The sequence below is a fragment of the Sphingobacterium sp. BIGb0165 genome (assembly GCF_024810095.1).
GTDB lineage: Bacteria > Bacteroidota > Bacteroidia > Sphingobacteriales > Sphingobacteriaceae > Sphingobacterium > Sphingobacterium detergens.
On record NZ_JANUEB010000005.1, the window covers coordinates 288,358 to 346,028 of the forward strand.

Here is a 57,671-nt window from a genome sequence, read left to right on the forward strand (position 1 = left end):
CGCGGATTGTAAATGAATGATACCTAGGATAAATAGACTTGATATATTTGGAATTAGGAGATCAACACAGTACCGATCACGGTATCGATGTTTTTCATTAGGTTAGAAGAAAGCCGTTAGGAATTCCCCATTCCAGCGGCTTTTACTTTTTACAAATTTGTATAATCATAATCCTTTCCACCGCTGAACTGGCTGTTCATGACACTACTGCTATCCTACAATAAAAATCACTTTATCTTATTTCTTTGTTATTCTGATTTTTATATAGGTTGGATAGGTATTTTTATATATCTTTGATAAAGAACCAAAAGCCTTTAGCCTTTCCGCTGTTAACATGGAGATATTTTGACTTTTGGGGAACGAGTAATTTTTGAATTATGAAATATCTTTTTGTACTGTTGCTCGGTTTATTCCTATTGTCCAGTTGTGACAAGGAAGAAGGTGATCCAGACTCCATGGAGATCGACGGTGCTGCATTAGCCAAAAAGTTTCAATTTATAGGTCGCTCTGTTGGTTTTTCAGTAAATCAGATTTATGTAGATCAAACTATAGACAAAAATTTTTACCTGGGAACAGTATGGGGATTGAAAGATACTATACCCACGGTGAAGCTAGCTTCCCTTCGTAGTCATTATAAGCCTTTTAAAATTACAATTGTGCCTACCACTTCCGCTATTTCAAATGCGAAGATCGTTCCAACCTTCGACGGAATTCGTTCCTATGCCCGTAAAAATAAAAGCACTGAGGTGACAATGTCAGGTTTTTCCATAACAGATTTCTTTGATTATGAATCAATACGTTACCATCTCAATAATAGCCCTGACGTAGATAGTGTTTTAAAGCTTGTCGAACACCATGATTCAACAACAATCAAAAGAGCATATAGCTGTTTGATGCGTAGTGAAAATATTGCATTTTCATTGATGGCACAATTCAATGAGTTTTCTTCAGCTTTTGGCCGTAAAGATGTTGCTCAGCTAAAACAAGCTGGTTTTAATCCCTATTATACAAATATTGTAAATTACGGTACACATTTGATTATGATGGGAGAAAGCGATTATCCTCGGATTGATTTCAAAAATGTACTTGATAAATTATTGGAAGGTCAGCCATTGACTGAAAAGGAGGAAACGATCTTGAACGCTTCGGATCTGTTAATCTATCTACGTGGTGGTAAGAGAGAAAGCTTTATCAGGCGCGAAAGCGGTTTGCAAGAAATAACTAAGCTGATAACAGAATTTAAAAAAGAGTTTGAAAAACAAAGTAATTCATTTGATTTCCCCATCAGCTATTCGCTCAGAAGTTTAGACAACTTTACACCTTTGAAATTTTGGTATTCCTATGATTTTCTTGCCCGTGAGGAAAAAGGTAATTAAGGTTTTTTAATTTGACAGAGAATACCTCTTTATCTTGCTAGTTTGGCATTAACGAGATAAAGTTAATGCCAAGCTAGCGAGATATATAAAAGTGGATAAACTGATAATATTACGCTTAAGTTTAGGGAATTAGAGCTACCTTACCATTTTCGTCCACGGTAAATTTAAATGTGTAATAATTTTGGCTTACCATACGACCTTGTTGTGATTTACCTTCACCCTTTTTGGTCGCATTTACTGCAAATAGTTGTTTTACTTTTCCATTATCATCAACAGAGAAGGTATATTCATGTAACGAATAATTCTCATATTCTTGCGGAATAAGTGTTGTGGCTTCGCCTACCTTATAAGGTATAGGGGTTACATCAAAGCTTTTAACGGCGACTGTTTTGGTTTTCTTTAGAAAAGGCATTTTTTTCTCTGAAGCAAAGGATTCTTTGGATTTCTGCATGCCATCGGCAGGACTATAGATATCTTCCATTTGTTTATCTCCATCCCAATAAACAACCTTTACTTCTCCAAGTTCTCCATAAAGTTCTTCTTTTGACTTGATTTGTAATTCTTCTACCTGTTTTTCCGGATCGAAGTTTTTTTCAATGATTTGTTTGACAGCTTTACCGCCATCTTCGTTCTGTGGGTATACCGTACTATTGCCGCATGATGTAATCAACAGCGTACTGGCTACCAAGGCTAAAAAAGTAATTTTGATTCTTTTCATTTTTATTTATATAGTTAATTATTACGCTATCTATCGAATTTCATGCCATTTTTATTGCGGCGATGGCTTGCAATAGCTCAGCAAAAATTAGTAGCTTTATTTTTTTGAATTACTATGAAACTACGCTCTTTATTTTTTGCCCTATCGGTATCACTTTTTAACTTATGTCTAGCGCAGCCAGCAGATACGCACACCAATGCTAAACAGGATGACAAACCTCTTGAAATAGCCCTTTCCAAAGCAGGGAAAAATAGGGCTTCATTGGAAAAAGTGCTCAAAGACGTGCCCAAAAATATGAAGGAAGGTGCAGTCTTCTTAATTTCCTATATGCCACAACGGGATCTGGAATCCTTAAGAAGCGATTTCTTATTGCGCAATATTGAATTAGCCTATCGGGCAAAAGAGAAGTTCTCTTGGACGAAACAACTACCAGATTCCATTTTTTTAAATGAGGTATTGCCTTATGCCGTGCTCAATGAAAATCGGGACGAATGGCGTGAAGAACTCTTTAATAGGTTTTCAAAGTATGTGGAGTCTTGTAAGACACTTCGTGAGGCCATCGCCGCTGTCAATAAAAATATTCGGGACGAAGTTATGGTTGATTATAACACAAAAAGAAAACGGCCTGATCAATCTCCCTCGGAATCAATTGATCAAGGGATGGCTTCCTGTAGTGGGCTGTCAATCTTGTTGACTGATGCATTTCGTGCAGTGGGTATCCCATCCAGGGTAGCGGGAACCTTAAACTGGTTTGACAATCGTGGAAATCACAACTGGTGTGAAGTTTGGATAGATGGGAAATGGTATTTTACAGAATATTACCCCGATAAAGAGTTGAATCGTTCTTGGTTCTTAGCGGATGCGGGCAAAGCAGATGCAAGTAACCGGGAGCATGCCATTTATGCTTCTTCTTTCAAAGCGGCAGAAACATACTTTCCTTTAGCTTGGGATACAAACTTGAAATATGTGAATGGGGTGAACGTAACGCCTACTTATAAAGCTTTATATAACGAGCAGCAGCAACAAATTAACATAGACAATAAGCATACGGCAATTTATGTTATTGCTTACGAAAGTAAGGACAAGACCACACCCGAAGATCGGAAAAAGTGTAATGTCGATATCTTTCAAGGAAAGGATCAAGTAGGCGGAGGTTCTACCAAAGATGCAAGACAAGATGCAAACGACCGGTTGCAGTTTGCAGTAGAAAAAAACAAAATATATACACTTAAGTATAATAGTAAACAAGGAGCAGTGGAAAAACAGGTGAAAATAGAGAATGATCCTATGACAGTAACCATTTTCCTTGATTAGAGACAAAATCTTTTTAATTATAAATTGTACTCGCTCTCTTGTTAGATGACCCTTTAGAATCTGATAATAGAGCGATTTTTTTTATCTAAGATTTTTTATTAGTATTTCCTGTCGGAGAAAAACAGCTGTCTAATTGCGATTAAAGCTGAGAAAACCACGTTATGTAACTTTTTTTTTGCAATCTTAAACTGAATTTGTTTAAATTGCCAATCGAATTGTGACACAACCAATGTATTTGAAACCTTTATCCGAAGAAAATAAGAGGAATATTGCTATTCATCGAGATGAAAACTCTTTTAAGGCCTATTTTTTGGCTAATTATGGGGTGCTAAAAAGTAATGCATTTTCTTTTATAAAAGATAAACAATTGGCTGAAGATGTAGTTTCTGAAGTACTTTGGAAAATCTGGTACTTGGGACCGGATCTTATGAATATCGTGAGTCTCGAAAGCTACCTCCTCCGGGCGATCAAAAATAAATGCCTGAACCTGCTCCGGGTTCGTCAGCTCGTGCTAACAGATGGCATTGAATATCAAGATACATTAATCGATCGCAATACACCTGAAGATATATTGATATCTAATGAAAGCATCCAACGCATCCAACAGGCTGTAGAATGTTTGCCGCCAAAAACAAAAGAAGCGTTTAAATTGGTGAAGGAAGAAAAGAAGACCTATTTGGAGACTGCGGAAACGATGGGAATATCTAAAAAAACTGTAGATAGACATATTCAAATAGCCCTTGGAAAACTATGGGCCTGCATGAAAGAAAAAAAATAATTTTTTTATTGGGGATTTTGTATTGCTTAGGTGTCTCTATCACAAATACACCGAATGCGCATGTTTTCATCTGAAGAAGAATACTTTTTATTTTTAGCCAATCGATTGCTTGAAGGAACGCTCACAGCAGAGGAAAGGATCGTTTTGGATAATTTACTGCGAGCAGATGAAAATAAAAGACAATTCATTGCCTTCTTGGAAAGTGAGCAGGAGGAACGGCAAAATATCGAGGCCGAGATTATCTATGAAAAGTCAAAACCTATAGAATTGGTTGCCGATAGGGATTCTAATGTCCACCCCTTTTTAAATCACAAAAAAATAAAAATAATATCCATTGCAGCCAGTATTTTGATGGTATTTGGATTGTTGACTTTTTGGTCTATAAAAAGAGACAAAGAGGAAAATATTGATTCAGAATGGCAAACAATTGTTACAGGAAAGGGAGAACGTAAATCGATCAAGTTAAGTGATGGATCTGAGGTCTGGCTTAATAATGAAAGCACCCTGCGACTGAAAAGTGGATTTGGAAAAACTGACCGGGTATTGCAATTAATAGGGGAGGGCTACTTCTCGATTGCCAAGAATCCAAATTTGCCTTTGACGATTAAAACAGCGCATGCAGAGGTGCTGGTACTGGGTACTAAATTTAATCTCCGCGCGATTCCAGATGAAAATATAACAACGACTTCGCTAATTGAAGGTAAGGTACAACTGAAAGTCGTGGAGAATAAGCAAACAAAAACCTATGAACTCCTACCGGGAAACAAAATCTCTGTGGTTAATTCGGTGCTGGAGCCAAGCCATAATAAAAGCAAGCATGCTGTTATACAGCAGCAGGTAGCTTTTGAAAAACTTGATATAGTCGAGACTGAAGCTACGGAAACACTCTGGATGAAGAACCGTCTGGTGCTTAAAGGTGATGATTTTAATGCCGTTGCCCGAAAGATGGAACGTTGGTTTGGAAAACCTGTTGTTATCAAAACAGAGCGATTGGCGGAACAACATGTCACCGGCATATTTGAAGAAACAACGAGCGAGGAATTCTTGGATATGATCAAGCGAACCGGCATAAAACTAAATTACTATACCCTAAATGATACACTTTATGTAAAGTAAAATTAAAAAAGGGTATCCCTCATAGTGAGCAATACCCATACGTTTTAACCAATGGCATCGGACCCTAGGAAAGTAGGATGCCAATCGATTATTATTAAATACCAAAATTATGAAAAAAAAATCACATGTACTTTATCATGTGCCTATCTCGTATTACCTAAAATGGTTGTTAATGGCCAAATTTTTAATCATTTTCTTATTCGCATGTGTTGCAACTGGTCTAGCGAAAGAATCTAAAGCGCAGAAAACGGTTTCTTTACGATTTGAAGAGGTTCGGCTCAAAAATCTCTTAACTTCAATCGAAGAGCAAACCAAGATTAATTTCATCTATAACGATAATAGTATTCATGATATTAAAGTAAAGCGTGTTGATGTACGCAATAAAAAATGGACCGATCTATTGTTACCAATCTTAGCGAAGGAATCTTTGGAGATGGATATAGTAAGTGAAAATCGTATTATCATTCGTTCGATGACCAGATCGCAGGATAAAATAGCATCGGGTACAATCAAAGATAGCCATGGAAAACCATTGGCGGGGGTATCTGTGAAAGTAAAAGGAACAGACAAGATGACACAGTCCAATAGTGATGGACAATTCTCACTTGTGGTCGAGAACGAAAACAACATACTGTTGTTTTCCTATCTGGGTTATCTCACGCAGGAGCTTCCTTATCAACGACAAGGGATGTCAGTGGTGTTACAGGAAGATCTCGCCCAATTGGAAGAAGTTGTTGTCATTGGATACGGAACCCAGAAGAAAGCAACATTGACGGGTTCGGTCAGTCAGGTTTCGGGGAGCGAGTTGCAACGGTCGCCAGCACCTAACTTGTCCAATTCCCTTGCCGGGAGAATGCCGGGTGTGGTGGCCAACAATCGTTCAGGTCAGCCCGGGAGCGATAATTCTGAAATATTTATTCGCGGTAAAGGTTCCTTGGGAGACAATAGTCCATTGTATGTGATTGATGGGGTTGCCAACCGTGGTGGCATCGAGCGATTGAATCCGAGCGATATCGAAACTATTTCCGTATTAAAGGATGCTTCCGCTGCAATCTATGGTGCACAGGCCGCAAATGGTGTGATTTTGGTCACGACCAAACGTGGAAATGGTGATAAACCGACAATTTCTTACGATGGAAGTTATGGACTCTCCGAGCATACACGTACACCTAAGTTGATGGATTCTTACCAGTTTATGGTCTATGATGATGAAATCAACGCTCATTTTGGTCGAGTTGAAAAGTATAAGGATATAAAAGGAAAGTATTTGGATGGAAGTATCGATCCGCTTCTATATGCAAATACAGACTGGATGAAAGCAGTATTTAAATCAGCTCCGCAAACACAGCATTCGCTTTCGTTGCGCGGTGGTGATGAAAAAGTACGCTACTATGTCTCGGGTGGATACCTATATCAAAAACCGGGTTTCAAAAATACTGACCTGAATTTCAGAACTGTGCAGTTCCGCTCCAACCTCGATGCAAAGATCACCAAAGATCTGTCGGTATTGATTGAAGTCGCTACAAGACAGGAAAATCGAAACAATTCCAATTATGATATGGGGACCTTCTTTTGGGAAGCGTTCCATGCTTATCCGTTCTTACCAGATTACTATCCCAACGGATTACCAGGCCCGGGACTTTCCTGGGGTAATAACCTGACAATCCTCGCTGCAGGAAAAACAGGTTATCAGCATATAAAAGATAATTTTATAAATACAAAAGCTGGCTTCGACCTCAAAACTCCTTGGTTGTTGGATGGATTGAGTTTTTCAGGATATGCTGCATTTGATTCGAGATATCGGCATGAAAAGAAGCTCAACAATATGTGGGATGCCTATCGTTATAATCCAGCAACCAAAGAATATGATAATATTCGGGAAACAACAGGTGATGTTAATATAAACCTCTCCGAAAGAAATGATAACGATCGCATCGAAACCTGGAATTTTAAAATTGGCTATGATAAAAAATTTGATGCACATAGTATTAATGCCTTTCTTGCTTATGAGCAAAGTAAGAACAGAGGAGATTGGTTTTCAGCTTATCGCCGTGATTTCTTAAGTGATGCTGTAGATTATCTTTTCGCAGGAAGTGACAATCAAAAAAATAACGATGGGAAAGCAACAATCTCGGCACGCCAGAATTACTTTGGCCGGGTAAGTTATGGATTTAAAGATAAGTATCTCGCCGACTTCACATTGAGGAGAGATGGTTCGCAAAACTTCAGCAGCAATGCCCGTTGGGGTTGGTTTCCCGGTGTCTCAGCAGGTTGGCGTATCTCCCAGGAAGATTTTTTTAAAGAAAATGTTCCGTTCATCAATGAATTGAAGATTAAAGCTTCTTGGGGTAAATTGGGAAATGATCGCGTAAGTCCTTTTCAGTATATCAGTACCTATGTACTCGGGGATGGAGCAATGTTTGGTGTTGACCCTAAGAGAGGGAAAGGTTTTACGGTAGGAAGATTGGCCAACCCTAATATTACCTGGGAAAAAGTGGATACGAAAAATATAGGTTTCGAGTCTGTTTTCTTTAAAAACACGTTGACTTTTGACCTACAGTATTTCTATTCGATGCGAACTGATATTTTAACACCAAAGCAGGCCTCTGTACCCAAATATACAGGATTGACCTTGCCCGATCAGAATATCGGTGAGATTTCAAACAGAGGTATCGAGAGTAGCCTTCTATATCGTAATAAGGTTGATGATTTTAGTTATTCTATCGGCGGAAATTTCACTTTTGTACGCAATAAGATTCATTTCTTTGATGAGGCACAAAATACGCCGGAATGGCAGCGTAGAACAAACCACAGCATAGATTCCTGGTTGGTGTACAAAACCGATGGTATCTATCAAAATCAGTCCGAAATAGATGCTTCTCCGCATTTACTGAATACCAAACCCGGCGATATCAAGTATATTGATGTTGACGATGATAAAAAGATTACAAGTAATGATATGGTCCGGATTTACGAAAGTCCGATACCCGAAATTACCTATGGTATTACCATGGGGACGAAATGGAAAAATTTCGATTTAAATATCCTATGGTCGGGGCAAGACCGCGCGAAACAGATTATCAAACCGGGAAGCTATAATAGAGATGTGACATATTTTGAAAATAGATGGACCTCAGAAGCGGAAACACCGAATGCGCTATATCCCAGAGCTTTTGATCGCGATGATACGTTTAATTCCATGAACTCAACATTCTGGTTGAAAAATGCCTCCTTCTTAAGACTGAAAAATGTAGAACTGGCTTACTCACTATCACCAGCCATGCTTGAAAAGATCAAGATGAAAAATCTGCGGATCTTTATTAGCGGTTTCAATCTCTTTTCCATCGACCAGATCAAAATCCAGGATCCTGAAGGGATACAAGCTGGTGGCATGTATTATCCACAGCAGCGGATTTATAGTGTGGGTATGAATTTAAGTTTTTAATTGATAGATTACATGAAAACAACGATAAAACTATATATAGCAATTTTTTTTACAGCTTGTTTTACATCATGCGCTGATTATTTAGATGTCAAGCCTTTGGACTCTTTTACCGGAGAGGCTATATTTTCGGACGTCAGTTTAATGGAAGCTTATGTGAACAAGCGATATACGGAACTACGGGATGGGTTTGGAAATTTCGGTTTACGCTACATTTCCGATGAGGCATATCACAACTTCAACTCGGGTAATCCTTACTTATATAATCGGGGCGAGGTAACAGCAGATCAATTTGGTGACTACTCGACCTGGAACGCGTATTATGAAGGAATCAAGAACTGTAATATTTTCTTTGATAATATTGCTCAGCTTAAAGCGGACAAAGGGAAGGTAGATCGGTTGATTGGGGAGATGACTTTTCTGAGAGCATTTTTTTATGCGGATCTCGTTGCACGATTTGGCGGTGTCCCTCTGATTACAAAAACCTTCGATCTGAACAGTGATATGATGGTGCCCCGGAATTCCTATGACGAATGTATCGATTTTATTGTAAAAGAATTAGATAAAGCAGCAGACTTACTTCCCCTCAGTTATGAGGGAAAGGATTTTGGCCGCGCGACTAAGGGAGCTGCATTGGCACTGAAGTCACGGGTAACATTATATGCCGCTAGCGCTTACTGGAACCCATCTAATGATAAGTCCAAATGGCAAAGAGCTGCGGATGCAGCGAAGGCTGTGCTGGATCTCAATCAATACCAGCTCGATCCGAATTACAAACAGCTTTTTACGAGCAACAAGAGTAAAGAGATTATTTTCATGAAGCAGTTCAATACGGAATTTGGGCACTCCTTTGACTGGACTGATTCTCCGAACGGTTTTACAGGCTGGTCAAGAACCTGTGTACTCCAAGACATGGTGGATGCTTATGAGATGGAGGACGGTTCAATGCCTTCAGCACAACAGTACGTGGATGGTAAACCCTGGGAAGGGCGTGAGCCTCGATTCTATGCTTCTGTTGTCTGCGATGGCCAGCAATTTAGAGGAAGAGAGATTGAGTTCTATGTATCTTCTACCGGAAACAGAGCCAATAGTGGTAAAGACAGCGAATTCGGTATTGATGATTGGAATGCTTCGAAGACCCATTACACGATCCGCAAGTTTATGGACGAAAGTTTGCGCAATCCTTGGAACGATAAGAGCGCACAACCTTGGATTTACATGCGTCTGGGTGAGATTTACCTAAATTATGCGGAAACCCAATATCAGTTGGGGAACGAGGAGGCCGCCCGTACTTACATCAATAAGATTAGAGAGCGGGCACGTGGAGGGAAGGCTGGTATACTTCCTGCCATCACAAGCACCGGAGCAGCACTTTTGGGAAAAATACAACAGGAACGCCGCATAGAACTTGCTTTTGAAGATCATCGTTTTTTTGATGTAAGACGTTGGAAAATCGCTGAACAGACCGAAAACAAACCAGCACGGAAAATCACGATTGTACGGGATGACCAAACGAAAAAGAAAAGTTATAAAATCGAGGTGTTGCAGGAGCGGAAGTTCTTTCCGCAGCATTATCTGCTTCCGATTCCGAGGAGTGAAATTCAACGAAATGCACTGTTGAAACAGAACCCAAGTTACGACTAATCAACCTACCGCCTAGGGTCTGTCATGTACAGATCCTGGGTTCATTAAAAGCTAATCCTTATGAAAGCGATCCTATTACTCGCCCTGCAGACCCTATTTTTTGTAAGTTTATTCGCGCAAAAAAATGATATTTCCATTGATACAGATCATAAAGAGCTAAACGACATCTTTGTGTGGGCAACACAGAAAGCGCGGTCTTTTGTTGTTACAGGAAAAAGAGGGCCTGTCAATATCCATCAGAAAAACCAAGAGTCAGCTACCGTTTCTTATTTACCTAGCTATTGGGCAGGCTATCCTTTGCGCACTGCGTTCTATTCACGTGATTTTTGTCATCAAGCGATTGGAGCTCATTTATTAGGACTGGAAGCTGAAAATTTCACTATGCTCCGTGCTTTTGCCGCGAGTGCTACCCCTAGCCGAAAATGGTTCCCTTTATGGGCTATTAATTTTGATGGGACACCTTACACCTTAGATTATAAAAACGACGATAACTTTGTGCGCGAAATTCCAGCTGTTTTTGAACTGGTGGAAAAGAATGCTCAGCTCTATGACTGGACCAAAGATAAACGTTATCTGACCGACTCCGCATTAAGACAATTCAATGCTAAAGCTGTAAGTGACTTCGTGCTAGCGCATGATCTTAAAAACCCGAACGGTGTTGCAGAGAGTGATGGCTCGGGCAATATCTTCAAAGGTACCGCCACCTATAATGAACATCGTGACCAGACTTTGATTGAAGCAGGCGATGGTATCGGGAGTCAATATCAAGCTTATTTGGCTTTCGCAAAGCTGTCAGAATTAAGTGGCAACAACATCCAGGCCATGACCTATAACGAAAAGGCCAAAGCATTGTGGAACTATTTTAATAAGGAATGGGGGATAGTCGATAATAAAGAATTGTATAATCGGGGCTACGATAAGAATAAGCTCCCTGTTGCTGGTTGGGGAAAGGAGAACTCCTGGTTTCTTCCCTTGAAAGAAATTACAGACCCACGATCGGACAGACATCTGAAGTATTTGAATTATATCGATGAACAGCTCGGCTCCAAAGAAGGATTACCCGAAAATATAGAAGCAATTACCTATGTGCCGGAGCTATTTTTTAAATATGGGCAGAATGAGCGTGGCTGGAAATGGTTGAAATACATTATTTCAAAAATTAATACAGTGCATGCCATGGCAACATTGACTGGTAACAATGGCGATTACCCTGAGGTTTCTTTTGTGTTGGTCAGTAATATTGTACAGGATATGATGGGCGTTAATCCCGGAGTGAAAGGTAACGCTGTAGAAACCTATTCCCATCTTCCAAAAGAACTTGGTCGGGTGAAAGTGTCGAATGTCAAGATTGGCCGGGGAATGTATACTGTGGAGCAACGTGCTGTATCGGAAACGATCTTGTCTTACACAGGAGGAGAAGCGGTACAGTATTGGCAGGCTGGTTTTCAGGGAAGTCATCCTTATCTCTACTGTAATGGTAAGAAGACTAAAAGTAGCATTGGCGAAAAAAATGGCATTACCTACAGTTATATCGTAGTGAAGATTATGGGAGATAAGCAATACAGTGTAACGACTCAATTATAGATAAATCATGAAAACTAAATTATACTATTGGGGTGTTGTTGCAATTAGCCTACTGCAGTGGAGTTCATCGTTAGCTCAAAATTCAAAAAAATGGACGTTATTGAAAGGGAATAGGATTGAATGGAAGGTTAGAGAGGGAGAGAATCAAGAGGATCATATTGAAATGGCAGGTTTACAAACCGCTGCTGTCGTTTACTATGGTGTTCGCAATGGTCGCCTCTTATTGGACAAAAAGATCGTATTTCCCATGCTGCGAACAATTCCTAACAATACACATGCAAGTCTAACCGTACCCTTTCAAGATAATAAGTCTTTATTGATAAAAGTAGATGGGGTAGTGGTCGACGAGTATCCGTTGAGCTTTGGGCTCGATGGAAAATTATGTGTTTATTCAAAAACGAATTCTCCATTGGAAATACAGCGGACCTTATTTCCCGCAGTTGATAAGCCTGTTTTGATTGAGCAGGTTAAGTTGGTTAATAGAGGGAATAAACCCTTGCAGATTGATCTGATTAACAAGTATTCAAAATTCTATTCCGACCCTGAAAAAAGTGTATATGGGCAATATGTCGTGCAGGCTTTACTAAGAGACAGCGTCGTTCCTAAACTTGAACCACTACAGTCTTATCAATTCAATATTGTGTATGAAGGGAAGAAAATTACCGAACCAGCTTATCAGTATTCGCCCTCCTATGAATTAGGGAAAAGGGAGGATTTTGTGAAAAGTTTAGCTGGTGATCTTATTCTGGAAACACCCAATGATACGATCAATACCGCATTTGCCTTTGCGAAGATTCGTGCAACAGAAAGTATCTATGATACAAAGGGCGGATTAATGCATGGTCCTGGGGGCCTAAGCTACTATGCCGCGATATGGGCAAATGATCAGGCTGAATATGCCAATCCTTTCTTCCCATTTTTAGGCAATCGCAACGGCAATGAAAGTGCTATTAATTCCTTCCGTCATTTTGCCCGTTTTATGAACTCAGATTATAAACCGATTCCCAGTTCAATAGTTGCTGAAGGTGACAGTTATTGGAATGGAGCAAAAGATAGGGGGGATATGGCGATGATTGCCTACGGGGCATCGCGTTATGCCTTGGCATTGGGTAAGAAAGATATCGCTACCGAGCTGTGGACATTGATTCATTGGTGTTTTGAGTATCTTGAGCGACAGAAGACAGATGAGGGCGTATACCGCTCAGACAGTGACGAATTGGAAGGCAGAGCTCCGGCAGGAAAGATTAATCTGTCGACGAATAGTATTGCTTATGGTGCTTATCGAAGTGCTGCGGATCTGGCCCGTGAGTTGGGTAAGGATGATCTTTCAGAACTATACCTACAGCGTGCTGGAGAACTTCGGAGTGCGATTGTTAGGTACTTTGGAACCGACGTGCAGGGATACTCCACGTATCGTTATTATGATGGAAATAGCATCTTAAGGGCTTGGATATGTTTGCCAATGACCATGGGCATTACCGAGCGGAGTGCCGGAACAATCGATGCATTGTTGTCAAAATATCTTTGGACCAATAATGGTATCCTGACACAATCCGGAGATAAGGTATTCTGGGATAGAGCAACATTGTATGCCTTTAAGGGATTTTTTATGACGGGTGCGACGGAAAGAGCGCTTCCCTATTTTAAATATTACTCTTCGATGCGCCTTTTGGGTGATCACGTCCCTTATCCAGTTGAGGCTTGGCCTGAGGGTGGACAAAGACATTTAAGTGCCGAGAGTGCCCTTTATTGTCGTGTCATAACAGAGGGCTTATTTCATATTGTACCCACAGGGTTACGCAAGTTCAGCATAAATCCCAGTCTACCAAAGGAATGGAAGTATATGCGACTTAGGCGCATAAGAGCCTTTGACCGTGTGTTTGATATTGAAGTAGTTCGGAGAGGCAAACAAGAGTTCCTTGTTGTGAAACAACAAGATGGAACGACAATTCAAAAAACGATTTTAAAGAACCAAGCTATCAGTATCACGTTAAACTAAGCGAATAAATCGCTACAGGTCGTCCTGTAGCAATTTATTTTTAATTACATGCCCTTATAATGGGCCGAAATCTTGTATATCTTTCCATGTCCGTCTAGTTTCATGTACTCCGCGGATAGCGAGCCATCGACATTTTTGTAGAAAAGTACTATGGAATTTACACCTTTGTGCTGCTAAATTAAACAAACGGTTGCGTTTTGATCGGAGTTGTCAATGCTAATAATTCTCATTATTATCGTATTGCTAAAGTAAATGAGTACTTAAATAAGATAAAGTGAAAAAATATATATCACTGGCGGCAGCTCAAATGTTGTCCGTTCTATTATTGTCAGCGCAAACGACCAAGTCCGATGCTCCATTACGATTGTTGGGAACAAGAAGTTGGATACGACTTGATATGAAAGATGGAAAGAACGATCTTTCGGGAGCCAAGCTGTTCTGGTCAAAGACGCATAGGAAGCCTGCTGTTGCCAATGCGGTACTCGCGGAGGGTACCAAACGCTATTATATCCAGCAGGTTGATCCCGAGACAACCTATTATGTTTGGGTGGAATCTGTAGCTGGCAAGCCTTTGGCGCAAGGGAAGTCCTATACCTCTAAAAGTTGGACTTTGGATGATACCGAGCTCGAGGAAGAGAAAAGAAATCCAAGTTCAGCTGTTGTTCCTGTCGGTATGGAAGTTTTTTGGCAGGACGAGTTTAATGATCGACTTTTAAACCGGAATAAATGGACCACCAATTATTTCTCCTCATTGAATTATCTAAATGAAAAGTCAAAGCAGGAAATGTTACAGAATCAATTACCCCAGCCTGCCTATACGCTTGACGGATCTGCAATTAACCTCTATGTGAATGATACCATACCAAAGCGAATCTTTACAGAAGGTGGAAACCAAAAGATTTCGTCCATTCAGACTTATGATTGGAAAACGAATGAAAACCTGTTGGACAATAGTAAAGGTGGTTATTTTGAGGTAAAAGTACGACGCAATCGTCAAGGTAACCCGAAAGGAACAAATACTGCATTTTGGTTCGATTCACCAGGACCAGATATTCGTTACTATCTTCAAGAGGGAGCCGAGGTTGAACGAATAAAAGGAATACGTCCAAAAGGCCAATTGTTTGAAATAGATGTGTTTGAATATATCACGGCTCAATTTGTCATCCACGGACATGTCGATGCGAAAGGGGGATTTCAACGTAATCTTGCCACACATATTGCCGAAGGATATGAGCATGTAGGCCAGTGGGTTACCCATGGTGTGTTGTGGGCTCCAACAAGTATTAAACATTATATCAATGGTGATTTAATTAAAGAGTACGACAATAAAAATCAAATCTACTCACCCAACCATTTTATGAATGTGTTTTTAGGCGCATACGGTTCCGAAGGTGGGGTAAATATGGAGGTCGATTATATCCGTGCCTATAACTGGCCTTTGCGTGATGGAAATGAGCTCCCTAATCCCGATTTTGAGGGAAAAGCTGGTCTCAAGCCCTGGGAAGGAGAAGGTACGATTGAGGAGGGCATAGGTGAAAAGGGGAGTAAGGCTCTTGTACTTGCTCAAGGGAAAAAGATAGAACAATACATTTATCTGGACCCAGCGCAACAATTTAACCTTAGGTATTGGGGCAGAGGTGGCGGTATAGCCGTAGCAGTAGACGATGTAAAGGTTGTGACCGGAGAACTGTCGAATCTAAAGCAACAGACACTGGAGTTGGGTAAGAAAGGTAAAAAACAAGAAATTAATTTTGTGACTGGTCAGGAAATCAAACCAAATAAAAAAATAGTGCGAATAGCTTTTACGAACACAGGTAAAGAGACCATATATTTAGATAATATCACAGTAAAGAAGAAATAAAATAACTGAAACTTATCCTACCATAATAATGGAAATATGGCTCCATGTAGTTGAATAAAAATCAATACATGGAGCCTGTTTTTGTTAAAAGGTTATTGTGCTCTTTTGGAACTCAGTTGGTGACATACCAGTTAAGCTCTTAAAAAAATGAGTAAAGACGGCCTGATCTTCAAACCCAAGTTGATACATGACAGCTTTGATTGTAATGGGTACGAGACTCAATAGGCGCTTGGATTCTGCCAATATCTCGTCTTTGATTACTTTTGTCGGTGTTACATTTAGATGATTTCGTGTCAGGATCGCGAGGTAATCTGGACTTACATTTAATTTTTTTGCATAGAATGTGACGTTATGCTCTTTATTGTAATGGAGCTTTACAAGCTGCAAAAATTCAAATAAAACAGATGGTATTCTAAATAAATTAATATCACTGATACGCTTCTCTAAAATCCTACTGATTTCCTGTAAGGTGATACGCGCCCGTGAACAAATGATTTCAAGTAGAGGTCGATCCATATGCAATTCATTCCCGATATTCCTTAACTCATAGAGGAGTGTCTCAAATTCCGATTGCGTAAGATCTTGCACAGGGTATACCCTGTATAAATGTTGGCTAAAACGTAATGCAGTACAAACCTTTTCAAAATTTATCTTGGAAATCTTAAGTTGATAGGTAAACGTATAATCCAAAATACTGAAATGGCTTCGCTGTCCAGGAAAAACAAGATGTAGCTGATATCCCCGCATGATGTGTTTTTCCAAATCAATATGGTGGGCACCTCTTTTTGATTCGGACAGAGTGATAATAAATTCATCGTTCTGAAAATTTCTTGTTCTATAGAGCCGTCCCTGCCATTCGGTATAGAGCGTCTCATGATCTTTTTTTAGATCTCCACTTTTTTTGACGATACCTGTTTCAAACATTTTTTTAGGTTAAATAGGGTTATGTGTTATCCAAGTATATAAAAAAAAAGAATGATAAAATTGAATAGTCACGTTTTATCCTGCTCTTTCTATTTTCTGTATCAGAAAAAGGTGTTTTTGAGATATGTATTGACCAGAAGTTTTTATCTTGTTTTAAAATTTGGATAGCATGGATAAAATCAAGAATTATTTTGACTCGCTCATTGCGATGGAGGCGGAGGACTGGGATATTTTTTCGTCAATGCTTACCAAGGCAGTTTTTCCGAAAAGATCACTGATTCTGGAAATGGGTAAAACCGAGCGCTATCTTTCCTTTATTGAAAGGGGGATTGTCCGGTTCAATATTCCAAAATTAGATTATGATTTTACATTTGGGTTTGCTTTTGAAAACTCCTTTGTGAGTGCCTATGATTCATTCCTGACCCAAACTGCATCGTCCTATAATCTTGAAGCGATTACAGATTGTGTCTTATGGCGGATATCTTATGATGATCTGAATACCGTGTATAAAACGACAGAGGTGGGGAATTTTATCGGACGAAAGGCTATCGAAGATATCTTTTTGAAGAAAATGAAACGTGAATTTACCTTACTCGAAGATTCAGCCAAAACGAGGTATGTCAATCTCGTGCGGGAACAGCCTGAGTTAATTAAAAATATCCCCCTTAAATACTTGGCATCTTATATTGGGATTAGACCACAATCGCTAAGCAGAATCCGGAGGGAAATTTCTTAACAATTGTTCATTGATAGGGAATAGAAAGGCCCATAACTTTGAATAAAAAAGATTATGAAACCACTTTTTGTTTTACTTACAGTATTTCTCATCAGCAATTTAGTTATACGACAGTATAAGGGCGATATGGATTACCATTTGGCTGGAAAAAGGGCGATATGGATTACCATTTGGCTGGAAAAATAGCGCTTGCTGCCACATTATTGTTTACCTCCCTTGGACACCTCATCTACACAAAAGGCATGGTGTTGATGCTTCCTGATTTTATCCCATTAAAAAAAGAAATGATTTATATGACCGGACTATTGGAGGTCATGGGGGCTTTCGGTTTATTTATACCATCTTTAAGTCGTCTTACAGGGATGCTTTTAATTGTCTTTTTTATACTGATACTACCGACAAATATATATGCGAGTATGAGGCACCTGAACTATGAAACTGCGACTTTTGATGGAAAAGGCCCAGGCTATCTGTGGTTTAGAATTCCATTTCAACTGTTGCTGATCGGCTGGACTTATTATTTTGCGCTACGTTAATTTACGCTCTTCTTAACTTAAATATAGCAATAAGTTAATATTGAAAAGTTTAGTTTTATTTAACAATATTTTATTTTTGCTAAACATTTAATAGTGAATAAATGAGAGAAGCGATCAAGATGGTGGTATTTGATATGGCAGGTACTACTGTAAATGAGGATAATATAGTTTACAAGACACTTCAACAGGTGATAAATCACATTGGTGGTTATCAACTTACATTGACAGAAGTGTTGGAACACGGAGCTGGCAAAGAAAAGTTACAGGCCATTAAGACTGTACTAAAAAATTGCCTCAATATTGTTGACGATCAATTGGCTGAGCAGATGTTCCAATCATTTTTGCAAGCACTTGAAAACGCCTATGAAGTAGCAGAAATTTATCCGAATTCAAATGCCAATGAACTTTTTGCGATTTTGAAAGAGATGAGTATACTTCGGGTATTAAATACGGGATATGATCGCAAAACAGCGGAATCTCTTTTGAAAAAACTTAATTGGGTTGTAGGTCAAGATATTGATGCATTGATCACAGCATCCGATGTAACTAAAAATAGACCTTATCCGGATATGATCGATCTTGCAAGAGCAAATTTTGCAATAACAGACCCCACAGGAGTAGTGAAAATAGGGGACTCGATTATTGATATAAAGGAGGGTCAGAATGCTGGTTGTGCTTTAAGCATTGGCATTACGACAGGAGCCCATCATGCTAATCAGCTAAAATCAGCTAATCCGGATTACGTGATTGATGATCTACTGGAAATTGTACCCATTATAGAAAAATATAATATCCCAAGTCAGGTGGTTTAATGAAATTAAGTTCGTATAAAATGAAATAAAGCAGAAAGAGACCATCCAATCGGTCTCTTTCTGCTTTAATATATCGTTTAAATGCAAGTGTCTATTGCATCTGCATACCTTCCATGGAATTTTGGTTTTTGTTTTTCTTGAACATGTTCATGTCCATTTTGCCAAAACGATAAGATAGGTTCAATTTGACAAGCTGCGGATTGGAGAGACGATAATACTCTTGGTAGAAACCATCACCCGAAGAGACTATGGTATTTCCACGGGTTCTAAAGATATCGTTTACCGCCAATGTCACGGAAGCAGCCTGATTTTTCAAGAAACTCTTCTTGATGGCAAAATCGATCCCATAAAAAGGCTTAATGTACCCCTGAGAGGAACTTTGGGCCTGATTCATCGGCGGGCCAAAGGTTTGATTTTGTGTGACCGGCATATTTGTTTTTCCTTGATATTCAAATGCGAGCTGAAGGTTCCAGTTCTTTTTCAAATTGAACGTATTATTCAATTTTCCAAATACGGTCCACATACCTTCTGATGGTGTCTTGTCATCGATTTCAATTTTTGAATTGTAGAAATTGAGGTCAGCTGTCAGATCCCACCATGTTTTTAAATTATTGGTGTAGGTGAACTCTGCACCATAGTTTTTGCTGGAATTTGCATTAATATAGGTGTTGATGAAATCCATTTTGTCCGTAATGGGATTGAGCTCCTGTGTCAGGTATCGGGTGATCAGGTTCGTGGTATATTTGTAATAAAATGAAGCCAGGAAGGTCCCTTTACCATGTGTTCGGCTATAAGACAATTCGCCTGATGTTGTAAACTCCGGGACGAGGTCCGGATTACCACGAGTAATATTTAAGCTGTCTGTATAATCAACAAATGGAATTAACTGAAAGAAGTTGGGACGATTGACACGACGCGTGACACTCATCTGTAACTGATCTTTCTCTGTCAGTTTCTTACTCAGGAAAAGTGAAGGAAAGAGACTGACCGGATAGTTGTTGTGGAATTTTTGATTTGTGTTGATTAGTTCACCGTCATAGGTGGAATTCTCGACACGTAAACCGACTTTATAAGATACCCAATCTTTAAGGTTGCCACCAAGTGAAGCATAAGCCGCATAGACCGTATTCTTATTGTCGTAATTGGCTGACGCAGCACTGATATCTTTATACTCATCGTCATCGCGGGCTTTAAGGGTGTTGCTATTCAGGTTTTTGAGCTTGTTGATTTGTGCACGAACTCCCGTCTCAAGTTTCATCCCATTTTTGAATGGTTTAACATAATCTGCCTGTACGGTCATAAATTTATTGTCGCCAGATCCACTGTTCTTTTGGATCTGTGAACCAATGATTCCACTGTTATCTAAATAATTGGTGGTGTAAGTGCCGTTAGATTTGTTTGTTCCACCGAAATAATTGAAGTCCGCGGTCAATTCCTCACCCTCGGTTTTGAATTTCTGAACAAGACCTGCCTGTAAACCCCTAGGTTTGAAACTACGTTCGGACTCTGAAATTCTATTGCTATTGCCTTGCGTTTCCGTCGTTATCATCGTGTTTTCATTGGGGCGAAATTTACCTTCAACAAAGATTCCAGCAACAGATACGGTCGTGCGGGGACTAAGGTCATAATCTAACCCGAGTCTTCCAAAGCTGATCATTCCCTTGGTTTTTCCTTCGATATCCTGGTTAACCTCAGAATTAACGCCACCAATTGTGCTGTTCCGATAGCTATCACCTTCGGTATTTGTCCGCATACGCATATTCATTCCTGTAAGGGATATATTGAATTTGTTTTGACGCAAATTGAGACTTCCCATAAAATTGGTTCCGCCAAAGCGATCAGCTCCAAGGGTAACCATACCATTGTAACCTGTTTTTTTATTCTTTTTCAGGATAATATTTAAAATTCCGGCCATACTCCCCGAAGCATCGTATTTAGCAGAGGGGTTGGTGATGATTTCGATCTTTTCGATCACGTCAGCAGGTATTTGGTCTGGCGTTAGTGTTGTCGGTTTGCCATCTACAAAAATAGTTGGTGCAGCATTCCGGAGCTTGACATTCCCATCAATATCAACTTGTACAGAAGGCATATTGCGCATAACATCGATGGCAGTACCACCCGCTGCTACAATATTCTTTTCTACATTGTATACTTTTTTGTCGATATCCATTTCAAGTAAAGCTTTACGACCAGTGACCGTTACCTCGTCTAGCTTTCGATTATCATTTTCCAATGTGATAGCACCAAGATCTTTATCCAAAACTTTGCTATCAGATCCATACTCGACTGCAATATCTTTAGCGGTGTAACCTACTGAGCTTATTTTTAACTTCCATTTGTCTTTGGTGGATAGTGCCGTAAAACTAAATTTTCCATTTTCAAGCGAACTCGTGCTTTTGAATAAGATTTCCCGCTCTTTGTCCGTAGACTGATCATGGATCACCCGTAGCAGATTGACAGAAGCCTGTGCGATTGGTTTGCCCTGAAGGTCTATCAGTTGACCGGAAAGTTTGCCTTCAGTGACAGAGAAATTGCTGGGACGGCCACTGGGAGCTGTTTGGGCATGTAATGAGGCAACAGCGGTTGCCAATAAGAGTGCTGCTATAATTTTTTTCATTTTTTCTTTGCTATACGGATCAATAGCCGGTGTTGGACAAATTGACCCCAAGCAAATTTGTAAATGATTTTTATTCTACACAATTATCTGTAGACCGACGGGCCTAATGTGTAGACGAATGGCTGTTATCGAATGCCGTTATCTTTGCTCACTAGCCCTTTTGTCTGAAACTGCTCCATATTTTTGACATATTTTTTGCCAATCGGCAGTTCCACTTCAGGTAATGCAAGTTTTGCAACTGTGCAATGTTCGATCCTATTTTTGTTGACGATAAAGGAATTGTGTATTCGGAGGAAGTTGCCTGACGGCAACAATTTTTCCATACCACGTAAATTGCTCCGGGTTAGCAGTGGAACCGGCCGGTCAACCAAATAGATTTTTACATAATCTTTTAAACCTTCAATATAACTGATTTCCTGGAGAAATATCTTGGTCTTTTTATATTCCACATGCACGACAATATGGTCTTTTTCAACAATCTGTTTGTTGCGTAGTGTCATAATATCTGCTACTTTTCGAATCGCCGCCGTGAGCCGTTCTTTTGAAATAGGCTTCAAAAGATAATCTACTGCATTTAATTCAAATCCCTCAACAGCATATTGATGATAGGCTGTTGTGAATATGATTAACGGTGGATCTTCCAGATCCCTGACAAATTGTGTTCCTAGTTGTTCCGGCATCTGGATGTCCAGAAAAATGAGATCTACCGAATGGTTCTTCAGGTAGTCAACAACATCTACAGGGGCATGAAATTTCTGTAGAATTTCAATTTGGTCAAAACTCAACAGATCGTCCTCCAGCAAATTAAGCGCGAATGGTTCGTCGTCAATGAGTATACATTTAATCTTCATCTGTCATTAATCTGAGTGCAACTTCAAAATAGTCGTCTGCTGTCCTTTTGATTTTGAGCTCATGGCGATTGGGATAAAGCAACTGTAATCGTCGTTTCACATTCGTCAATCCGATGCCTTCATTTGGCCGGTGCTCGGTATATTGTAATATTTTATTGACCGATTTAAAAATAAGCCCACCCGGAATATCTACGAATTGAAACTGTATGTAAGGGTTATTTTTACTATCTACTCCATATTTGAAAGCATTTTCTACAAAATGAATAAATAATAGCGGTGGGATCATTCTATTCTTGAGGGTGCTTTCTATTTTTAGATCAACTTCACCCGCAATGGGAAGCCTTAATGTTTGTAAAGCAATGAAATTACGCATATGATCAATTTCTTTGAAAAGTTCGACCTTCGGTCCATCCACTTCATAAAGGATGTAGCGCAGCATTTCAGATAGCTTGACTATTGTCCCCTCGGAGTCGGGTGACTGTTTGCGGATCAGCCAACGGATATTGTTGAGCGTGTTGAATAAAAAATGTGGACTGATCTGAAGTTTCAATATAGTCAGTTCGGCAGTTGTCTTTTCTAATGCGATTTGTTTATTAAGTTCCTTTTGTCTGGCCTGTTCATTATAAAGAAAGATCATGGACGAAGTGATCATGCAGAGTGAGTAGATAATTCCCGGACCTACAACGAGTCGTACAAATAGTATATTCTCCTTTTTAAAATGAGCTAATTCTCCATTGGGATTGAAATAGACGATCGCATAATTGAGCAGGACATAAGCGATAAACCCCAACGCGATGAAGAGGACAAAAATCTTTCGACGGCCAAAGAAATACCGCGGTGCGACAACGTAACAATGAAGATAAAAATTGCTTGCCAGAAAGATGATATTGGCCAGATGGGATAGTGCCGAATAGATTTTAAAATCTGCGATTTTATCAGGTTGATAGAGATAGGTAATAAAAGGCAGTAAGAGCAGAATGATCCATATCACAATATGTAAATAGAATTTTCTAAAGAATCTACTGATCATGGGGACGTTCTTAAAGTTGTGCTATTATTGGACTATAGTCAAAAATATAAAAATATTTGTGATACTAGCATGGTATCTGTTGAGTGGACTGGTATAAATTTTAATTCAAATTGTTTCGTATCGAAATATTTCGATTAGATTGACCGTTGCAATTGCATAGACTCTTCAAAATAGTTTTGTATTTTGCACACATAAACTTGATAACGTGACATTCAATCCAAACCGATATAATATAATGCCTTACAGGCGATGTGGGAAAAGTGGTATCCAGCTTCCAGCTATTTCCCTTGGTCTGTGGCAAAATTTTGGTGATATCGATCAGAAAGAAGTGTTTAGGCAGACCCTAAGTACGGCTTTTGACAATGGTATCACACATTTTGACCTCGCCAATAATTATGGCCCACCTCCCGGTAGTGCGGAGCAAAATTTTGGCGCTATACTGAGCTCAGATTTTGTAGGACATCGGGACGAACTTTTGTTGTCGACCAAAGCGGGATACACCATGTGGAATGGCCCTTATGGCGATTGGGGAAGCCGTAAATATTTGATGGCAAGCCTTCATCAGAGCTTAAAACGTCTAAAACTAGACTATATTGATATTTTCTATCATCACAGACCTGACCCGCACACACCACTCGAAGAAACGATGGGTGCATTAAGTGATATTGTACGACAGGGGAAAGCCCTCTATGTCGGTTTATCAAACTACCCTGCGGATTTAGCAAAGAAAGCAATTGCTATATTACAGGATCTTAGATGCCCTTGTCTGATCCATCAACCGAAGTACTCGATGTTGGTGCGTAACCCAGAGGATGGGCTGTTGGACGTGTTGGATGAAGAGGGGGTGGGTATGATTGCTTTCTCTCCCTTGGCACAGGGATTACTGACCAATAAATATTTAAAAGGTAATATTCCAACCGAGTCTCGGGCCTCAAAAGAACATTTTTTAAAGAGTACTGCAATTACACCCGAACTGATAACAAAATTGTCTGCTTTGAACGAAATTGCATTGCAACGCGGACAATCGCTGGCTCAGATGGCAATTGCATGGTTATTGAAAGACGAACGCCTGACTTCGGTTTTGGTCGGAGCACGAAACAGTGAACAGTTGACTGATTCGTTAAAATCGCTCGACAATTTGAGCTTTAGTACTTCGGAACTCAATCAGATAGCACATATTCTTGCTACAACTTAATTTTTTGCTGGATGGTAAATTTCAACGCCTATGTCGGTCTTTAAAGCTAAACTTGAACTAATAGGAATCAATCCCTTTGTTTTTGTCCCAGATGATGTATTGTATCTACTCTTTGAAGAAGCTGGTGTCAACAAGGGATATATACCTATTAAAGGAACGGTAAATGGGAAAGATTACAAACAGACTTTGTTGCGTTATCAGGGAGCGTGGCGACTGTATATCAATACGGAGATCTTGCCAAATTCACCTAAACGAATTGGTGAAATCTTGGAATTATCCGTTGTTTTTGATCCGACGGACCGAAGCTTGGTTCCGCACCCCGAACTTGAGCAGGCATTGGCAGAAAATGAAGCAGCCAAAACTGTCTTTGACCGTCTAGCACCATCAAAAAGAAAAGAGATTATCCGTTATATTTCTTTTTTAAAGACCGACGACAGCCGGCGTAAAAATATTGAAAAAGCAATTGGATTTTTGCTTGGTAACAATCGATTTATTGGGCGCGAAAAACCCTGATAAAAAAGATTTATTGGAAGATTAGATCATAAAAAATAGAATGGAAAATACAAAGGTAAGATGGGGGATCATTGGCTGCGGTGATGTGACAGAGAAAAAGAGCGGACCGGCATTCAATAAGGTTAAAGATAGTCAATTACTTGCTGTCATGCGCAGAGACGCTACAAAAGCCGCCGATTATGCCCGGAGACACCAAGTTACCAATTGGTATTCGAAGGTCGAGGACTTGTTGGACAATCCGGCATTGAATGCGATTTATATTGCGACTCCACCGTCTTCGCATTATGACTATGCATTGAAGGCGCTAGAAGCCGGAAAGAATGTTTATGTGGAGAAACCTGTTACATTAAATGCGGATGAAGCCGCATTGTTGCTAGAGGCTGTTAGAAAAACAAGTGGCAAGCTCGTCGTTGCGCATTACCGAAGACAATTACCCTTGTTTCTCAAAGTTAAAGAATTGCTAGAGGCAGGACAGATAGGTGATATCCGAACCGTCCAACTTCGATTATGGCAGAGCCGGGCGCCGGAATTGGTGACTAAAGGTGCAGCAGACTGGCGTACAGACCCAGCGATATCGGGTGGGGGATATTTTTTTGATCTTGGACCACATCAATTGGATCTGATGCTGTATTTCTTTGGAACGCCTATTTCTTATGATGGATTTAGCCAAATTCAGGATGCTGCAAGTGCTGTTGCTGATCAAACGACCGGAACCATATTGTTTGAGAATCAGATCATCTTTAACGGGAGCTGGTGTTTTAATGTCCGATCAGAAGATAACATAGATTGCTGTGAAATTGTAGGTAGCCAGGGAAAAATCACCTTTTCGATATTTGGCAATTCCATCTTAATAAGATCCGATCAGGGAGAAAGAGAATTTGTATTTGAGCATCCTGAGCATATACAATATCCAATGATTGCGAGTACAGTTGCCTTTTTTGAAGGTAAAGGGCCAAACCCTGCTTCGATGGAAGAAGCTTTGACCCTCATGAAAATCATTGGTTGTTTTGCTGAGATAAAATAAGTGACTAGTGGTCGGTTAGCAATAGATTTCAACTCTTATAACAGAACAATCCTGAAGAGGAGTATTGTTATAAGAGTAATTTTTTTATGCCTATATCTTAAATCTTAGACAAGGCAGTATTGATAAATGATAGCTCGTCTATTGTGAGATCGATTGCTGTAGCTTCTGCATTTGCAATAGCCTGTTCAGCATTTCTGGCACCTGCCAATACAACAGTGATTGCCGGTTGTAGACTGGTCCAGCGTAACACAAGTTGTGAAAGACTGACGCCTTTGTCAGCTGCCAACGGACTAATGGTATCTAAGAAAGTTTTTACCTTTTTGAGATCAAATTGCTGAAAGTAGCCGTTGCGGTGATCATTTTCTTTTAATTTACCTTCATTAAAGTATTTGCCTGTAAGCAGGCCACGTTCCATTGGGCTATAAACAATAATGCCCAAATCATGCTGTTGTGCATAGGGCACAAGATCTTGTTCAATACCTCGGTTTAGCATACTGTAGCCTACCTGATTGCTCGCGATTTGGATTGAGTTCTGAGCTTCCGAAACTTGTTCAATACTATAGTTGCTTACACCCGCTGCACGAATTTTTCCCTGCTGTAAAAGCAGATCTAGAGCTTCCATTGTTTCAGTAATGGGCGTAGTACTATCTGGCCAATGGATTTGCAATAAGTCTATATAGTCCGTTTGCAGGCTTTTTAGACTGTTTTCTACTTCTTTGATCACACTGGCTTTGGATGCATACTTGTAAACAGGGATAGTTTTACCCTTTTCCTCGGCTTCAAAGAAAAATTCACCTTCACCTTTACCTTGATTACTTCCGTCCCATACCAACCCAAATTTTGTTAGCAACTGAATTCTAGACCTATCGTAACCCTTTATCGCTTCGCCTATCATCTCCTCACTTAAACCGAAGCCGTAGAAAGGAGCTGTATCTAAGGTGGTAACTCCATGATCGATGGAAGCCTTAACAGACTCGATAGAGTCTTTTTTCTCATTACCACCCCACATATTTCCGCCAATGGCGAAAGCACCATAGGTAATTGCTGAAAGTTCTAAATCTGTTTTTCCTAATTTTCTGTATTCCATATTTTGTTATTTTAACCTTTGTTACCCTCTGAATATTTTCATCTAATCAAAAAGGAGTGACTTACTCAATATTATTATTTGAGTTTGTGATGTAACAAAGGTAGAATAGTATTTTATATCATTAAAATAATTTAAATTGTATTTGTGTATCATTTTAATTATAGTTTGTATTCCTTTTTCACAGGTTGAATTTTATTTCTCTTTGTACATCAGAGGAGAAAAGTTAAATTTAAGGGAACCAAAAATGAACTTACGTACAAGAAGCCCTAAAGAAAATCGAATCCATTGATATAAACAGTATGCGAATAGAGCAACAATTTAAACCTGATGCCATCATTATAGGTGCCGGTCTGGCAGGATTAACAGCAGCAATGGAAATTACCAATGCTGGGAAGAGGGTGCTTTTATTGGATCAGGAAACTGAAGAAAATATTGGAGGACAGGCTTTTTGGTCATTTGGAGGTCTATTTCTTATCAATTCACCACAGCAACGCCGCATGGGAATCAAAGATTCCCTGGAACTGGCACAGCAAGACTGGTTAGGGACCGCAGGATTTGATCGAGCCGAAGATTATTGGCCCCGTCAATGGGCGCAAGCCTACTTGAAATTTGCTGCTGGGGAGAAATACGCGTATGTGACCAAGCTAGGTGTTAAATTTATGTTTATGGTAGGCTGGGCCGAGCGCGGAGATGGCAGAGCTTCTGGTCATGGCAATTCGGTTCCCAGATTCCATGTGAGTTGGGGAACCGGAACAGGGGTGGTCGGGCCATTTATAGAAAAAGCTTATGCCGCCGAAAAAAACGGGCTATTACAATTTAAATTTAGGCATCGTGTGACGAAGCTAATAACGGAAAATAACACAGTAACAGGTGTGTCCGGCGATATTTTAGAAGCTGATGATCAGCAAAGGGGGGCAGCGACCAATAGAAATGTCATCGACACATTTGAGTATCGTGCCCCAGATGTTATCATTGCTTCGGGGGGACTTGGAGCCAACCATGAGCTGGTCCGGAAGAATTGGCCTGAACGATTGGGAAAAGCACCGGCACAGATGATCTCAGGAGTTCCAGCCTATGTGGATGGTAAGATGATCGGTATTGCTGAAGAAGTCGGAGCACACACGATCAATAAAGACCGTATGTGGCATTATACCGAAGGTATTCAGAACTGGAATCCGATTTGGCCCAATCATGGTATACGTATCTTGCCCGGTCCCTCCTCACTTTGGTTTGACGCAAAAGGAAATAGACTTCCAGCGCCATTCTTACCAGGGTTTGACACGTTGGGTACGCTAAAACATATCCAAGATAGCGGGTATTCATATTCCTGGTTTATTCTGACACAAAAAATCATTAAAAAAGAATTTGCACTTTCCGGCTCGGAACAAAACCCAGATATCACCAATAGGGACTATAAACTTTTCCTCAAACGAATTTTTGGTAAAAAGGCCCCTGGTCCAGTTGAAGCGTTTAAGGAGAATGGAGTCGATTTTATCGTGTCAGATACATTGTCGGAATTGGTACGCAAAATGAACCTCCTGTCTGGCGATGATCTGTTAAATTATGAATCTATTGAATCACAGATCGTAGCAAGAGATCGGGAATTGGATAACAAATTCTCTAAAGACACGCAGGTCAATTATATCCGTAGTACGCGGAAATATCTTGGTGATAGATTAGGCCGGGTTTCGGCTCCGCATAAGATATTGGACCCAAAGAATGGGCCATTGATTGCCGTACGGCTCCATGTGCTGACGCGTAAGACGTTGGGCGGGCTTAAAACCAATCTTGATGCGCAGGTTTTGACGATGGATGATGATACTATTGAAGGATTGTATGCGGTTGGTGAGGTGGCAGGTTTTGGAGGCGGTGGTATGCACGGGTACAGAGCACTGGAAGGGACATTTTTGGGTGGTTGTATTTTTTCTGGGATGAAAGCGGGAAAACATATTGCTGGTAAAGCCCATCGCCAATAACCCAGTAGTTTCTCATTAATGCCGTCAAAACCTTAACGATGACACAAGGATTGTCGTTATTTTGCCTAATCTTCAAGATTAAATCTTATATTAGTTATTTCTAGGGAAAGTGCTGCATGAATCGTCTTTACTAAAAAGATAGTAGAGAAAAATCAAAATAAACCAAACTAAGCAATGAAAAGAAAAGATTTTATCCGTAATGCAGGGATTCTTACTGCCTCAACATTATTTGCGAATACACGTGTTTTCGGTTTTCAATCCGAACTTATCCGTGTTGGACTGATTGGTGTAAACGGTATGGGCTGGTCCAATCTAAATGCAATATTGAAAGTCCCCGGTGTCCAATGTACAGCACTTTGTGACGTAGATGAAAATATACTCAGCAACCGAGTGGAGGAATTAAAAAAACCAAATATTACAGTCAAAACCTATATTGATTATAAAGATTTGCTTAAAGCAACTGATGTGGACGTTGTTATCATAGCCACACCCGACCATTGGCATTGCTTGCAGATGGTAGATGCTGTTGCAGCAGGCAAGGACGTATATGTTGAAAAACCTATTGGAAACTCCATTCGGGAATGTGAAGTCATGGTTGCCGCTGCAAAAAAATATAAACGTGTGGTACAGGTGGGACAATGGCAACGTAGTCAACAGCATTTCAGAGATGCAATGGCATTTGTACATGGTGGAAAACTGGGTAAAATCCGTTTGGTCAAAGCTTGGGCTTATCAAGGTTGGATGAAGAGTATTCCTGTGTTGGCAGATGCCGCCGTTCCTGCAGGTGTTCATTATGACAAGTGGCTGGGACCAGCTCCAAAACGGGCTTTCAATCCCAATCGTTTTCATTTCAATTTTAGGTGGTATTGGGACTACGCTGGTGGCTTGATGACAGATTGGGGAGTCCATATGTTGGATTATGCCTTGATCGGGATGAAGGTTTCTGATCCGGTATCCATTATGGCTGCCGGAGGAAAGTTTGCTTATCCCGATGATGCAGCCGAAACACCGGATAGTTTAACAACAGTGTATGAGTTTGATGGATTCAATGTCCAATGGGAACAGGCAACAGGAATAGATCTTGGCCCCTATCAAAAAACACATGGTGTCGCTTTTATCGGTAATAACGGTACGTTGATCGTCAATCGTGAAGGCTGGGAGGTTATTCCTGAAAAAGGACGTATGGAAGCTGTTGCTTTTCAACCTTCAAAAGATAATGGGCTCGATAAACATATGGTCAATTTTATAACGGCAGTTCGAAATAAATCCAGTGAAGGACTTCATGCGCCGATCGAAGCGGGTGCCCATATTGCCATTTTCTCTCAAATGGGGAATATTGCTTATCGTAGCAAGAAAAAATTGTTTTGGGATAAAAATAAGCGAACTTTCAATGATAGGGAGGCAGATCGCTACTTGGCTAAAAGTTATCAAAATGGGTATAGTATGCCTAAGGTATAATGTTGTGCCCAGATGTATCAAAAGTTTTTATAGATGAGTTTTAAAAAGATTGTATTGGGGACAGTCATCAGTGCGCTATGCACGCAGGATGTCCTTGCGCAACGAATGGAAGAGATGTGGGATGGTGCTGGCGGGAAAGGTGCTGTTTCACAAAATAGGGGAAAGTTGTTTCGAGAGGGGAAATATGCCCTATTTATTCATTGGGGGATCTATTCCCAATTAGCAAATAAATGGCAGGGAAAAACCTTTTATGGAATAGGAGAATGGCTTATGAACAAGAGCATGGCGAATATTCCACCCGTAGAATATAAGTTGGCAGCATCTTCCTTTCATCCGGATCACTTTGATGCCAAAGCGATCGTGCAGCTGGCAAAAGATGCTGGAATGCGTTATATCGTTATTACCAGTAAACACCATGACGGATTTTCGATGTTTCATTCGAAAGTCAACCCATTCAATATTGTCGATGCGACGAATTTTAAACGTGATCCAATGATCGAATTGGCGCAAGCTTGTAAAGAAGGCGGCATCGGTTTTGGATTTTATTATTCTCAAAATCAGGATTGGACTTATCCCGGTGGAAACGGTGGACCAAAGGTTGATGCACAGGGGAAAGAGAAATCTTTTGACGATTACTTTTGGGAGAAATGCTATCCTGAGGTACAGCAAATTACAACAGGCTATGGTCCTATAGAACTGGTATGGTTTGATACGCCGGGTGGAATGGATAAAAAATACGCACAGAAGCTTGTTGAACTGGTACACAAGAATCAACCGGGAGCCTATGTGTCAGGAAGGGTAGGACATGGGCTCGGAGATTATTCTACTCTTGGTGACATGGAAGTGCCTCGGGAGAATGTGGATGGTATTTGGGAAACGGTTGATGTGACTAATGATTCCTGGGGCTATGCTTGGTATGACAATAATTGGAAGAGTAGCCAGGAGATATTGCAACGTACACTATCAACTGTCGCACGTGGGGGAACATATATGCTGAATGTAGGACCTAAACCGGATGGTTCTATTCCAGATCAGGCAGGTTTGGCTCTGCGCAATGCCGGTGCTTGGATCAAACGTTATCCCGAAACGGTTTATGGCGCGCAAGCATCACCCTGGAAGCATGCTTTGCCTTGGGGAGATGCTACCGTACAAGGGGATCGCATTTCCTTACTGGTTTATGATTGGCCTACTGATGGAGCCTTATATGTTCCGGGCTTGACAACAGGGATTCAGTCCATTAAACTCCTGGGTTCGAAAGATCAAGGAAAATTGAATTATACACTTGAAAAGGACTGGCTTAAAATTGACATTCCGAAAGTTGCTCCCGAAAAGATGGTATCTGTCATCGAGATTAAGTTAAGCGGTACACCTCAGGTCGAAAAAATGCTGGGGGTTGATCCGGTTCTGGAAACGATTATCCCAGTTGATTTTGGAGAAGTGGAGGGTTGTAATAAAGAAGGGAAATCGTGGATGGAAAAATTTGGTGAATGGAAACATGTTGTTCAGGTCAGTAAATGGACAGAAAAAAGTAAGTTCTCTTATGAAATAGCTGTTAAAAAACCGGGTTATTATCAGGTGGATATGAATTATGCAGGCGACGGAAGGGTGGTATGGCGTATTGAAAATTCAGCGGGCGAGGTTGTTCAAAACCAACAAGAATCGGCCCATGTCTATAACTGGTATCCTTGGGGCTGGATGAAATTTGAAAATGCCGGACGATATAAAATAACTGTTTCGTTGATCGAAGGCAATGGTGATAAGGCGAGTCTGACCGCTCTTCGGTTTAAATATGTGGAATAGGAAGGGGGATTTGCGAAGATGGGTATTACTTTCGGTACTTATTCGTCAAAAACCGGATTAGTCCGGCCATGGCTCTAAAGGCAAGTAAGCCTAAGCCTGTACCCAAAATAATCCCTAGGACAACGCCGATTAGAATGGCCATGTTATTGCTGCTCCAGTCATAAACTGCATTTAGGAAAATGCAAAATATAACGGAAACAATGCTACTGCCCAATATGGCTGAGGAAAGAAATAAGGTTTTGAAACCTTTGGTTATGGAGCGCTGTTGTAATCCGACGATAACAGATGTTGAAATAATGCCCGCACTAATGAGTAGGATGATTGTTACGATAAAAAGTAAGCCAAGAAGGATGCTTATTACCGCGAGTGCCAGAAAAACAAGTGAGCCCATCAGGAGCAAGGTCGCTATAAAATTATCATCGTTCCGGAAAGAATCTATTAGATAAAAATGATCGGATAGCTGTCGAAATAGTAATGTATATAACAATTCTTGCATTATTTTAATTTAGTTAATCTTACCGCTTTATCTTGTTTTAATGATTGCTTTGTGCTAACTAAATTACTTGTTTATCTTAATATTTGAAAGGTTGTTGTTTTATTCTTGATTTAATTCTTCTGCTTTTTTTTCGGTGTTCTCCTACTGTCGAATCCGTTGATAAATAGATAAGCAAGTAGGAAGAAGAGCAGTAAAATGGTGCTGATCTTACTGCATGATCAGATTAATTTTCTCAATAGAATCTTCGTTTTCAAGGAAATCAACATAAGGGATCAGGGGCTCAATATCCTGCTTGTCCATTGTTTCTAAATCATCAAATAAAGCCTCTACAAATTCGTTACAGAAGGATTTACCAAAACTGTAGTCTCTGATTCTTGCTAAATCATCATAATTGATCTCCGTTGCGTTCAGGTTCAGCACCTCTTCAGGAATCTCATAATCACCATCAGCTGGATAGCCGATATATCTGAACATTTTTTCTTTCCATACCCGAAATAGAATCTGATGTGAGACGTGGTTTCCGAAGTATTTAAATACCTGAGAAAGAAGTACGGCTGCTGTTTCTTTTTCGAAGGTGCCCGAAATGCTTTTGTCAAGTAATTCGGCATAAGCCATGAAAATGGAACAGTTGAACCGGAAATCAAAGTGAGAAGTCAACATAGAAACTACATTGTCTTTGCCCTGGGTTCGTAGTAATTGTCTTGCTGCTAATGAGGTGAGGTTGTGCTTTTGCTCGTGGCCGTGGTTATCGGGGATGAGTACAATATGGTCCTTGTCCAGAAGGGAGATAACGAATTTCCAATCTTCAGGCCTTTTGAGGATTTTACAGTTGTGGGCTAAGTAACCGTTCCGCTTGGGATCCGATTTCTTGTCTCCGACTATTACCTCACCAGGCTGGATAATATGCTCTGGAGGGATTTTAAACCTGCGTATATGCACAAAGAGTTCTTCTCCGGAAGGTAACGCAAGGGTACCAAATCCTTTGTTATTGTCGAACCATTTGACAGCGCCGATAAACATGGCTGGTGTTGAGTTTTGTTTCAATGCTATAAAGGTAATGAAAAATATTTATTATGCATTGAAAATTAAATATTTGCGATTATCCGATGAATAAAGAGATTTTTTTAATGCATTAGCTCTTCTGAAATGATTTTCTGGTTGTCATGATACAACGAAAACAAGTCAGTTGATTGATCTACGGATAAATAGTTTGTTGATCCCTGACTGGAATTCGAGTTTTACAATAACTAAGTATGTGTCTTTTGTTAGTGTATAATCAATGCGGTTTTGAAAAATGTATTATTATGAATAATTTCATAACGAATAAACTCATCATTTTACTATGCACTATCAAGCCGTATATCAGAAGATAGATTATAAACGCTATCAATTTTTAAGACAACAGTCCGGGTTATCACCAAAAACGGACGAAGCTGCGCGTTTGGGAATGGAAAATTCCTTATGCTGTGTGGCTATTTTGGATGAGGACAACGATAATGAAATAGTAGGTATGGGTAGGATCGTTGGCGATGGTGCTTGCCATTGTCAGGTCGTTGATATCTGTGTGCTCCCCGAACATCAGAAAAAAGGACTTGGAAAACTGATTATGCAGAAACTTGATGAATACATGAATTCGAACCTGCCAGATAGCTGCTATGTCAGTTTGATAGCTGATGGTCTGGCTTTCCAGCTCTATGCGCAATATGGTTTTAAGGAAGTGTGGCCCGCATCGAGAGGTATGGGTAGAAAGTTTTAAAATGAATAGGCTATTATGCATCGTATAATTGCGAAATCCATCCTGAATAAGACAAAACAAAGAGATCCTTGGTTTCTTGACGATTATACATTAAATCCCTATAGTGGTTGCTCTTTTAATTGTTTGTATTGTTATATCCGGGGAAGTAAGTACGGGATTAATATGGCTGAAAAGCTGAGTATGAAGAGCAATGCTGTCGCATTGCTGGAAAAGCAGCTGGCATTACGTGCGCGTAAAAAACAATATGGAATTATTGTCCTTTCTTCTGTAACAGATCCTTATCTGCAAATGGAGCAGACCGAATTGCTTACCAGACAGTTATTGGACGTAATCTTACACTATCGTTTTCCGGTGCATATTATTACGAAATCGAACTTAGTTACCCGAGATTTTGATGTGTTGAAACGGATTGACGCAGAAGCAATACTTCCTGAAGATCTCCAGTCAAAATTAGCACATAAGGCTTTTGTTACCTTTTCATTTTCGACTATAGATGATCGTGTCGCCCGGGTTTTTGAGCCCGGAGCCCCGTTACCCTCGCTACGATTGGAAGCATTAAGGCAAGCGCGTGAACACGGGCTCCATAGTGGGGTCAGTCTGATGCCACTGTTGCCCTATATATCGGATACCGGAGCGAGTCTGGAACTGCTATTTCAGACTTTTCAGACTATTGGCGCCAGTTATATTTTTCCAGCCACACTTGCCTTATATGGGAATGATCCGGCGGACAATAGGGCGCTGATCATGCGCGCTATTGAAAAGCATTATCCGAATCTAATACAAAAGTATCAGCGTTTATTTGGCGCAGATGGTCAATTACCAAGCTACTATCGTCAAGCTTTTGCAGATAAAGCTAAATCGTTGTGTTCACAATATGGATTGCGGGATAGTCTTTTGTGTTGATCTCTTTATCATAGTTTGCTTCCCATTTTGCTGTGTTTCCCATAGCTATAGCTACAACGTATTTAATATATCACGAAGTTGATCGATCTGAAAATTGGATCGGACAACCTTGTTTTTCTTTGTATTGACGATAACATAGCGTGGAAATGAATATATGCCCAATTCAATTCGAAGGTTAGGGTGATCCCTGTTCTCACATATGTAGTTTTCATAGGTATACACATGTTTTTCCAAATACTGCTTCCAGGTTGCAAATTTGTCATTAACAGCTATACCTACAAATTTAAATTTTCCATTATCCTTATACTTATTAACGATGTGCTGTAGCTCAGGCCGCTGCGCTATACAGGGGTCGCGCCATGCGCCCCAAAAATCAATGATTGGGTAGTCGGTGCTGTTTTTAATCTCCATTTTGAAGACATCTTCATTCATCAATATGTAGCTATATACTGGTAAGGTGTAAGCATAGACTTTAAATTTTAACCGGATGTTTTGGCTATAATTATTGCTGATTGCCCAAAAGGTGAGGATGAACACGAAAGCAGGCCTGTTCATAATTAAATGTTTATTCTAAATTAATAAAAATATTAGATTAACTACCTCTTTTAATCTTTTTAATAATTTCGTATTCATTTGTTTTTTATTTGTATTAGCTTCTTTTTTGTGTCAAATATGTTACATTTCGTTTTTAGGCTAATAAGCTATTGTGTTAATATTATGGTTATTTATATATATCTGTTTTTCAGTAGTTTGTGTTTTTTATTGATGTTTTTAGGTAAATTTTATCTGTATAAATAAAAATATAGGGCTTATTTTGTGTTAAAAATACGTTATCTTAACATTGACTTAACCAGTTGTAGTTTAATTGTTTAGTAATACTTTATTAATAATTTACAAATATTAAATAACCTTTCTTTGTAACCGAAGAAAAACAAAACCAAAATCATGAAAACGAAACACGTATTACTTCCTGTAATGATCGGGATGTCTTTGAGCGGCTGGGCGAAGAGCAGGCCCCTCTTTCTGACAGCTATCCCAAATGTTGAAATTCCCTCCAAATTTCAAGAATCTATCAGTGGTCTTGTGAAAAATGTTGCCGGCGAACCGATTGCTGGAGCTTCAATATTAAACACATCCACCGGAAAATCTACCCAAACAGACGCCAGTGGTGCTTTTATTATTCAAGGGAAAATTGGACAACTGTTGAAAATATCAATAGTTGGATTTGAAACGCAGCAACTAAAAATCGAATCAACGGCATTGACGATTAAAATGGTATCTACGGATCAATCACTTGACGAAGTTATTGTTGTAGGCTATGGTAAACAAAAGAAAGTTAATCTGACCGGAGCGGTAACACAAATTGACTCAAAGGTACTTGAAAATCGACCTGTTGCCAATGCTACGCAAGCCTTGCAGGGAGCAATCCCTAATTTAAACATTACATTTACGAATGGAAGACCTGGTGGTGAAGGAAATGTAAATATCCGTGGTTTCGCTTCGATCAATTCTGCGAATGCACAGCCACTTATTCTTATTGATGGGGTACCAGGTAGTATTAATACCATCAATCCCAGAGACATCGAATCAATTTCTGTCCTAAAAGATGCGTCCGCAGCAGCTATTTATGGTGCAAGAGGGGCATTTGGCGTAATGTTGGTGACAACCAAAAGAGGGAAGGCCGGTAAAATGAATATCAATTATAGTAATAATTTCGGTTGGTCTGGACTTACGGTCAGAACTGATTTTATGACAAGTGGATACGATGCCGCTAGATTGAATGATGAGGCTTTTATCCGGGCTACCGGTAATAGTTATACCGGCTATACCGAAGAGGATTATGCGGAATTATTGAAAAGAAAAACAGACCCTTCCTTACCTTCTGTCGTGATCCAAAATAGAAAAGGAAAGGATCAATATGTATACTACGGAAATACAGACTGGTGGAACGAGATGTACCGTAAGACGCAGGCGTCGATGGAACATTCTTTGAACTTTTCTGGAGGGACCGAAAAAATTGATTACTATATCTCGGGACGTCTTTACGAGAAAGGTGGACTGATGAAAATTAATCAGGACAAATTTGATGGCTACAACGTAAGGTCAAGGATAAATGCACAGGTTACGCCCTGGTTAAAAGTTGGAGCTAATACACAGCTTAATTATCAAAACTATACCTATCCAGGTTGGGCTACCAATCCCGACAATAATAATAACTTTATTTCGACCACCGTACATGCATTACCGTCTTACGTGCCAATGAACCCAGATGGTACTGCAACGTATAGAACCGAACTTAATAATTACAACATTGGCGATGGAATATACGCAGACTTATTGCATGGGAAGTCAAAAGGAGGGGAGGATAAATATGAATTTATCAATATGTTTGAAGCTATATTTCAGTTGACAAAGGATTTAACAGTTACGGGGAACTATACCTTCACGTATAATCCGATTCATAATTGGAATAGAAGAACCACAGCTCCCTGGTCGGTTTTTCCTGGTGTAATCAATTATTTGGGCAACGATACTTATACCGAAACCATTATCAACAAGCCAAAGCATTCGCTGAATCTTTTTGCAAATTATAATAAGCAATTGGGGGATCATCAGATTGGTGCTACAGTAGGCTTTAACCAGGAAACTACTGGTTATAAGCGTATTGGAGGGACACACAACAACTTATTGTCAGAAGATCTGAATGATTTTGCTTTAGGAACAGGGCAAATGCAATTGCTTGGAAATGCAAATACTTGGGCATTGCGCGGCTTTTTCGGAAGGTTGAATTATAATTATAAAGGGAAGTATCTACTGGAAGTTAATGGTCGCTACGATGGAACCTCTAAATTTCCCTCGAATCAGCGTCTCGGATTCTTCCCATCTTTTTCGGGCGGTTGGCGTTTGTCGGAAGAGGCATTTATGGAGCGCTTGAAGCCGGTTTTGAACGAAGCAAAATTTAGGGTATCCTATGGCGCGCTTGGAAATGCGCAGGAAGCAACGGAGTATGGTTATATCCAATTGCTGGAGGCTGGATTGTCCAACTATATAACCAATGGCACAAAGACCCAGTTTTTGAGGGCACCCGCTCCAATTTCAGCCGATTTAACATGGGAGCGAACAAATACATTGAATTTCGGTACAGATCTGGAATTCTTTAAAAGTAAGCTGACGGTTTCTGCTGATTATTTTATCCGAAATACATTGGATATGTTAATTCCAGGCAAAACATTGCCAGCTGTATATGGTGCAGCTTCGCCAAGAACAAATGCGGGAGACTTAAGGAATAAAGGCTGGGAACTTGCCGTTGCCTGGCGAGATCAGCTTGAATTGAATGGAAAACCTTTTGGATATAATATTGGGATTGGCCTGTCGGATTCCAAAGCAAAGATCACACGCTTTGATAACAAGGAAATGCAGTTGAATAATTATTATGTAGGTCAGACAGTTGGTGATATCTGGGGGTATCAGACAGATGGCTTCTTCCAGTCCCAATCAGAAATTGATAATTGGAAGGTCAACCAGGACTATGTTGATAAACAACGCTTGGCCGCATCGGGAGATTGGGTGAAACTACATCCCGGAGATCTAAGGTTCGTTGATATTGGAGGTAAAGACGGTGTTCCGGATGGAAAAGTTGATGCCGGCGATAATACCCTGATGAATCCTGGAGATCAGCTGATTATAGGTAACAGCAGGGCACGTTATAATTTTGGTTTTAATCTGGGAGCAAATTGGCAGGGTTTTGATGTGTCGGCATTCTTTCAGGGGATTGGCAGGCAGCATTGGTGGCCTGGCGCCAATGCGGACAAATTCTGGGGACCCTATTCTAGACCATATTACTCTTTTGTACCTAAAGACTTTGAAAATGATGTATGGACGCCTGAGAACACGGATGCTTACTTCCCATTGCTGAGGGGCTATATCGCTTTGAATGATCGCGGGTCTCTAAATGTAAAATCAGATCGTTATTTGCAGGATTTAGCGTATATACGCCTAAAGAATTTAACGGTAGGATACACCGTGCCCCAAGCCTGGTTGAAACGTGTGAAATTGGCCAACGCACGAATCTATATCTCGGGGGAAAATATCTGGACTGCAACAAAGCTTCGCTCCAAATATATAGATCCTGAACAGTCTGCACAGGAAGCAAATGGAAGATCCTATCCTGTCTCTAAAACATTTTCTTTTGGTCTAGATTTAACTTTTTAATATCATGAAAAAAATATTTTTTATATACATCTTGTTGAGTACAGGTTTGACAGCTTGTAAAAAAGATTACCTGGAACGTTTACCGGAGTCCGCTATTAGACCCGAAAACTCGTTTAAAACAGAGAAAGACCTCTCATTATTTACAAAATCATTTTACGATGCGGCCTTGCCTTCGGCTGAAGGTGTCTATAATGAGTCGGTTGATAATATTGTTAAAACAACATTGGATGATGAACTGACTGGGAAAAGACAGGTGCCTATCAGCGGGGGCGGATGGAGTTGGGCTAATCTACGGAACATTAATTATTTTTTGGAAAACTGTTTTAATATTGTTCCGGAGGCTGCTGCAAGACCCTACGCTGCGGAGGCTAGATTCTTTCGTGCTTATTTTTACTTCGATAAATTAAAGCGTTTTGGTGATGTGCCTTGGTATGATAAAGTAATAGACCAATACGATGAGGAACAGTTAAATAAACCTCGTGATCCTCGGACAGTGATAGTTGCTAATATTATTGCAGATTTAGACTATGCAATCAACTACCTGCCTTTTGAAAAGAAAGAGACCAATACGGAACAAATAACAAAATGGACTGCATTGGCATTAAAATCCCGAGTAGCTCTTTTTGAAGGGACCTTTAGAAAATACCATGCTGAATTTAACTTGCCTGGGGCAAATGAATTACTAGAAAAGGCCGCGGGTGCCGCATTGGAGGTGATAAAAAGTGAGAAGTATAGTATTTATAATGGTGCGGGTATGAATTCTTATGGCGCTCTGTTCAATAGTGTGAATAGTATTTCAAGCGAAATCATCCTTGCTCGGAAATTTTCAGATGCCCTGCAGATCTGGCATAATGTTAATTATTATACGATTACAGCTTCTTATGGAAAGCCCGGGCTGGATAAAAACCTAGTGGATTCCTATCTGATGAACGATGGGACCAGATTTACGGATAAACCAAATTATCGGACGATGACTTTTAAAGAGGAAGTGCAAAATCGCGATCCTCGTTTAAGCCAGACTATACGTACTCCTGGATATAGGCGAATCGGTGGTGCCGCACCTGTTGCACCTAGTTTTGGAAATTCTGTGACCGGTTATCAATTGATTAAATTTGTCGGCGACGTGAAATATGATAATTTCAACCGGTCTGAAAATGATATGCCTATATTTAGATATGCGGAAGTGTTGCTAAACTACGCAGAAGCTAAAGCAGAGCTGGGGAACTTGAACCAAAGTGATTTAGATATGTCTGTCAAGTTGCTTCGTGACCGGGTTGGTATGCCTAACATGAACCTAGATCATGCCAAATTAAAACCGGATACATTTTTGGAGGAAGATTATAAAAATGTAAGTGGTGATCTGAAAGGCGTAATACTTGAAATACGACGAGAACGTCGTATTGAACTGGTGATGGAGTCTTTTCGGTGGGATGATATTCTGCGATGGAAAAGTGGGAAGTTGGTGACAAGGCAGTTTAAAGGAATGTACTTTCCTGGTACAGGCAAATTTGATCTGGACAATGATGGTAAAGATGATATCTGGATCTATGAGGGAGACAAGCCTACTGCCCCGGGAATACAGTTACTGAAACTCGGGTCAGAAATTACCCTAGAAAATGGGAATAAAGGAAATGTAATTGTCAATCCACTGATTAAAAAAGCATTCGATGAAAATAAAGACTATTTGTATCCAATACCAGTGCAAGAACTGCAGTTAAATAAGAACTTAAAGCAAAACCCCGGTTGGGGAAATTAAGAATTTTCGTATTTTAGGTCACTCGTCACTGATGAGTGACCTTAGTTTTTAAACCTAATTTAAATCTTATGTATAAGTACTTCCAATGTATTGCAGTGATCTTCTCACTACAGTTTGTAACCTTGCACTGTAATGCACAACAGGATGAAAAAGTTAGCTTGACACATTTACCTTATATCCAAGGCTTGACAGATCATTCGGTGTCCATTATATGGACGACTAATCGCCCAGCAACAGGTTGGGTAGAATTGGCGCCAGATGATTCGAGTCATTTTTATCATATTGAACGATCCAAATATTATGCTGCAGCTTATGGTTTTAAAAAAGTCGGGACTGTTCACCAAGTGAATTTAAATGGATTAAAACCAGGAACAAAATACCGTTATCGAGTATATAGCCAAGAGGTAACTAAACACGTTGGTGTCAATGTGGAATACGGAAAAATTGTAGCAACCAATGTATATCGACAGGAACCGTTGGCATTTACTACGCTCGGACCGGCTAAAGTAACCCGCTTCGCTGTGGTTAATGATATTCATGGTCGTAATGATGTGTTGAATAAATTACTTGATCTCTCTGATCTCCCTAAACAGGATTTTATTGTTTTTAATGGTGATATGGTCGATAATTTATTGAGTGAACAACAGATGTTTGACGGTTTTATGGATACGGCAATCAAACGATTTGCAAGTGAGAAACCTATGTTCTACTCAAGAGGGAACCATGAAACCCGAGGACCATTTGCCATTACCTATCCGCAATACTTCCCGACACCGACAGGAAAGCTCTATTATCAATTTAAGCACGGTGAAACTGCTTTTATCGTGTTGGATTGTGGTGAGGATAAGCCAGATTCTGATATGGAATACAGTGGCATCGTGGAGATGGATAATTATCGTACAGAACAAGCAAAATGGTTGGAGGAAGCCGTGGAAAAACCGGATTATAAAGATGCAAAATATAAGATAATCATATGTCATATGCCACCATTTGGCGGTTGGCATGGCGAACAGGAGATTCTGGATAAATTTGTTCCTATTCTAAATAGATCCGGTGCGCAAATTATGTTGTGTGGACATTTGCATAGACATATTATTAAACAGGTGTCTGAGAAGGTCAATTTTCCTGTTATCGTGAACTCCAATAATAATTTGCTTAAAGTAGATTTAGCTGCTAAAGGGTCTTTTAAAATTATTGACCAACAGGGGAAACTTATTGATGAAGTAACTATAACACCCCTACGCTAATTGCCGTGCATTCGAGGTCTGTTCTTACTCCTAAGGCAGACCTTTTTTTACCGATGAAACCCAGGTTTTAATGGTAATTTTTCCTAATTAACTGCTCTCGGATTGTTTTCGTCGACGAAGCGCCCGTCATCGAAACAGTTTTTTTCGTTTTTTACCTGCCCTTAAATTCCCCCATTTATAACCTATTATTAAGTTGTGGAGGTAATATTAGTATTCGTTTTTGTGCGTTTTTTTATTTATTTATTGAGTTATATTGCGCTATGTAATTTAGATTTATTAAAAATAATTTGAATAAATGCTTTAGAATAGCCTATATTTGCAATTGTTTAGAACGATTTTAAACAAGCGCATTTCTAGGTGCGTTTTTGTTCGTACTTATGAAAAAAGAATATTGGACTATTTTTGCCTCACTTTGTCTTGTTATGGATGTGTATGGGCAATCCGTTTTAATTCAGGGAAAAGTTACCGATAGTAGGAAAAGTCTATTATCGGGAAGCACCGTAATGTTGAATCAACTGGATCTTTCTAGTATAACCAATAATCGAGGCGAGTATAGTCTAAACATTCCAACCGAGCAGTTTGGGAAATCGATTATTTTATCGGTCTCTTATTTAGGGAAAAAGGGGATAGAGCGGACAATTTTATTGGACTCAGTAAAAAAGGTTGAGAATTTTGTCTTGCGAGACATGAGCCTTGCGCTCGATGAGGTGGCTGTACAGGCGAAAAAAGGGGAACTGAGTAATTCCTCCTTGGTATTTGACCGCGAAATGATCGAAAGATATCCCGCTCTCAGTGTAAATGACCTATTAAACCGCCTTCCTAACCGCAAAAACACAGCTCCTTCTGTGCAAGATATGCAAATGTTGACACTGCGTGGGGCCTTTGAAGAAACTACTGTTGGCGCACGGAATCCGAATGAACTCAATAATGCTTTTGGAGTTGCAATTGTTATGGATGATATTACCCTTGGAAATAATGGGAATATGCAAGGACGTAACCCCGGTATATTTGGAATGTCAGGAGCAACCAATTCGATCAAACCTTCAGATTATGGATTGACAGGGCGTCCGGGGACAACAAAATCTTATTCAGGCGAGAATGTTTTTGGGGGGATAGATCTACGTCAAATCCCTGTGGAAAATATTGAGCGTTTGGAAGTAATATCGGGGGTCGCACCGGCACGTTATGGTGATTTATCCAACGGTGCAGTTATTATTGAAAGGCAGGCTGGCAAAACCCCTGCTTTTTTCCGACTTCAGGTTCGTAGTAATGCCACCTCCTATGGATTATCCAAAGGTATGAGTCTAGGAAAGAATTTGGGAACGGTCAATGCTGATATAGGTTATGTTAAATCCTATGCGGACAATAGGGATAAATTGAAGCAATATGATCGCGTTAATGGGACATTGATCTGGACAAATTACTTTGGGACCGAAAAAAGGTTAAAACAAACTTTTTCAGGATCTTACAATAAAGTGATTGACCGGGTGAACAAAGATCCGGATGATCCGCAGTCTAATGCAATTTCATTTGGTGGTTGGGGATGGAATGCCGCTAGCCGCACAAGTTACAAATTGGATTATGGATTTCTCAAAAACATCAATTTTAATGTAGGTATAAGTTCCAGTCAACAGAATACCTACCGGGAACATTATTATAATGATGCCATGGTGCTCTATACCGATTCTGTCCGGACAGGTATCGTGGAAGGACAATATGCACCGGGGCAATACACGGCAGTGGATGCTGTGGATAATAGACCTTTAAATTTAAATGGCCGGCTCGAAGCGAATGCTTTTGCAATCACAGGGCATATGACACACAAAATAAATTTTGGAGCAAATTATAGCTACGATATTAATCGGGGTGGAGGGCGTCTGGCGGATCCTTCTATGCCAAAAAAGGACCTAGGGAGCAGATCAGATCGATATTACGACTTCTCGTTGCTACATGCCCTACAAAATTTCGGTTTCTATGCTGAGGATGCTGCTCGGATGAAATTATTTGATAAAGACCTATCCATAAGAGCGGGTGTTCGCTGGGACCTAATGAATGGCCATTCTTCATTTTCCCCCCGAACAAATATCAATTATGCACTTTCCAAATCCACGCAGATTGGACTGGCTTACGGTCTGTCTTTTAAATCTCCTGGATTAGCTCAGTTGTATCCCGGACCTACGTTTGAAGAGATTATTCTGTTGAATGCTTATAATGGAAGGGAGGATGAGAGCACGGCTTTGATTTATCTGAGACGGTACGAAAAAGATAATAGCAACTTGAAAAGCAGTATGGGACAGACCTTAGAGTCTTCCTTGTCCTGGAACAAAAATGGTCATTATTTACGGACTAATCTTTTCTATAAAAAAAATGCACGTAGTATCAATACCGCTACTGAATATGAAGTGAGAGACTTACCCGCATATTCGGCAACCCCGGTTCCGGGCGCTAAACCAATAATCAGGGAGACTGGAACAAAGCGGTATCTGTTGTCCAATCTATATTTTGACAACAGGAATAGTTCATCCAACTTTGGTGCTGAGGTCATGTATTCAACTCCTCGCATTCCATCTCTCATGACAACTTTTTCGGCAACAGCTGCATTTACGTTTGCGAATGCAAGTTCTTCGACATTAAACAGTATTCAGTTTAGTTCCGAACGAACAGCAATGGATGATATTGTAATCGGTTTTTTCCCGGCTAAGTCTACCAAAAGTTATTTGAGCAGAGCGCAACTCCGAAGCTCAACACATTTTCCGGCGCTGCGATTAATCATCGAATTGAGCGCTGACTGTGAATTGTATAATTATAGCAAAACAGCTTATGAGGATATTATACCCGTAGGATATTATACCCGCGACTACGAATATCATGTGATTGATCAATTTGATATAACGAATCCAAAACATCTCGAACTCTATGAGAAAAGAAAAGTCGATGCGGATCGTGTCAATGCCGATAATAATTATGTGTATTGGAATTTTAATCTCAATATGGCCAAGGAGATAGGCAAGAATATCTATCTCTCTTTTAATGTGTATAATTTCCTGGACTATCAGCCACGGTTTTATAGAGAAGGGGCGACTGGGGTGAAAGCCCCCAATTCGTCGCCGAACTATGGCGCGCAGGTTACCTATAAATTCTAAACTCAAAAACTAAACAATATGAAAACACGTTATTTGATTCCTCTTTTATTTTTACCTTTTATATCTTGTAAAAAAGATAATACACCCGGTGTACAACCATTGGATATTAAATTAAATTTAAAATACGCATCTGCGGAACTAAATGGCAAGTTAGATCTGAGCAAGGTTGTTGTTAAAGTGACCAATCTGTCAACAAAGACCAGTATGACCTATTCTCCGAGCCAAGGTGTGGTCAATCTGGTATCCATTATGCCCGGCGAATACGATATAGATGCTTCCATTACAATCCCCAAAGACCAATATTTTAACTCAACTGGGGAAGCAATTTTTGAGGATGTCACATTTAATGCGGCGATAAAAAAAGTAAACCTAACCAGCTCCTCAAGCTTAGACCTTGAATTAATTGCTGGTCTTCTGGGCAATTTTGTGATAAAACAGATCTATTATGCCGGATCAGACAATAAAGAAGGCGCTATTTATAGAGATCAGTTTTTTGAAGTTTATAATAATACGGACCGGGTTTTATATGCGGATAGTCTTTATTTTGGCCGTCTGTGGGGAAGACAACGGAATACAAATGATCCTGATCATTATCAGGCCAATGGACAATTGGATTGGAGTAAATCAATGGGGATGACTGTCGGCGAAACCGCGAATACAGACTATGTCTATTTAAGAGATCTGTTTATGATTCCGGGAAATGGGAAAAGCTATCCAGTGGAGCCTGGCAAGAGCATCGTGATTGCGCAAAATGCACTGAATCATAAGGTGCCATTTATAGGAAATAACGGAAAAGAAGTGGCCATTAAAAAACCTGAACTGACAGTTGATCTGAGCAACGCAAGCTTCGAAGTATATTATGGTGATATTCCAGGGAATAAACCATTCGCGTCTGATATTGACAACCCAAAGGTACCTAATGTGCAAATTTTGGATTATGTGGGCAACGATTGGATTTTAGATAATTTAGGACGAGATGCTTACGTGATATTTAAACATGCTGATCGCGCCGTAGTAGCGAACCTTCCTAGCTACCCTGAACCGTCCATAAATCCACCAAGTTCTACAGCAAAAAAATACAGACAGTTGCCTGTTAATTGGATTATGGATGCCGTAGATGTGCAACCCAATACGACAGATGATAGAATCCCTAAAAAACTACCACCAGCTTTAGATGCGGGCTTTACATTCGTAACACTCGGCGGCTACTCATCACAATCCGCGATGCGCAAAACTGACAAAACCACGAATGGTGTCCGAAAATTGAAGGATACGAATAATTCTACAGCGGATTTCGTTGTCATAAAAGCAAACCCATTCGGATTTGTGGATTAAAATGCGTAATGCAATTCTATTCCATCTGCTTACTGTCAAGCAGATGGAATTTGAAATAATAGCTGTTGACCCGTTCCAGATGATTTTCGATCTGAACGCTCATTTATACCTTGAGCAGGTCATCAATAAAACAATTAAATAGATGAAAAGTATTAAATATATTGCTTCCACTACCGTATTTTTCCTAAGCTCTATTGCTGTGCAAGGACAGATAAAATCCAGTGCAACGGTAGATTCATTGACAGCGACATCTTACTGGTACCAACCTTCATCTATTATGTCTCATGATATGGCTGTTCGAAATAGGGTGTGGATTTCAGAGGAAATGAAGAATAAGTCTTCTATACTGGGGATTCAACAGACGATTGCTAAAGGAAGTTTTCAGCCTGCTCAGGGCGCCAATGGACTAAAACAGACCCACATTTACACAGAGGGGAAAACACAATGGCAAAAGACTAATTTCTGGGGACGATTTTCCTATGACCGCAGTTCGGAGGATAGCACTGCCATGCGTCATCAATCTAGATGGAATGAAGACGCTCCAGTTTATTTTGGCTCCCTAAAAAAAAATAAATACAATCGGGAAACATATAAACTAGATGCTGGAATTCAACATGCATTCCTAAATAATCGCCTACCCATTTCCTTAGGGATTGATTATAGATTAGGTTCTCATTACTCCAATAATGATCCAAGGGGTGATGTTAAAGATATGAATTTACAGTTTGAATTGAGTGTAGGACACAATCTTTCAAAAATTTCTTATCATCTTTCGGGTATTTGGGGCTACGGTTCTGAACGGGTAAATGTAGGCTATAAAAATGAAAAATATACCAAAAACACCGAAGATCCATTGTATGTTAATTGGATAATGAACGGTTTTGGAAATGCGCGCGAAAGGATAAGCGAGATAAATTACAATGATATCATCAGTCGGGCCGGAATTGGGGGACATCTGCTGTTAAAACCCAATGGAGCGGATAAGATCTACCTAAATGGACGCTATATAAATGAAAAGCAGTCTTTTAGAAGAAATGATAATTCTAAACAGACTTATTTATTGTTAAATGATTATACAAAGGATATTAGCTCAATAGATTTTTTATGGAGTCGTCAGATGCAGAACCAAAAATCATTGAAACTGGCATTAACTGGGCAGATTGAGGAAGGGAAAGATTTTAATTATTCCTATTTATCCAACAATTATACCTATCAGCAAAATCAGATGCAAATCAAGGGCCTGTTTGGTTTTCGTCAGTTTCATACCGAAGGGAGTATAGCTGTGCGAAATCTTAGAAAAAAAGATGGAGTGACTGGTAATGCAATGGATGTAGATCAGATCAAAGCAGGGATTGGTCTAAACCGCAGAGTTCGAGTAAGTGAGCGATCTGATCTATTGGGCTCTGTTTATTATCTCAGGCAATGGTCTCCCGCGAATGATTTAATTGTGTCGGATTTGAATACAGGTAATTTTGCGAAGCAGATTCTTTATCAGGATTACGTTTATGAGACTGTCTCAAGTAGTACCTGGACAACATCATGGGTATGGGTGACTCATCGGGGTAAAACGGACTGGAGTGTACAGTTTCAGCTAGATTATCAGCATCGGGGCGATTTGATGTCATTGAATTATGACCTGTCTGCTGTGCCGGGTAAAGATAGATTTTTAGGTAAATTGGGTGTTTCGTATATTTTCTGATGAGATCATATACCCCAGTGTAGGAACAGCAGGCATTTTTTAAGCATATTTAAGGTTGTATTAATCATGAAAAAACATTTTGCAGTATTGGTCAGTATCATTGGAATTGTTGGTTTACTATCTATGAAAGATCAACAAAAAGCATTGTATGAAGAACTGCAGTTGCTTTATCGAAGACCGATAAGCGAGTGGCCTAAACCGACGATTGATGCTGGAGTCAGCTGGAAGGAATTTACGTCACTGCCCAAGGTTGATACAAGTTATTTTTCTTTGATGGAAAAGCCGGATGTCAAGTTGGGAAAATATCTTTTTTTTGATCCGATACTGTCTGGCAGCAATCAGATCTCCTGTAGCAGCTGTCACAATCCCCAGACATCATGGGCTGATAAATTGACGGTTCCGGTTGGCAATGATCATTTGGAGGGGACACGTAATACACCATCACTACTGAATGTGTATGCGCGGAAAGAATTGTTCTGGGATGGAAGATCCAAGTCGCTGGAAGAGCAGGCGTTAAGTCCCATTGAAGCACATCATGAAATGGACATGGATCTGACCAAATTGATTCCAAAATTGAAAGCTATCCCGGCCTATAACAAGCTGTTTCTAGCAGCCTTTGGGGAGGAAGATTATTCCATGCCAGAGGTTTTAAAGGCTTTAGGTGCTTTTCAACGGACTTTAACAAGTAGACGTAGTCGCTTTGATGAGTTTTTGGATGGTAATTATAAGGTGTTGTCGGAGCAAGAGGTACGTGGACTACATCTCTTCCGTACAAAAGCGAGATGTATGAATTGTCACAATGGTCAGTTTTTAACGGACGACACTTATCATAACATCGGACTGACTTATTACAAACGTAAATATCAAGACTTGGGCCGGTATGAAATTACCAAAGATCCAGCTGACGTAGGGCGTTTTAGGACCCCTTCGCTGCGGGACGTGATGAATACCGATCCATGGATGCACAATGGATTATTCTGGAATATGACAGGATTGCTGAACATGTATAACAGTGGGATGCAAATGAACTCTGCGAAGCCAGAACAGAAGGCCAAAGATCCACTTTATCCAGTTACAGATCCTTTAATGCAACCTTTGAACCTTAGTAAAGAGGAAATAAAAGATATCGAAGCATTTTTACATGCCATCACAGCAACTTCCTATCGGATGCGACGTCCTGAAAGCTTGCCGCGGTAGTGTCTACAAATGCCTATTTTTACTTTGTTTGGTGTTTTTTGTAACATACTTACAGTGAGTTGTATATGTGGTTAAAAAGGCGTTTAATTTATTTTTCGTACCTTTGTGCTGTCAAAAGACAGAATGGCGTGAGTTTATTCCGCTAGGACTGGAGCCTTTTTGAGGCACAGTCGAAGTTGTTCGTTGTACTTGTTGAAGTATATTTTGGAGCTGTGTTTAGCATAGCTCATCTTTAAAAGATTAGTTTCTTTTTCATCGTTGCTCTTATCGAACCGAGAGTAAAGCGTGTTAGTTAATAAGTAGATTGAACTGAAGTTTAAAATTTCGATCAAACGAATTCAACTGTAGGGATATTTTATGTGAATGAAAACTACGTAGGTGTGCAGCCTTAGTGGCTTACTCATGCTCTTTTGTTTTATTTATGTTTAAAAAAATTAAAGAATGGATAAAACTAGAAAGGTAAAGGTAAAAGTTGAAGATTTGACCATTGTTTTTGGTAAACAGAAAAAACAAGCTTTGAAATTATTGGACGAGGGGTTTTCGAAGAAAGAAATATTAGAAAAAACTGCTTGTACAATAGGAATTAACAAAGCAAATTTCGAAATCTATGAAGGTGAGTTTTTTGTGATCATGGGGCTTTCAGGAAGTGGTAAATCGACCTTACTTCGTTGTTTAAACAGATTGAATGAGCCTACCTCAGGAAAGGTATTTGTCAATGACGAAGATATTACCGGGAAAAATAATAAAGAGCTTTTGGAAGTGCGTAGGACCGAAATGAGTATGGTCTTTCAAAAATTCGGCTTGCTGCCACACCATACCGTGCTGAGTAATGCTGCATTTGGACTGGAAATAAGAGGTGAGGACAAAGAATCACGTGAGGCAAAAGCCCAAAAGGCTCTTGATATTGTTGGATTGAATGGCTTTGAACAGCAGCTACCGGCTCAACTTTCTGGCGGGATGCAGCAACGTGTTGGATTGGCTCGAGCTTTGGCCAATGATCCCGAAGTGTTACTGATGGATGAAGCGTTTTCAGCACTGGACCCTCTGATCAAAGCCGAAATGCAAGATCAGCTGCTTGAACTGCAGGACACGCTACAGAAAACAATTGTCTTTATTACGCATGATCTTGACGAAGCCATCAAATTGGGCGATCGTATCGTCATTATGAAGGACGGGGTAATTGAACAGATTGGTACCGCTGAGGATATCCTGACAAACCCTGCAAGTGATTATGTAAAAGCTTTTGTCGAAAAAGTGGATCGGAAAGCAATTATTACCGCAGGCTCCCTGATGTTTGAAAAACCAACAGTTGTACGATTCAAAAAAGACGGTCCCGAAGGTGCTCTGCGCAAAATGCGCGCTTCTGGTATAGATATATTACCTGTAGTGGACGTGCATGATCATTTTTTTGGTTTTGTCCATATCAATGAAGTGATCCAGTCAGCCAAACGTAAAGAAGCGACCGTTGAGGCCATCATTCACGCAAATGTTCCCACCGTATCAAAAGAAGTAACTGTGGAGGAAATGTTACCACTGATTTCAGAAGTGCGATCGCCCATCGCTGTGGTCAATGAACACAACCGTTTATTGGGGATCGTAACCCAGACTTCATTAATCATTGAGGCGACCAAATACAACGAAGAGGAAATCATAGAATTAAAAGAGCAAGCAAATAATCAATAGATATGAATAAAGTAATCGACATAGGACAATATATAGCCATAGCTGTCAATTGGTTGACAGACAATCTGAAACCATTTTTTGACCTGATCAAAAATACAGGAAACACCTCTATTCTTGGTCTTGAATGGTTATTGATCGCGACTCCGTTTTTTGTAATGATCACACTTTTTACAGCATTGGCCTGGTGGAAATCTGGTAAAGGCGTTGCACTGACCACATTTCTGGGATTGACATTGATCTATCTGATGGGATTTTGGATGGAAACAATGGAAACATTGGCTTTGGTGCTGGTCGCGACGGTGACCGCATTACTTATTTCGGTACCGCTTGGGATATGGGCGGCCAAAAATAAATTTGCAGCAAAGATCATCCGGCCTTTATTGGATTTAATGCAGACGATGCCTGCTTTCGTCTATTTGATACCAGCAGTATTGTTTTTTAGTATCGGAAAAGTACCCGGCGCCTTTGCTACCATCATTTTTGCCATGCCCCCAGCAGTTCGCTTGACCACCCTGGGTATTGATGGGGTACCGAAGGATATTGTCGAGGCTGCCCGTTCATTCGGAGCAACCAATCGACAGATTTTATTTAAAGTGGAGTTGCCTTTAGCAACCAAAACAATTCTTGCGGGCATCAATCAAACCATATTGTTATCGTTGTCAATGGTTGTTATCGCTGGGATGATTGCTGCCGGTGGCTTAGGTGAAAGGGTTCTCGAAGGAATAAACAACCTGGATATTGGCCTTGGATTTGAAAGTGGTCTGTCTGTCGTGATTTTGGCAATTATACTAGACCGGATAACACAAGGTTTTGTAAACAAGAAATAAGATAATGATGAAAATTAAGTTAATAGGAATCTGGATACTGGTATTTTTGTTTTCGGCTTGTAACAGTAGCAGGAATAAGAATATTATTCATATCGGTATGGTTGACGGTTGGGCAGAGGGTGTCGCAATGACCTATATTGCCAAAGCCATCATGGAGGAGAAAGGTTACCATGTTGTGATACAACGTGCTACCCCAGATATGATCTTGGCTTCTATGAATAATGGCGATACAGATCTGTATATGGATGTCTGGTTGCCATTAACACATGGTGCTAAGGTAGCGAAGTTCCCAAATCTACAGGAAATTGGTACGAGTTATGCTTCCGCCCGCAATGGTCTTGTTGTACCGGATTATGTATCCATTGATGATATTGGGCAATTGAAAGCGCACCAAGCGCAGTTCAATAATAGAATTATTGGGATCGAAAAGGGCGCGGGGATCACAAGGGCTGTGGATCAGGTTATCAAAGACTATAACCTGAATTATAAACACATAAATTCTTCCACGGTAGCGATGATTACTGAGCTGCAGAATGCAATTAAAGACCATAGATGGATTGTCGTGGCGGGTTGGCAGCCCCATTGGATGTTTGCTAAGATGAAATTGAAGTTTTTAAATGATCCCAAAAAAACATTGGGTAGCGCTGAAGAGATTAAAATCTTTGCACGCAGAGACTTTAGCAAAGATCAACCAGAATTGGCAAGCCTCTTTTCACAGATCCATTTTGATGATGCAACAATGGCAGATCTCTTAGCACAAATGGAGGGGACCCGAGAGAAAGCAGCACTTGCAAGAAATTGGTTAACAGTGCACCGTTCCCTGCTAAAAATCTCCGAATAGACCTTAGGTTAACAGGTTATACTTAACCCCATTTGAAGAGTCAAGTGGGGTTAAATTTTGCCGTTTTTTTTGGTAAATAATTAGTTTTTATAGTTAATATAATATTTTTATAGCTATTAAATTGCTCCCTATTAGACGAGGTAATTCCCCAGCACAGATGTAGCACTTGCTAAGCACGGATAAAGCACTATTTTGTTACAAGGCGAAATTGTGCTTTAAGAGTGTAATAAGTGTGTATGAGAAGGCATATAGACAAGCTTGGACGCGCTTGTAATTATATAGGCCTTTTTAATTTATTGGAAACGCAAATGCGATCAAAAATCAGCCCCCTCAGTACCTTTTTATACCCCGTTAGATAAATCACTAAAATACATCGGAACTCGAGATATTAGCATCAGATATCGTATTTCGTGTATTTTTTAAAAATATACGGGCCAAATTGATACGTTTCTTTTGATCGGCTGAAAGTGGATAACGTTCATCATGGACAAAGGTGTCCAGACCATTCGGAAACTCCCAGGCAAAGTCCAGTACCATGGCTTTCTCTGCTGCAAGAATTACGTCCAACTTACTAGCTAGGGGATTGCCCATTTTGATATTATTATAAATGCTATCAGGGAGCAGCTGGCTGTCTATATCCTGAATTAATGACAGCTTAGTTTTAATTTTTTTCTTTTGCATGTGCTTATTTGTATTAGATAATTAAGAATCATTCTAAATAAATTTGTATTTTAGCCAAAGATAATAGGTGTAGTGCCATTGTTGGGTATGTAATGAGGAGTAAAAAGTCCGTGAAAGGGAATAGTTGAAACTTAAAGAAATATGGAATGGGATTAAGACTTTATGATATTGATTCGGCTAGTTTATTGTTGGAAAAAAACTATCCACAGACTTTCTTTTCAATCGATGCCGGTATTCAGGAATGCGTCACGCAGCTGGGCGCTCCATTTGGTGATGGCTATTACAAAGAGATCTTTTTTGATGGAATTCATATTGGCTTTGGTCATGCAAATCTGTATGAACGGATACTGTTTCGTTTTGAAAGTGACTTTGAGACGGTTGAAATGCATTTTGCATTGAAGGGTAGAAGTCGGGCAGCTGGGGAGACATTAGCCGCTACCATAGATTTTGAAACTTGCCAGCACAATATCCTTTACGGCAATTCGATCTGTGGCCAGATGCAATGGGAACGTGAAGAATTCCAGTTATGTGAGATAAATTTGTCTCCAGATTTTTTTAAGAAATTTCTACCCGATAATTCCATCTTATTTAATGACTTCAGAAATATTATTGAAAAGGGGAAATCTGGCTTATTGACAGATATTAATAGAAGAATTACCCATGAAATGCATGCTCTTATTGATAGTATCATAAATTGTGAACGTAAGGGTGTGTTTAAAAAAATATTTCTCGAAGCCAAGATCATGGAATTATTGCTGCTTCAGTTGGAGCAGTTAGCCGACAACAGCATCTCCAATACGACCCTCAGAAAGCCTGATGTTGATAAAATCTATGCGGTCCGAGAATTTTTACTGGATAATATGGATTCAAACAATACGCTTGTCAACCTGGCCCATCTGGTCGGGACAAATGAGTTTACATTAAAGAAGGGGTTTAAGGAGTTGTTTGGTACGACAGTTTTTGGTTTTTGGAATGATGCAAAAATGGAACATGCCAAAAAGCTCATTTTAGACAAAAACATGACCATTGGTGAAGTCTCTGATGCCATTGGGTATAAAAATCAGCGTCATTTTTCCGATGCTTTTAGACGGAAATTTGGATTTCCACCAAGTAAATTAAAAAAGACACACAGATAGTTTACCCGACCTACAATGCGGGCTAAGAATAGCTATTAAAAAATTGATAGATCATTTATCCTTAAATTTTATAAAACCATGGGTAGAGCTGAAGCGAAAATTATACAAGCGGAATTGACTGTTAGTCGAAAAGAATATGTGACCCCACATTACATCCGGATTTATCTGACAGGAGAAGCTGTCCCAGAAATCGCGGACACAACCATCGGTGTTAACAATAAGATTCTGATTCCCCCTATGGGATTGAATAAAGTCTATTTTCCGGAATTTGATTTTGAAAAAGGGCAATGGAAAACCATGGACGACAGTATTCGGCCAACGGTGCGTACATATACGCATCGGGGGATAGATCTTCGACGTAACGAAATTTGGATAGATTTCGTTGCACATGGGGATGAAGGCCCCGCATCTGCCTGGGCAATAGGATCAAAGCCGGGAGATGTATTGGGTGTCCTTATGAGAGCTGGTAAGACCGAACTATTTCCACTGACAGACAACTATCTATTAGCGGGCGATGCAACGGCACTTCCGGTATTAGGTGCGATATTGGAAAATTTACCGACATCAGCAAAAGGAACCTGCATCATCGAGGTGCATGGCCGGGAGGATGTACAAAAATTATATACAAAAGCGAATATAGAATTTATCTGGTTGCATAATGATACTCCACAGGAAGGTAGTCTGCTGGCGGATCTGGTGAAGATAAAGTCTCTTCCTCAGACGGATCGCTTTGCTTATATTGCTGCAGAGTATTCTACCGTTCGGGAGATACGCAATTACTTGCGCAACGATCTTGGATGGAAGAGGGAGGAACTCTATGCCTATTCTTATTGGAAAAGCGGTGTTTCAGAAGATAAATCTGCCGGTGAACGACACAACGAGAACGAGGAGGTCAATTCATAAATAAGACAAACTACGAGACCACTGCTATCGCCTCATTGCTTTCGCTAATCTAGTTTTTCAATTTTTTACTTCTGTTTATCATGAGATAATGGTGAAAAGAATCATTTTTTTGACATATCTATTGTGACCTCCGAGTATATCTTAGGCAAGAGATTTGTGTCTGTAGGATCAAAACAGTATTTTTATGGTTTGGCGATGAGCGATAACGGGAAAGATACATTATGATGCATATGGAGGAGCAAAAAATTATTCTGGTTGAAGATGAGCAAGACGTTGCGGATTTGATCATACAGGGATTGGGCGAAGAAGGTTATAAAGTCATTCATCTGGGGCGTGCCGAAGGGCTTGAGCAACTATTAGCCAAACAAGATGTAGCACTTGTTCTTTTGGATATTCTTTTGCCGGGCACCAATGGACTTGATATTTGCAAACAGATCAGACATTGGGGCTATACTGATCTGCCTGTTATGATGCTTACGGCACTCGGAACCCCTGAAAACGTTGTCCTTGGTCTTGATAATGGCGCTGATGACTATCTTTCTAAACCATTTAAGTTAATCGAACTTAAAGCCCGAATACGTTCATTGATTCGTAGACAGCAATCCATTGTTCAGGCGACCCAACGCGAAGCACAACCTCCAAAAGATACATTCAGTTATGGATTTCTAACGATTGATGATTATAAGAAAGTTGCCTATTGTGAAGGTCAAGAACTTAACCTGACCAGTACAGAGTATCGTTTACTTTTATTATTTATTCAAAGCCCCAAGAAAGTATTTGAGCGCAGTGAGTTACTGGATAAAATATGGGGAATTAATTTTGATATCGGATCAAATGTCGTTGATGTATATGTTAATTACCTGCGGAAGAAGATCGAGAAGGTAACGAGCAAAAAGGCCATTCATACCGTTATCGGAATGGGCTATGTGTTAAAAATCGAAGACTGAATAGATTAAGAAGACTGAATAGGTTAAAATGAATAATTACAATAGGAAACTCATCTATCTAATAGCAATATTAGTTATATATGTCAGCTGTTTCGTTGGCTTTATCTTTTACTCCATCACAAACTTTGCTTTTACCGATTTTTATAAACGTCTGGATCTACGAAGAAATATTGCAGCAGAAAAGTTCCTCAATAGTAAATCCGCTTCGCAAACAGATCAATGGAGCCTGGATTTTATAGAAAGCCTGAATAATCAGCATGAATTTTTGGTTGAATTTGATAAGAATGGAAAAATTGTTCAAAGCCAAGGATTCTATTCTGAATTGTGGGATAAAATCAACAAGAACGGAACATCAAACTTTAAAGCAGGGCACCAATTCTATTCGACAAAGTACTTTTCAAAAAACAATAAGCATTATATCGTCGGTGCATCGGCGGAAAATTACTTCTATACACATCACCTTGCCTATCTCCGCAATCTGCTTATTATTAGTCTGATTTTGGGTATTCTTTTTATTT

Annotated in this window: 44 protein-coding genes (1 of these 44 running past the window's edge); 34 read left to right on the forward strand and 10 right to left on the reverse strand. The window is 39.9% G+C overall.

Annotated elements, in window-relative coordinates; genetic code table 11:
• Positions 1–377 precede the first annotated feature (377 nt).
• Positions 378–1,376 carry a hypothetical protein gene (locus tag M2408_RS13185; RefSeq protein WP_259182499.1) on the forward strand — a complete coding sequence of 333 codons (999 nt, stop codon included), beginning with the start codon at positions 378–380 and terminating at the stop codon, positions 1,374–1,376.
• Positions 1,377–1,497: 121 nt separating this feature from the next.
• On the opposite strand, the gene M2408_RS13190 is transcribed toward M2408_RS13185, so the two are convergent.
• Complete coding sequence (locus tag M2408_RS13190) at positions 1,498–2,094, reverse strand: hypothetical protein (protein WP_259182502.1); 597 nt, start codon at positions 2,092–2,094, stop codon at positions 1,498–1,500.
• Positions 2,095–2,208: 114 nt separating this feature from the next.
• Between M2408_RS13190 and M2408_RS13195 the strand changes: the two genes are divergently transcribed.
• From M2408_RS13195 to M2408_RS13230, 8 genes are all read left to right on the forward strand, one after another.
• Positions 2,209–3,408: a transglutaminase family protein gene (locus tag M2408_RS13195; RefSeq protein ID WP_259182503.1), complete on the forward strand. Its 1,200-nt coding sequence runs from the start codon at positions 2,209–2,211 to the stop codon at positions 3,406–3,408.
• A 229-nt stretch (positions 3,409–3,637) separates the two neighbouring features.
• On the forward strand, positions 3,638–4,186 hold the full coding sequence (locus M2408_RS13200; RefSeq protein WP_120258564.1) for a sigma-70 family RNA polymerase sigma factor: 549 nt from the start codon (positions 3,638–3,640) through the stop codon (positions 4,184–4,186).
• Between the two features lie 60 nt (positions 4,187–4,246).
• Complete coding sequence (locus tag M2408_RS13205; RefSeq protein WP_167457214.1) at positions 4,247–5,302, forward strand: FecR family protein; 1,056 nt, start codon at positions 4,247–4,249, stop codon at positions 5,300–5,302.
• A 109-nt stretch (positions 5,303–5,411) separates the two neighbouring features.
• Entirely contained in the window at positions 5,412–8,747 is a 3,336-nt protein-coding gene (locus tag M2408_RS13210; RefSeq protein WP_259182507.1) for a TonB-dependent receptor, read from the forward strand.
• Between the two features lie 12 nt (positions 8,748–8,759).
• On the forward strand, positions 8,760–10,388 hold the full coding sequence (locus tag M2408_RS13215; RefSeq protein ID WP_259182508.1) for a RagB/SusD family nutrient uptake outer membrane protein: 1,629 nt from the start codon (positions 8,760–8,762) through the stop codon (positions 10,386–10,388).
• A gap of 60 nt (positions 10,389–10,448) precedes the next feature.
• Positions 10,449–11,972, forward strand: coding sequence for a hypothetical protein (locus M2408_RS13220; protein WP_259182512.1), 1,524 nt, complete (start codon positions 10,449–10,451; stop codon positions 11,970–11,972).
• A 7-nt stretch (positions 11,973–11,979) separates the two neighbouring features.
• Positions 11,980–13,971, forward strand: coding sequence for a hypothetical protein (locus M2408_RS13225; protein WP_259182514.1), 1,992 nt, complete (start codon positions 11,980–11,982; stop codon positions 13,969–13,971).
• A gap of 274 nt (positions 13,972–14,245) precedes the next feature.
• On the forward strand, positions 14,246–15,832 hold the full coding sequence (locus M2408_RS13230; RefSeq protein WP_259182516.1) for a glycoside hydrolase family 16 protein: 1,587 nt from the start codon (positions 14,246–14,248) through the stop codon (positions 15,830–15,832).
• Positions 15,833–15,916: 84 nt separating this feature from the next.
• On the opposite strand, the gene M2408_RS13235 is transcribed toward M2408_RS13230, so the two are convergent.
• Positions 15,917–16,756, reverse strand: a complete 840-nt coding sequence (locus M2408_RS13235; protein ID WP_259182517.1) for an AraC family transcriptional regulator — start codon at positions 16,754–16,756, stop codon at positions 15,917–15,919.
• A 169-nt stretch (positions 16,757–16,925) separates the two neighbouring features.
• Here M2408_RS13235 and M2408_RS13240 point away from each other — a divergent pair, with 169 nt between their 5' ends.
• The 3 genes from M2408_RS13240 to M2408_RS13250 all read left to right on the forward strand — a co-directional run bounded on the left by M2408_RS13240 (position 16,926) and on the right by M2408_RS13250 (position 18,840).
• Positions 16,926–17,492, forward strand: coding sequence for a Crp/Fnr family transcriptional regulator (locus tag M2408_RS13240; RefSeq protein ID WP_259182519.1), 567 nt, complete (start codon positions 16,926–16,928; stop codon positions 17,490–17,492).
• Positions 17,493–17,650: 158 nt separating this feature from the next.
• On the forward strand, positions 17,651–18,028 hold the full coding sequence (locus M2408_RS13245; RefSeq protein WP_259182521.1) for a hypothetical protein: 378 nt from the start codon (positions 17,651–17,653) through the stop codon (positions 18,026–18,028).
• Positions 18,029–18,129: 101 nt separating this feature from the next.
• Positions 18,130–18,840 carry an HAD hydrolase-like protein gene (locus M2408_RS13250; RefSeq protein ID WP_259182523.1) on the forward strand — a complete coding sequence of 237 codons (711 nt, stop codon included), beginning with the start codon at positions 18,130–18,132 and terminating at the stop codon, positions 18,838–18,840.
• Between the two features lie 91 nt (positions 18,841–18,931).
• Here M2408_RS13250 and M2408_RS13255 read toward each other — a convergent pair whose 3' ends face one another.
• The 3 genes from M2408_RS13255 to M2408_RS13265 all read right to left on the reverse strand — a co-directional run bounded on the left by M2408_RS13255 (position 18,932) and on the right by M2408_RS13265 (position 23,338).
• Positions 18,932–21,457 carry a TonB-dependent receptor domain-containing protein gene (locus M2408_RS13255; RefSeq protein WP_259182524.1) on the reverse strand — a complete coding sequence of 842 codons (2,526 nt, stop codon included), beginning with the start codon at positions 21,455–21,457 and terminating at the stop codon, positions 18,932–18,934.
• A 125-nt stretch (positions 21,458–21,582) separates the two neighbouring features.
• On the reverse strand, positions 21,583–22,308 hold the full coding sequence (locus tag M2408_RS13260; protein WP_259182526.1) for a LytTR family DNA-binding domain-containing protein: 726 nt from the start codon (positions 22,306–22,308) through the stop codon (positions 21,583–21,585).
• The gene (locus tag M2408_RS13265; protein ID WP_259182527.1) at positions 22,298–23,338 is read right to left on the reverse strand and encodes a sensor histidine kinase; all 1,041 of its coding nucleotides are present in this window, start codon (positions 23,336–23,338) and stop codon (positions 22,298–22,300) included. The genes M2408_RS13260 and M2408_RS13265 overlap by 11 nt, the downstream gene beginning before the upstream one ends.
• A 235-nt stretch (positions 23,339–23,573) precedes the next feature.
• Between M2408_RS13265 and M2408_RS13270 the strand changes: the two genes are divergently transcribed.
• From M2408_RS13270 to M2408_RS13280, 3 genes are read left to right on the forward strand one after another with little or no spacing between them, the layout of a single operon-like run.
• Positions 23,574–24,533 carry an aldo/keto reductase gene (locus M2408_RS13270; protein ID WP_259182529.1) on the forward strand — a complete coding sequence of 320 codons (960 nt, stop codon included), beginning with the start codon at positions 23,574–23,576 and terminating at the stop codon, positions 24,531–24,533.
• Positions 24,534–24,563: 30 nt separating this feature from the next.
• Positions 24,564–25,046, forward strand: a complete 483-nt coding sequence (locus M2408_RS13275) for a YdeI/OmpD-associated family protein (RefSeq protein WP_259182531.1) — start codon at positions 24,564–24,566, stop codon at positions 25,044–25,046.
• A gap of 40 nt (positions 25,047–25,086) precedes the next feature.
• On the forward strand, positions 25,087–26,070 hold the full coding sequence (locus M2408_RS13280) for a Gfo/Idh/MocA family protein (RefSeq protein WP_259182533.1): 984 nt from the start codon (positions 25,087–25,089) through the stop codon (positions 26,068–26,070).
• A 97-nt stretch (positions 26,071–26,167) separates the two neighbouring features.
• Here the strand turns inward: M2408_RS13280 and M2408_RS13285 are convergent, their stop codons facing one another.
• Positions 26,168–27,157: an aldo/keto reductase gene (locus tag M2408_RS13285; RefSeq protein WP_259182536.1), complete on the reverse strand. Its 990-nt coding sequence runs from the start codon at positions 27,155–27,157 to the stop codon at positions 26,168–26,170.
• A 299-nt stretch (positions 27,158–27,456) separates the two neighbouring features.
• Between M2408_RS13285 and M2408_RS13290 the strand changes: the two genes are divergently transcribed.
• From M2408_RS13290 to M2408_RS13300, 3 genes are all read left to right on the forward strand, one after another.
• Positions 27,457–29,133, forward strand: coding sequence for an FAD-binding dehydrogenase (locus M2408_RS13290; protein ID WP_259182538.1), 1,677 nt, complete (start codon positions 27,457–27,459; stop codon positions 29,131–29,133).
• Positions 29,134–29,307: 174 nt separating this feature from the next.
• Positions 29,308–30,591, forward strand: a complete 1,284-nt coding sequence (locus M2408_RS13295) for a Gfo/Idh/MocA family protein (RefSeq protein ID WP_259182540.1) — start codon at positions 29,308–29,310, stop codon at positions 30,589–30,591.
• A gap of 33 nt (positions 30,592–30,624) precedes the next feature.
• The gene (locus M2408_RS13300; protein ID WP_259182542.1) at positions 30,625–32,391 is read left to right on the forward strand and encodes an alpha-L-fucosidase; all 1,767 of its coding nucleotides are present in this window, start codon (positions 30,625–30,627) and stop codon (positions 32,389–32,391) included.
• Positions 32,392–32,416: 25 nt separating this feature from the next.
• Here the strand turns inward: M2408_RS13300 and M2408_RS13305 are convergent, their stop codons facing one another.
• Together M2408_RS13305 and M2408_RS13310 are read right to left on the reverse strand one after the other, a co-directional pair.
• Positions 32,417–32,887, reverse strand: coding sequence for a hypothetical protein (locus M2408_RS13305; protein WP_259182543.1), 471 nt, complete (start codon positions 32,885–32,887; stop codon positions 32,417–32,419).
• 207 nt (positions 32,888–33,094) lie between these two features.
• Positions 33,095–33,931 (reverse strand): cold-shock protein, encoded by an 837-nt coding sequence (locus M2408_RS13310; protein ID WP_259182545.1) that lies wholly within the window; start codon positions 33,929–33,931, stop codon positions 33,095–33,097.
• A gap of 298 nt (positions 33,932–34,229) precedes the next feature.
• On the opposite strand from M2408_RS13310, the gene M2408_RS13315 reads away from it, so the two are divergent.
• On the forward strand, positions 34,230–34,643 hold the full coding sequence (locus M2408_RS13315) for a GNAT family N-acetyltransferase (protein ID WP_259182548.1): 414 nt from the start codon (positions 34,230–34,232) through the stop codon (positions 34,641–34,643).
• Positions 34,644–34,658: 15 nt separating this feature from the next.
• Positions 34,659–35,546 carry a radical SAM protein gene (locus tag M2408_RS13320; RefSeq protein WP_259182551.1) on the forward strand — a complete coding sequence of 296 codons (888 nt, stop codon included), beginning with the start codon at positions 34,659–34,661 and terminating at the stop codon, positions 35,544–35,546.
• A 51-nt stretch (positions 35,547–35,597) separates the two neighbouring features.
• On the opposite strand, the gene M2408_RS13325 is transcribed toward M2408_RS13320, so the two are convergent.
• Positions 35,598–36,101 (reverse strand): TlpA disulfide reductase family protein, encoded by a 504-nt coding sequence (locus tag M2408_RS13325; RefSeq protein ID WP_259182554.1) that lies wholly within the window; start codon positions 36,099–36,101, stop codon positions 35,598–35,600.
• A gap of 390 nt (positions 36,102–36,491) precedes the next feature.
• Between M2408_RS13325 and M2408_RS13330 the strand changes: the two genes are divergently transcribed.
• The 10 genes from M2408_RS13330 to M2408_RS13375 all read left to right on the forward strand — a co-directional run bounded on the left by M2408_RS13330 (position 36,492) and on the right by M2408_RS13375 (position 53,486).
• The gene (locus tag M2408_RS13330; RefSeq protein WP_259182555.1) at positions 36,492–39,758 is read left to right on the forward strand and encodes a TonB-dependent receptor; all 3,267 of its coding nucleotides are present in this window, start codon (positions 36,492–36,494) and stop codon (positions 39,756–39,758) included.
• 4 nt (positions 39,759–39,762) lie between these two features.
• A complete protein-coding gene (locus tag M2408_RS13335; RefSeq protein ID WP_259182558.1) occupies positions 39,763–41,514 on the forward strand; it encodes a RagB/SusD family nutrient uptake outer membrane protein in 1,752 nt (583 codons plus the stop codon).
• 68 nt (positions 41,515–41,582) lie between these two features.
• Positions 41,583–42,761, forward strand: coding sequence for an FN3 domain-containing metallophosphoesterase family protein (locus M2408_RS13340; RefSeq protein ID WP_259182559.1), 1,179 nt, complete (start codon positions 41,583–41,585; stop codon positions 42,759–42,761).
• A gap of 377 nt (positions 42,762–43,138) precedes the next feature.
• Positions 43,139–45,904, forward strand: a complete 2,766-nt coding sequence (locus M2408_RS13345; protein ID WP_259182560.1) for a TonB-dependent receptor domain-containing protein — start codon at positions 43,139–43,141, stop codon at positions 45,902–45,904.
• 18 nt (positions 45,905–45,922) lie between these two features.
• A complete protein-coding gene (locus M2408_RS13350; RefSeq protein ID WP_259182562.1) occupies positions 45,923–47,239 on the forward strand; it encodes a DUF4876 domain-containing protein in 1,317 nt (438 codons plus the stop codon).
• Between the two features lie 142 nt (positions 47,240–47,381).
• Positions 47,382–48,938, forward strand: coding sequence for a DUF6850 family outer membrane beta-barrel protein (locus tag M2408_RS13355; RefSeq protein WP_259182565.1), 1,557 nt, complete (start codon positions 47,382–47,384; stop codon positions 48,936–48,938).
• A gap of 66 nt (positions 48,939–49,004) precedes the next feature.
• Positions 49,005–50,135, forward strand: coding sequence for a cytochrome-c peroxidase (locus M2408_RS13360; protein WP_259182567.1), 1,131 nt, complete (start codon positions 49,005–49,007; stop codon positions 50,133–50,135).
• A 441-nt stretch (positions 50,136–50,576) separates the two neighbouring features.
• On the forward strand, positions 50,577–51,818 hold the full coding sequence (locus tag M2408_RS13365) for a glycine betaine/L-proline ABC transporter ATP-binding protein (protein WP_223578400.1): 1,242 nt from the start codon (positions 50,577–50,579) through the stop codon (positions 51,816–51,818).
• A gap of 2 nt (positions 51,819–51,820) precedes the next feature.
• Positions 51,821–52,645, forward strand: a complete 825-nt coding sequence (locus M2408_RS13370; RefSeq protein WP_259182574.1) for a proline/glycine betaine ABC transporter permease — start codon at positions 51,821–51,823, stop codon at positions 52,643–52,645.
• 4 nt (positions 52,646–52,649) lie between these two features.
• Positions 52,650–53,486: a glycine betaine ABC transporter substrate-binding protein gene (locus M2408_RS13375; protein ID WP_259182576.1), complete on the forward strand. Its 837-nt coding sequence runs from the start codon at positions 52,650–52,652 to the stop codon at positions 53,484–53,486.
• Between the two features lie 363 nt (positions 53,487–53,849).
• On the opposite strand, the gene M2408_RS13380 is transcribed toward M2408_RS13375, so the two are convergent.
• A complete protein-coding gene (locus M2408_RS13380) occupies positions 53,850–54,167 on the reverse strand; it encodes a hypothetical protein (RefSeq protein WP_259182579.1) in 318 nt (105 codons plus the stop codon).
• A 146-nt stretch (positions 54,168–54,313) separates the two neighbouring features.
• Between M2408_RS13380 and M2408_RS13385 the strand changes: the two genes are divergently transcribed.
• The 4 genes from M2408_RS13385 to M2408_RS13400 form a co-directional block, all read left to right on the forward strand.
• Positions 54,314–55,303 (forward strand): AraC family transcriptional regulator, encoded by a 990-nt coding sequence (locus M2408_RS13385; protein WP_259182581.1) that lies wholly within the window; start codon positions 54,314–54,316, stop codon positions 55,301–55,303.
• 78 nt (positions 55,304–55,381) lie between these two features.
• Entirely contained in the window at positions 55,382–56,206 is an 825-nt protein-coding gene (locus M2408_RS13390; RefSeq protein WP_259182583.1) for a siderophore-interacting protein, read from the forward strand.
• A gap of 221 nt (positions 56,207–56,427) precedes the next feature.
• The gene (locus M2408_RS13395; RefSeq protein WP_259182585.1) at positions 56,428–57,153 is read left to right on the forward strand and encodes a response regulator transcription factor; all 726 of its coding nucleotides are present in this window, start codon (positions 56,428–56,430) and stop codon (positions 57,151–57,153) included.
• 28 nt (positions 57,154–57,181) lie between these two features.
• Positions 57,182–57,671, forward strand: the 5' portion of a protein-coding gene (locus M2408_RS13400; protein ID WP_259182587.1) for a HAMP domain-containing sensor histidine kinase. 869 nt of this gene lie beyond the right edge of the window; the window shows 490 of its 1,359 coding nt (coding positions 1–490); its start codon is at positions 57,182–57,184; the stop codon falls past the right edge of the window.

Excerpts from the sequence above, each read along its gene's own strand:
- M2408_RS13185 (WP_259182499.1), top strand. The coding sequence starts at position 378 with ATGAAATATCTTTTTGTACTGTTGCTCGGTTTATTCCTATTGTCCAGT.
- M2408_RS13190 (WP_259182502.1), bottom strand. The coding sequence starts at position 2,094 with ATGAAAAGAATCAAAATTACTTTTTTAGCCTTGGTAGCCAGTACGCTG.
- M2408_RS13195 (WP_259182503.1), top strand. The coding sequence starts at position 2,209 with ATGAAACTACGCTCTTTATTTTTTGCCCTATCGGTATCACTTTTTAAC.
- M2408_RS13200 (WP_120258564.1), top strand. The coding sequence starts at position 3,638 with ATGTATTTGAAACCTTTATCCGAAGAAAATAAGAGGAATATTGCTATT.
- M2408_RS13205 (WP_167457214.1), top strand. The coding sequence starts at position 4,247 with ATGTTTTCATCTGAAGAAGAATACTTTTTATTTTTAGCCAATCGATTG.
- M2408_RS13210 (WP_259182507.1), top strand. The coding sequence starts at position 5,412 with ATGAAAAAAAAATCACATGTACTTTATCATGTGCCTATCTCGTATTAC.
- M2408_RS13215 (WP_259182508.1), top strand. The coding sequence starts at position 8,760 with ATGAAAACAACGATAAAACTATATATAGCAATTTTTTTTACAGCTTGT.
- M2408_RS13220 (WP_259182512.1), top strand. The coding sequence starts at position 10,449 with ATGAAAGCGATCCTATTACTCGCCCTGCAGACCCTATTTTTTGTAAGT.
- M2408_RS13225 (WP_259182514.1), top strand. The coding sequence starts at position 11,980 with ATGAAAACTAAATTATACTATTGGGGTGTTGTTGCAATTAGCCTACTG.
- M2408_RS13235 (WP_259182517.1), bottom strand. The coding sequence starts at position 16,756 with ATGTTTGAAACAGGTATCGTCAAAAAAAGTGGAGATCTAAAAAAAGAT.
- M2408_RS13240 (WP_259182519.1), top strand. The coding sequence starts at position 16,926 with ATGGATAAAATCAAGAATTATTTTGACTCGCTCATTGCGATGGAGGCG.
- M2408_RS13245 (WP_259182521.1), top strand. The coding sequence starts at position 17,651 with ATGGATTACCATTTGGCTGGAAAAATAGCGCTTGCTGCCACATTATTG.
- M2408_RS13250 (WP_259182523.1), top strand. The coding sequence starts at position 18,130 with ATGAGAGAAGCGATCAAGATGGTGGTATTTGATATGGCAGGTACTACT.
- M2408_RS13255 (WP_259182524.1), bottom strand. The coding sequence starts at position 21,457 with ATGAAAAAAATTATAGCAGCACTCTTATTGGCAACCGCTGTTGCCTCA.
- M2408_RS13260 (WP_259182526.1), bottom strand. The coding sequence starts at position 22,308 with ATGAAGATTAAATGTATACTCATTGACGACGAACCATTCGCGCTTAAT.
- M2408_RS13265 (WP_259182527.1), bottom strand. The coding sequence starts at position 23,338 with ATGATCAGTAGATTCTTTAGAAAATTCTATTTACATATTGTGATATGG.
- M2408_RS13270 (WP_259182529.1), top strand. The coding sequence starts at position 23,574 with ATGCCTTACAGGCGATGTGGGAAAAGTGGTATCCAGCTTCCAGCTATT.
- M2408_RS13275 (WP_259182531.1), top strand. The coding sequence starts at position 24,564 with ATGTCGGTCTTTAAAGCTAAACTTGAACTAATAGGAATCAATCCCTTT.
- M2408_RS13280 (WP_259182533.1), top strand. The coding sequence starts at position 25,087 with ATGGAAAATACAAAGGTAAGATGGGGGATCATTGGCTGCGGTGATGTG.
- M2408_RS13285 (WP_259182536.1), bottom strand. The coding sequence starts at position 27,157 with ATGGAATACAGAAAATTAGGAAAAACAGATTTAGAACTTTCAGCAATT.
- M2408_RS13290 (WP_259182538.1), top strand. The coding sequence starts at position 27,457 with ATGCGAATAGAGCAACAATTTAAACCTGATGCCATCATTATAGGTGCC.
- M2408_RS13295 (WP_259182540.1), top strand. The coding sequence starts at position 29,308 with ATGAAAAGAAAAGATTTTATCCGTAATGCAGGGATTCTTACTGCCTCA.
- M2408_RS13300 (WP_259182542.1), top strand. The coding sequence starts at position 30,625 with ATGAGTTTTAAAAAGATTGTATTGGGGACAGTCATCAGTGCGCTATGC.
- M2408_RS13305 (WP_259182543.1), bottom strand. The coding sequence starts at position 32,887 with ATGCAAGAATTGTTATATACATTACTATTTCGACAGCTATCCGATCAT.
- M2408_RS13315 (WP_259182548.1), top strand. The coding sequence starts at position 34,230 with ATGCACTATCAAGCCGTATATCAGAAGATAGATTATAAACGCTATCAA.
- M2408_RS13320 (WP_259182551.1), top strand. The coding sequence starts at position 34,659 with ATGCATCGTATAATTGCGAAATCCATCCTGAATAAGACAAAACAAAGA.
- M2408_RS13325 (WP_259182554.1), bottom strand. The coding sequence starts at position 36,101 with ATGAACAGGCCTGCTTTCGTGTTCATCCTCACCTTTTGGGCAATCAGC.
- M2408_RS13330 (WP_259182555.1), top strand. The coding sequence starts at position 36,492 with ATGAAAACGAAACACGTATTACTTCCTGTAATGATCGGGATGTCTTTG.
- M2408_RS13335 (WP_259182558.1), top strand. The coding sequence starts at position 39,763 with ATGAAAAAAATATTTTTTATATACATCTTGTTGAGTACAGGTTTGACA.
- M2408_RS13340 (WP_259182559.1), top strand. The coding sequence starts at position 41,583 with ATGTATAAGTACTTCCAATGTATTGCAGTGATCTTCTCACTACAGTTT.
- M2408_RS13345 (WP_259182560.1), top strand. The coding sequence starts at position 43,139 with ATGAAAAAAGAATATTGGACTATTTTTGCCTCACTTTGTCTTGTTATG.
- M2408_RS13350 (WP_259182562.1), top strand. The coding sequence starts at position 45,923 with ATGAAAACACGTTATTTGATTCCTCTTTTATTTTTACCTTTTATATCT.
- M2408_RS13355 (WP_259182565.1), top strand. The coding sequence starts at position 47,382 with ATGAAAAGTATTAAATATATTGCTTCCACTACCGTATTTTTCCTAAGC.
- M2408_RS13360 (WP_259182567.1), top strand. The coding sequence starts at position 49,005 with ATGAAAAAACATTTTGCAGTATTGGTCAGTATCATTGGAATTGTTGGT.
- M2408_RS13365 (WP_223578400.1), top strand. The coding sequence starts at position 50,577 with ATGGATAAAACTAGAAAGGTAAAGGTAAAAGTTGAAGATTTGACCATT.
- M2408_RS13370 (WP_259182574.1), top strand. The coding sequence starts at position 51,821 with ATGAATAAAGTAATCGACATAGGACAATATATAGCCATAGCTGTCAAT.
- M2408_RS13375 (WP_259182576.1), top strand. The coding sequence starts at position 52,650 with ATGATGAAAATTAAGTTAATAGGAATCTGGATACTGGTATTTTTGTTT.
- M2408_RS13380 (WP_259182579.1), bottom strand. The coding sequence starts at position 54,167 with ATGCAAAAGAAAAAAATTAAAACTAAGCTGTCATTAATTCAGGATATA.
- M2408_RS13385 (WP_259182581.1), top strand. The coding sequence starts at position 54,314 with ATGGGATTAAGACTTTATGATATTGATTCGGCTAGTTTATTGTTGGAA.
- M2408_RS13390 (WP_259182583.1), top strand. The coding sequence starts at position 55,382 with ATGGGTAGAGCTGAAGCGAAAATTATACAAGCGGAATTGACTGTTAGT.
- M2408_RS13395 (WP_259182585.1), top strand. The coding sequence starts at position 56,428 with ATGATGCATATGGAGGAGCAAAAAATTATTCTGGTTGAAGATGAGCAA.